General features: G+C 37.5%; 63 protein-coding genes (1 of these 63 running past the window's edge). 50 read left to right on the forward strand and 13 right to left on the reverse strand.

What is annotated here, in order from left to right:
• Nucleotides 1-21: 21 nt before the first annotated feature.
• Nucleotides 22-207, reverse strand: coding sequence for a YlaF family protein (locus tag BKO01S_RS10170; protein ID WP_066052790.1), 186 nt, complete (start codon nucleotides 205-207; stop codon nucleotides 22-24).
• A 184-nt stretch (nucleotides 208-391) separates the two neighbouring features.
• On the opposite strand from BKO01S_RS10170, the gene typA reads away from it, so the two are divergent.
• From typA to BKO01S_RS10185, 3 genes are read left to right on the forward strand one after another with little or no spacing between them, the layout of a single operon-like run.
• Nucleotides 392-2,230 carry a translational GTPase TypA gene (typA, locus tag BKO01S_RS10175; RefSeq protein WP_066052793.1) on the forward strand — a complete coding sequence of 613 codons (1,839 nt, stop codon included), beginning with the start codon at nucleotides 392-394 and terminating at the stop codon, nucleotides 2,228-2,230.
• Nucleotides 2,231-2,252: 22 nt separating this feature from the next.
• Nucleotides 2,253-2,570: a YlaH-like family protein gene (locus tag BKO01S_RS10180; RefSeq protein WP_066052797.1), complete on the forward strand. Its 318-nt coding sequence runs from the start codon at nucleotides 2,253-2,255 to the stop codon at nucleotides 2,568-2,570.
• A gap of 4 nt (nucleotides 2,571-2,574) precedes the next feature.
• Nucleotides 2,575-2,862 carry a hypothetical protein gene (locus BKO01S_RS10185; protein ID WP_066052801.1) on the forward strand — a complete coding sequence of 96 codons (288 nt, stop codon included), beginning with the start codon at nucleotides 2,575-2,577 and terminating at the stop codon, nucleotides 2,860-2,862.
• 85 nt (nucleotides 2,863-2,947) lie between these two features.
• Here the strand turns inward: BKO01S_RS10185 and BKO01S_RS10190 are convergent, their stop codons facing one another.
• Nucleotides 2,948-3,148: a YlaI family protein gene (locus BKO01S_RS10190; protein ID WP_066052804.1), complete on the reverse strand. Its 201-nt coding sequence runs from the start codon at nucleotides 3,146-3,148 to the stop codon at nucleotides 2,948-2,950.
• Between the two features lie 145 nt (nucleotides 3,149-3,293).
• On the opposite strand from BKO01S_RS10190, the gene BKO01S_RS10195 reads away from it, so the two are divergent.
• Nucleotides 3,294-3,749 carry a pyridoxamine 5'-phosphate oxidase family protein gene (locus BKO01S_RS10195; RefSeq protein WP_066052807.1) on the forward strand — a complete coding sequence of 152 codons (456 nt, stop codon included), beginning with the start codon at nucleotides 3,294-3,296 and terminating at the stop codon, nucleotides 3,747-3,749.
• Nucleotides 3,750-3,782: 33 nt separating this feature from the next.
• On the opposite strand, the gene BKO01S_RS10200 is transcribed toward BKO01S_RS10195, so the two are convergent.
• Nucleotides 3,783-4,382 (reverse strand): YhcN/YlaJ family sporulation lipoprotein, encoded by a 600-nt coding sequence (locus tag BKO01S_RS10200; protein ID WP_066052810.1) that lies wholly within the window; start codon nucleotides 4,380-4,382, stop codon nucleotides 3,783-3,785.
• 171 nt (nucleotides 4,383-4,553) lie between these two features.
• On the opposite strand from BKO01S_RS10200, the gene BKO01S_RS10205 reads away from it, so the two are divergent.
• Nucleotides 4,554-5,882: a PhoH family protein gene (locus BKO01S_RS10205; RefSeq protein WP_066052812.1), complete on the forward strand. Its 1,329-nt coding sequence runs from the start codon at nucleotides 4,554-4,556 to the stop codon at nucleotides 5,880-5,882.
• Nucleotides 5,883-5,956: 74 nt separating this feature from the next.
• Here BKO01S_RS10205 and BKO01S_RS10210 read toward each other — a convergent pair whose 3' ends face one another.
• Nucleotides 5,957-6,454: a hypothetical protein gene (locus tag BKO01S_RS10210; RefSeq protein WP_066052816.1), complete on the reverse strand. Its 498-nt coding sequence runs from the start codon at nucleotides 6,452-6,454 to the stop codon at nucleotides 5,957-5,959.
• 186 nt (nucleotides 6,455-6,640) lie between these two features.
• Between BKO01S_RS10210 and BKO01S_RS10215 the strand changes: the two genes are divergently transcribed.
• From BKO01S_RS10215 to pyc, 3 genes are all read left to right on the forward strand, one after another.
• Nucleotides 6,641-6,910 carry an Fpa/YlaN family protein gene (locus BKO01S_RS10215; protein ID WP_439951040.1) on the forward strand — a complete coding sequence of 90 codons (270 nt, stop codon included), beginning with the start codon at nucleotides 6,641-6,643 and terminating at the stop codon, nucleotides 6,908-6,910.
• A 187-nt stretch (nucleotides 6,911-7,097) separates the two neighbouring features.
• Nucleotides 7,098-8,312: an FtsW/RodA/SpoVE family cell cycle protein gene (locus BKO01S_RS10220; RefSeq protein ID WP_066052820.1), complete on the forward strand. Its 1,215-nt coding sequence runs from the start codon at nucleotides 7,098-7,100 to the stop codon at nucleotides 8,310-8,312.
• Between the two features lie 74 nt (nucleotides 8,313-8,386).
• On the forward strand, nucleotides 8,387-11,824 hold the full coding sequence (gene pyc, locus BKO01S_RS10225; RefSeq protein WP_066052824.1) for a pyruvate carboxylase: 3,438 nt from the start codon (nucleotides 8,387-8,389) through the stop codon (nucleotides 11,822-11,824).
• 38 nt (nucleotides 11,825-11,862) lie between these two features.
• On the opposite strand, the gene BKO01S_RS10230 is transcribed toward pyc, so the two are convergent.
• Entirely contained in the window at nucleotides 11,863-12,801 is a 939-nt protein-coding gene (locus tag BKO01S_RS10230; protein WP_066052827.1) for a COX15/CtaA family protein, read from the reverse strand.
• Nucleotides 12,802-13,415: 614 nt separating this feature from the next.
• Between BKO01S_RS10230 and cyoE the strand changes: the two genes are divergently transcribed.
• The 8 genes from cyoE to BKO01S_RS10270 all read left to right on the forward strand — a co-directional run bounded on the left by cyoE (nucleotide 13,416) and on the right by BKO01S_RS10270 (nucleotide 21,191).
• Nucleotides 13,416-14,348, forward strand: a complete 933-nt coding sequence (gene cyoE, locus BKO01S_RS10235; protein WP_066052830.1) for a heme o synthase — start codon at nucleotides 13,416-13,418, stop codon at nucleotides 14,346-14,348.
• A 116-nt stretch (nucleotides 14,349-14,464) separates the two neighbouring features.
• Nucleotides 14,465-15,535 (forward strand): cytochrome c oxidase subunit II, encoded by a 1,071-nt coding sequence (gene coxB, locus BKO01S_RS10240; RefSeq protein WP_066052833.1) that lies wholly within the window; start codon nucleotides 14,465-14,467, stop codon nucleotides 15,533-15,535.
• Nucleotides 15,536-15,566: 31 nt separating this feature from the next.
• Nucleotides 15,567-17,435 (forward strand): cytochrome c oxidase subunit I, encoded by a 1,869-nt coding sequence (ctaD, locus tag BKO01S_RS10245; protein ID WP_066052836.1) that lies wholly within the window; start codon nucleotides 15,567-15,569, stop codon nucleotides 17,433-17,435.
• Nucleotides 17,435-18,064: a cytochrome (ubi)quinol oxidase subunit III gene (locus BKO01S_RS10250; protein WP_066052841.1), complete on the forward strand. Its 630-nt coding sequence runs from the start codon at nucleotides 17,435-17,437 to the stop codon at nucleotides 18,062-18,064. The genes ctaD and BKO01S_RS10250 overlap by 1 nt, the downstream gene beginning before the upstream one ends.
• Before the next feature lie 4 nt (nucleotides 18,065-18,068).
• Nucleotides 18,069-18,404 carry a cytochrome c oxidase subunit IVB gene (ctaF, locus tag BKO01S_RS10255; RefSeq protein ID WP_066052844.1) on the forward strand — a complete coding sequence of 112 codons (336 nt, stop codon included), beginning with the start codon at nucleotides 18,069-18,071 and terminating at the stop codon, nucleotides 18,402-18,404.
• Between the two features lie 131 nt (nucleotides 18,405-18,535).
• Nucleotides 18,536-19,441 (forward strand): cytochrome c oxidase assembly factor CtaG, encoded by a 906-nt coding sequence (ctaG, locus tag BKO01S_RS10260; RefSeq protein ID WP_066052850.1) that lies wholly within the window; start codon nucleotides 18,536-18,538, stop codon nucleotides 19,439-19,441.
• A gap of 27 nt (nucleotides 19,442-19,468) precedes the next feature.
• Entirely contained in the window at nucleotides 19,469-19,936 is a 468-nt protein-coding gene (locus BKO01S_RS10265; protein ID WP_066052852.1) for a DUF420 domain-containing protein, read from the forward strand.
• A gap of 82 nt (nucleotides 19,937-20,018) precedes the next feature.
• A complete protein-coding gene (locus BKO01S_RS10270) occupies nucleotides 20,019-21,191 on the forward strand; it encodes a GNAT family N-acetyltransferase (protein WP_066052855.1) in 1,173 nt (390 codons plus the stop codon).
• Nucleotides 21,192-21,242: 51 nt separating this feature from the next.
• On the opposite strand, the gene ytvI is transcribed toward BKO01S_RS10270, so the two are convergent.
• Complete coding sequence (gene ytvI / locus BKO01S_RS10275; protein ID WP_066052858.1) at nucleotides 21,243-22,304, reverse strand: sporulation integral membrane protein YtvI; 1,062 nt, start codon at nucleotides 22,302-22,304, stop codon at nucleotides 21,243-21,245.
• A gap of 153 nt (nucleotides 22,305-22,457) precedes the next feature.
• Between ytvI and BKO01S_RS10280 the strand changes: the two genes are divergently transcribed.
• Nucleotides 22,458-22,793 carry a hypothetical protein gene (locus tag BKO01S_RS10280; protein ID WP_066052861.1) on the forward strand — a complete coding sequence of 112 codons (336 nt, stop codon included), beginning with the start codon at nucleotides 22,458-22,460 and terminating at the stop codon, nucleotides 22,791-22,793.
• 37 nt (nucleotides 22,794-22,830) lie between these two features.
• Here the strand turns inward: BKO01S_RS10280 and BKO01S_RS10285 are convergent, their stop codons facing one another.
• Nucleotides 22,831-23,190 carry a YugN family protein gene (locus BKO01S_RS10285; RefSeq protein WP_066052864.1) on the reverse strand — a complete coding sequence of 120 codons (360 nt, stop codon included), beginning with the start codon at nucleotides 23,188-23,190 and terminating at the stop codon, nucleotides 22,831-22,833.
• 215 nt (nucleotides 23,191-23,405) lie between these two features.
• Here BKO01S_RS10285 and BKO01S_RS10290 point away from each other — a divergent pair, with 215 nt between their 5' ends.
• On the forward strand, nucleotides 23,406-23,837 hold the full coding sequence (locus BKO01S_RS10290; RefSeq protein WP_066052868.1) for a CBS domain-containing protein: 432 nt from the start codon (nucleotides 23,406-23,408) through the stop codon (nucleotides 23,835-23,837).
• Nucleotides 23,838-24,033: 196 nt separating this feature from the next.
• Entirely contained in the window at nucleotides 24,034-25,071 is a 1,038-nt protein-coding gene (locus BKO01S_RS10295) for a CAP domain-containing protein (RefSeq protein WP_066052871.1), read from the forward strand.
• Between the two features lie 23 nt (nucleotides 25,072-25,094).
• Here the strand turns inward: BKO01S_RS10295 and BKO01S_RS10300 are convergent, their stop codons facing one another.
• Entirely contained in the window at nucleotides 25,095-25,457 is a 363-nt protein-coding gene (locus BKO01S_RS10300; RefSeq protein WP_066052874.1) for a hypothetical protein, read from the reverse strand.
• A gap of 11 nt (nucleotides 25,458-25,468) precedes the next feature.
• Complete coding sequence (locus BKO01S_RS10305; protein WP_066052877.1) at nucleotides 25,469-25,954, reverse strand: PaaI family thioesterase; 486 nt, start codon at nucleotides 25,952-25,954, stop codon at nucleotides 25,469-25,471.
• A 118-nt stretch (nucleotides 25,955-26,072) separates the two neighbouring features.
• On the opposite strand from BKO01S_RS10305, the gene BKO01S_RS10310 reads away from it, so the two are divergent.
• The 5 genes from BKO01S_RS10310 to BKO01S_RS10330 all read left to right on the forward strand — a co-directional run bounded on the left by BKO01S_RS10310 (nucleotide 26,073) and on the right by BKO01S_RS10330 (nucleotide 28,145).
• Complete coding sequence (locus BKO01S_RS10310; protein WP_066052880.1) at nucleotides 26,073-26,504, forward strand: YlbD family protein; 432 nt, start codon at nucleotides 26,073-26,075, stop codon at nucleotides 26,502-26,504.
• Between the two features lie 14 nt (nucleotides 26,505-26,518).
• Nucleotides 26,519-26,758: a YlbE-like family protein gene (locus tag BKO01S_RS10315; protein WP_066052884.1), complete on the forward strand. Its 240-nt coding sequence runs from the start codon at nucleotides 26,519-26,521 to the stop codon at nucleotides 26,756-26,758.
• A gap of 103 nt (nucleotides 26,759-26,861) precedes the next feature.
• Nucleotides 26,862-27,275: a hypothetical protein gene (locus tag BKO01S_RS10320; protein ID WP_066052887.1), complete on the forward strand. Its 414-nt coding sequence runs from the start codon at nucleotides 26,862-26,864 to the stop codon at nucleotides 27,273-27,275.
• A 60-nt stretch (nucleotides 27,276-27,335) separates the two neighbouring features.
• Nucleotides 27,336-27,773: a YlbF/YmcA family competence regulator gene (locus tag BKO01S_RS10325; RefSeq protein ID WP_066052893.1), complete on the forward strand. Its 438-nt coding sequence runs from the start codon at nucleotides 27,336-27,338 to the stop codon at nucleotides 27,771-27,773.
• 96 nt (nucleotides 27,774-27,869) lie between these two features.
• Nucleotides 27,870-28,145: a YlbG family protein gene (locus BKO01S_RS10330; protein ID WP_066052896.1), complete on the forward strand. Its 276-nt coding sequence runs from the start codon at nucleotides 27,870-27,872 to the stop codon at nucleotides 28,143-28,145.
• A gap of 29 nt (nucleotides 28,146-28,174) precedes the next feature.
• On the opposite strand, the gene BKO01S_RS10335 is transcribed toward BKO01S_RS10330, so the two are convergent.
• A complete protein-coding gene (locus BKO01S_RS10335; RefSeq protein ID WP_066052900.1) occupies nucleotides 28,175-28,564 on the reverse strand; it encodes a DUF7147 family protein in 390 nt (129 codons plus the stop codon).
• A gap of 155 nt (nucleotides 28,565-28,719) precedes the next feature.
• Here BKO01S_RS10335 and BKO01S_RS10340 point away from each other — a divergent pair, with 155 nt between their 5' ends.
• The 3 genes from BKO01S_RS10340 to coaD all read left to right on the forward strand — a co-directional run bounded on the left by BKO01S_RS10340 (nucleotide 28,720) and on the right by coaD (nucleotide 31,492).
• The gene (locus BKO01S_RS10340; protein WP_066052904.1) at nucleotides 28,720-30,147 is read left to right on the forward strand and encodes a stalk domain-containing protein; all 1,428 of its coding nucleotides are present in this window, start codon (nucleotides 28,720-28,722) and stop codon (nucleotides 30,145-30,147) included.
• 282 nt (nucleotides 30,148-30,429) lie between these two features.
• Complete coding sequence (rsmD, locus tag BKO01S_RS10345) at nucleotides 30,430-30,993, forward strand: 16S rRNA (guanine(966)-N(2))-methyltransferase RsmD (protein WP_066052907.1); 564 nt, start codon at nucleotides 30,430-30,432, stop codon at nucleotides 30,991-30,993.
• A 13-nt stretch (nucleotides 30,994-31,006) separates the two neighbouring features.
• On the forward strand, nucleotides 31,007-31,492 hold the full coding sequence (coaD, locus tag BKO01S_RS10350; protein WP_066052910.1) for a pantetheine-phosphate adenylyltransferase: 486 nt from the start codon (nucleotides 31,007-31,009) through the stop codon (nucleotides 31,490-31,492).
• Nucleotides 31,493-31,533: 41 nt separating this feature from the next.
• Here coaD and spoVV read toward each other — a convergent pair whose 3' ends face one another.
• Nucleotides 31,534-32,751 (reverse strand): dipicolinic acid transporter SpoVV, encoded by a 1,218-nt coding sequence (spoVV, locus tag BKO01S_RS10355; protein WP_066052913.1) that lies wholly within the window; start codon nucleotides 32,749-32,751, stop codon nucleotides 31,534-31,536.
• A 209-nt stretch (nucleotides 32,752-32,960) separates the two neighbouring features.
• Between spoVV and BKO01S_RS10360 the strand changes: the two genes are divergently transcribed.
• Together BKO01S_RS10360 and BKO01S_RS10365 are read left to right on the forward strand one after the other, a co-directional pair.
• Complete coding sequence (locus BKO01S_RS10360; RefSeq protein ID WP_066052916.1) at nucleotides 32,961-33,743, forward strand: patatin-like phospholipase family protein; 783 nt, start codon at nucleotides 32,961-32,963, stop codon at nucleotides 33,741-33,743.
• A gap of 6 nt (nucleotides 33,744-33,749) precedes the next feature.
• Entirely contained in the window at nucleotides 33,750-34,778 is a 1,029-nt protein-coding gene (locus BKO01S_RS10365; protein ID WP_066052921.1) for a SepM family pheromone-processing serine protease, read from the forward strand.
• 9 nt (nucleotides 34,779-34,787) lie between these two features.
• On the opposite strand, the gene BKO01S_RS10370 is transcribed toward BKO01S_RS10365, so the two are convergent.
• A complete protein-coding gene (locus BKO01S_RS10370) occupies nucleotides 34,788-36,014 on the reverse strand; it encodes a nucleotidyltransferase (RefSeq protein WP_066052924.1) in 1,227 nt (408 codons plus the stop codon).
• Nucleotides 36,015-36,178: 164 nt separating this feature from the next.
• On the opposite strand from BKO01S_RS10370, the gene BKO01S_RS10375 reads away from it, so the two are divergent.
• From BKO01S_RS10375 to BKO01S_RS10390, 4 genes are all read left to right on the forward strand, one after another.
• Nucleotides 36,179-36,703, forward strand: coding sequence for a YceD family protein (locus tag BKO01S_RS10375; protein ID WP_066052928.1), 525 nt, complete (start codon nucleotides 36,179-36,181; stop codon nucleotides 36,701-36,703).
• Nucleotides 36,704-36,789: 86 nt separating this feature from the next.
• Complete coding sequence (gene rpmF / locus BKO01S_RS10380) at nucleotides 36,790-36,963, forward strand: 50S ribosomal protein L32 (protein WP_023615018.1); 174 nt, start codon at nucleotides 36,790-36,792, stop codon at nucleotides 36,961-36,963.
• A gap of 86 nt (nucleotides 36,964-37,049) precedes the next feature.
• Nucleotides 37,050-37,805 (forward strand): enoyl-CoA hydratase/isomerase family protein, encoded by a 756-nt coding sequence (locus tag BKO01S_RS10385; RefSeq protein ID WP_066052930.1) that lies wholly within the window; start codon nucleotides 37,050-37,052, stop codon nucleotides 37,803-37,805.
• A gap of 119 nt (nucleotides 37,806-37,924) precedes the next feature.
• Nucleotides 37,925-38,506, forward strand: coding sequence for an RsfA family transcriptional regulator (locus BKO01S_RS10390; RefSeq protein ID WP_066052933.1), 582 nt, complete (start codon nucleotides 37,925-37,927; stop codon nucleotides 38,504-38,506).
• Nucleotides 38,507-38,554: 48 nt separating this feature from the next.
• Here BKO01S_RS10390 and BKO01S_RS10395 read toward each other — a convergent pair whose 3' ends face one another.
• Nucleotides 38,555-39,019, reverse strand: a complete 465-nt coding sequence (locus tag BKO01S_RS10395) for an N-acetyltransferase (protein ID WP_066052936.1) — start codon at nucleotides 39,017-39,019, stop codon at nucleotides 38,555-38,557.
• 246 nt (nucleotides 39,020-39,265) lie between these two features.
• Here BKO01S_RS10395 and BKO01S_RS10400 point away from each other — a divergent pair, with 246 nt between their 5' ends.
• The 17 genes from BKO01S_RS10400 to spoVE all read left to right on the forward strand — a co-directional run.
• Nucleotides 39,266-40,603: an acetyl-CoA carboxylase biotin carboxylase subunit gene (locus tag BKO01S_RS10400; protein ID WP_066052937.1), complete on the forward strand. Its 1,338-nt coding sequence runs from the start codon at nucleotides 39,266-39,268 to the stop codon at nucleotides 40,601-40,603.
• Nucleotides 40,604-40,616: 13 nt separating this feature from the next.
• Nucleotides 40,617-40,829, forward strand: a complete 213-nt coding sequence (locus BKO01S_RS10405; protein WP_066052940.1) for an acetyl-CoA carboxylase biotin carboxyl carrier protein subunit — start codon at nucleotides 40,617-40,619, stop codon at nucleotides 40,827-40,829.
• Nucleotides 40,830-40,865: 36 nt separating this feature from the next.
• The gene (locus BKO01S_RS10410; protein WP_066052943.1) at nucleotides 40,866-42,401 is read left to right on the forward strand and encodes an acyl-CoA carboxylase subunit beta; all 1,536 of its coding nucleotides are present in this window, start codon (nucleotides 40,866-40,868) and stop codon (nucleotides 42,399-42,401) included.
• A gap of 103 nt (nucleotides 42,402-42,504) precedes the next feature.
• Nucleotides 42,505-42,822, forward strand: a complete 318-nt coding sequence (locus BKO01S_RS25205; RefSeq protein WP_066052946.1) for a helix-turn-helix domain-containing protein — start codon at nucleotides 42,505-42,507, stop codon at nucleotides 42,820-42,822.
• Nucleotides 42,807-43,670, forward strand: a complete 864-nt coding sequence (locus BKO01S_RS24370; protein WP_369690996.1) for an IS3 family transposase — start codon at nucleotides 42,807-42,809, stop codon at nucleotides 43,668-43,670. Before BKO01S_RS25205 ends, BKO01S_RS24370 begins: the two co-directional genes overlap by 16 nt.
• 137 nt (nucleotides 43,671-43,807) lie before the next feature.
• Entirely contained in the window at nucleotides 43,808-44,710 is a 903-nt protein-coding gene (locus BKO01S_RS10425) for a 2-dehydropantoate 2-reductase (RefSeq protein ID WP_066052951.1), read from the forward strand.
• Between the two features lies 1 nt (nucleotide 44,711).
• Nucleotides 44,712-45,101 carry a DUF3397 domain-containing protein gene (locus BKO01S_RS10430; RefSeq protein ID WP_066052954.1) on the forward strand — a complete coding sequence of 130 codons (390 nt, stop codon included), beginning with the start codon at nucleotides 44,712-44,714 and terminating at the stop codon, nucleotides 45,099-45,101.
• Nucleotides 45,102-45,197: 96 nt separating this feature from the next.
• Entirely contained in the window at nucleotides 45,198-46,832 is a 1,635-nt protein-coding gene (gene bshC / locus BKO01S_RS10435) for a bacillithiol biosynthesis cysteine-adding enzyme BshC (protein ID WP_066052956.1), read from the forward strand.
• 219 nt (nucleotides 46,833-47,051) lie between these two features.
• The gene (gene mraZ, locus BKO01S_RS10440) at nucleotides 47,052-47,483 is read left to right on the forward strand and encodes a division/cell wall cluster transcriptional repressor MraZ (RefSeq protein WP_066052957.1); all 432 of its coding nucleotides are present in this window, start codon (nucleotides 47,052-47,054) and stop codon (nucleotides 47,481-47,483) included.
• A gap of 38 nt (nucleotides 47,484-47,521) precedes the next feature.
• Nucleotides 47,522-48,454, forward strand: coding sequence for a 16S rRNA (cytosine(1402)-N(4))-methyltransferase RsmH (gene rsmH / locus BKO01S_RS10445; protein ID WP_066052961.1), 933 nt, complete (start codon nucleotides 47,522-47,524; stop codon nucleotides 48,452-48,454).
• A 21-nt stretch (nucleotides 48,455-48,475) separates the two neighbouring features.
• Nucleotides 48,476-48,829 (forward strand): cell division protein FtsL, encoded by a 354-nt coding sequence (gene ftsL, locus BKO01S_RS10450; RefSeq protein WP_066052966.1) that lies wholly within the window; start codon nucleotides 48,476-48,478, stop codon nucleotides 48,827-48,829.
• Nucleotides 48,829-51,054: a penicillin-binding protein gene (locus BKO01S_RS10455; RefSeq protein ID WP_066052969.1), complete on the forward strand. Its 2,226-nt coding sequence runs from the start codon at nucleotides 48,829-48,831 to the stop codon at nucleotides 51,052-51,054. Before ftsL ends, BKO01S_RS10455 begins: the two co-directional genes overlap by 1 nt.
• 97 nt (nucleotides 51,055-51,151) lie before the next feature.
• Nucleotides 51,152-53,113 (forward strand): stage V sporulation protein D, encoded by a 1,962-nt coding sequence (locus BKO01S_RS10460; RefSeq protein WP_066052974.1) that lies wholly within the window; start codon nucleotides 51,152-51,154, stop codon nucleotides 53,111-53,113.
• Nucleotides 53,114-53,262: 149 nt separating this feature from the next.
• Nucleotides 53,263-54,732 (forward strand): UDP-N-acetylmuramoyl-L-alanyl-D-glutamate--2,6-diaminopimelate ligase, encoded by a 1,470-nt coding sequence (locus BKO01S_RS10465; protein ID WP_066053472.1) that lies wholly within the window; start codon nucleotides 53,263-53,265, stop codon nucleotides 54,730-54,732.
• Nucleotides 54,733-54,879: 147 nt separating this feature from the next.
• Nucleotides 54,880-55,854 carry a phospho-N-acetylmuramoyl-pentapeptide-transferase gene (gene mraY / locus BKO01S_RS10470; RefSeq protein WP_066052977.1) on the forward strand — a complete coding sequence of 325 codons (975 nt, stop codon included), beginning with the start codon at nucleotides 54,880-54,882 and terminating at the stop codon, nucleotides 55,852-55,854.
• On the forward strand, nucleotides 55,855-57,207 hold the full coding sequence (murD, locus tag BKO01S_RS10475; RefSeq protein WP_066052980.1) for a UDP-N-acetylmuramoyl-L-alanine--D-glutamate ligase: 1,353 nt from the start codon (nucleotides 55,855-55,857) through the stop codon (nucleotides 57,205-57,207). It abuts the gene before it with no gap.
• Nucleotides 57,208-57,306: 99 nt separating this feature from the next.
• Nucleotides 57,307-57,671: the beginning of a stage V sporulation protein E gene (gene spoVE, locus BKO01S_RS10480; protein WP_066052983.1), read on the forward strand. The gene runs 736 nt beyond the window's last position; only the first 365 of its 1,101 coding nucleotides appear in the window; its start codon is at nucleotides 57,307-57,309; its stop codon lies off the right edge, out of view.

Genomic DNA, 57,671 nt, shown 5'->3' on the forward strand with positions numbered 1-57,671 from the left:
GGTTGGCTAATGCCAACCCTTTTATAGTTTCCCCTGTTCTCGCATTTTTTTCTTTGTCGTAAATCCAAATCCCATTACGATAACAAGTGCAACTATCGAAGCAAGGATGCCCGTTAAACTACGATAACCAATGGCTATTCCCGTTCCCATCATACAAGCTGCTGAAGCTAAAGCAAAAAATAATAATGGCCACTTAATTGATTTCAAGATAAAACCTCCTTGAGTGAGGTATTAGAATGTAAATAATTTGTGAAAAATAAAAGGGTATACGCTCCAATAATTATTTTACACAAAATATTACTAGGTTTCCACCTCGAATATGATATAATGTTTCAGTTATGACTAAAAAAGTAAAAATAAAAGTTTATATAAAAATGTAGGAGTGAACATATTGAATTTAAGAACAGACATTAGAAATATTGCAATTATTGCCCACGTTGACCACGGGAAAACTACTCTGGTTGACCAACTATTAAAGCAATCAGGAACTTTCCGTACAAATGAGCACGTGGAAGAACGTGCGATGGATTCAAATGATTTAGAAAGAGAACGTGGTATTACGATTCTTGCTAAAAACACAGCTATCCAATATAAAGACACTCGTATCAATATTCTTGATACACCAGGACATGCTGACTTCGGTGGAGAAGTTGAACGTATCATGAAGATGGTTGATGGTGTATTACTTGTCGTAGATGCATATGAAGGGTGTATGCCACAAACACGCTTTGTATTGAAAAAGGCTTTAGAGCAAAACCTTACTCCAATTGTTGTAGTAAATAAGATTGACCGTGATTTTGCTCGTCCAGCTGAAGTAATTGACGAAGTAATTGATTTATTTATTGAATTGGAAGCTACTGAAGAACAATTAGAATTCCCTGTTATTTATGCATCTGCCATTAATGGTACAGCTAGTGTAAACCCAGATAAGCAGGATGAAAACATGGAATCTTTATACGAAGCAATTGTAGAAAATATTCCTTCACCAGTTGATAATCGTGAAGAGCCTCTTCAATTCCAAGTAGCATTATTAGACTATAATGACTATGTAGGAAGAATTGGTATCGGTCGTGTATTCCGCGGAACGATGAAGGTTGGGCAACAGGTAGCACTTATGAAGCTTGATGGTTCTGTAAAGCAATTCCGTGTAACAAAAATCTTCGGTTTCTTCGGTCTAAAGCGTCAGGAAATCCAAGAGGCTTTTGCAGGGGACTTGATTGCAGTTTCTGGTATGGAGGATATTAACGTAGGTGAAACAGTATGTCCGGTTGAACACCAAGAGCCACTTCCTGTCCTGCGAATTGATGAGCCAACTCTTCAAATGACTTTCTTGGTTAATAATAGTCCATTCGCTGGAAAAGAAGGGAAATTCGTTACATCTCGTAAAATTGAAGAAAGACTTCGTGCTCAACTTCAAACGGATGTGAGTTTACGTGTTGAAAACACAGATTCACCTGATGCATGGGTTGTTTCTGGACGTGGGGAGCTTCACCTTTCTATTCTAATTGAGAACATGCGTCGCGAAGGCTATGAGCTCCAAGTATCGAAGCCTGAGGTAATCGTAAGAGACATCGATGGAGTACGCTGTGAGCCAGTTGAACGTGTGCAAATTGATGTGCCTGAAGAGCATACAGGTTCTATTATGGAGTCAATGGGTGCACGTAAGGGTGAAATGGTAGATATGATTAACAACGGTAGTGGACAAGTTCGTTTAATATTCATGGTTCCTGCTAGAGGATTGATTGGATATACAACAGAATTCTTAACATTAACTCGTGGTTATGGAATTATCAACCATAGCTTTGATAGTTATCAACCAATGGCACAAGGTCAAGTAGGTGGAAGACGTCAAGGAGTACTTGTATCAATGGAATCAGGAAAAGCATCTTCTTACGGTATTATGGGTGTTGAAGACCGTGGAACAATTTTTGTTGAGCCGGGTACTGAAATTTATGAAGGTATGATAGTTGGAGAGCATACTCGTGAAAATGACATTACGGTTAATATCACAAAGGTAAAGCAAGCAACAAATATTCGCTCTGCTAATAAAGACCAAACTACAACGATGAAAAAACCAAGAATTATGACTCTTGAGGAATCACTTGAGTATCTAAATGAAGATGAGTATTGTGAAGTAACTCCAGAATCCATTCGTCTCCGCAAAAAGATTTTAGATAAGAACGAAAGAGAAAGAGTCGCTAAAAAGAAAAAGATGGCAGAAATGAGCTAAGGTTTAAAAGGAGAGGGGTAGCGTGGAAGGATTACAAGGGTTTTCACCTAGTCTTAGATTTTTTATTGAGCTAACCGATGTAAAAACGGGTACTTGGCTTCAGTTTGTGACGTTAATTTTATTGACCGTAATTGTCTACAAATTAGGCTTTGCCAAGAAGCTGTCTATCTTAAAGAATGTTGTCATTTACACTTGTTTGGTATTAGGCTGTTTTGTTTTGTTGATTTTCTCTTATGGGCTTCCCATTGTAGAGGGATTAGCTGTTGCAGCTACCATTCTTATCATTTATAAAATTCGGCTTCATCAAGAGAGAAAACATCAAGTGAATGTAGAGGAGTAATCAGATGAAATCATTACAAGATACACTCTATAATTGGCTTACGATTAAAGTGGTTGTTGATGAACGTCCAGACGATACTGCTGCTGTTGATACAGAGAAAATGTTTTATGAAATGCTTGTTAAGGATCAAGGTCTCCAAAATATCGAGGTTACAACGGATGCAGTGATGTACTATGTCCATTACGATATGGATGGGGAACGAAAATCAAGTCGCTTTCCGAGGGAGCTCATTGAAGTGATGTTAAATCAAATCAATGAGTCACCAGAAAGATACGCAAATTACCCAGAATAAAAAAATCCGCTCCGTTTCGTAACGGGGCGGATTTTTTTATTCATGATGTCAAAGCTACAGGGCCAAGGTGCTTCTGCTTTGCGCTTTACCAATCGTCCTCTTCGTCCTTAGGTTTATATAGCCTAAAGTTTCCGGTAGCAATTCTTTCTTGTGTTCGTGCTGAAATTCTATCTTCACACTCTTTACACATGAATGTATGTATAGGACGATTTCGAAGACGCTTGGCTTGAAAGGAGTCACCGGGTAAGGATTCAATTTTATCGCAAATTACACATTTTACTCTCATAATCGCACACCTCAAAATTTATCTTTCTCTACTGTTATTGTATAGTAAAAATTTCTATATGGGTAGGACAAGAAGTCGAAATAAGGTTTCAAGGTTGAAACTACTTGAAAGTAGTTATAAGATAGAAATATAAGGAGGGAATGGTATGCCTAACCAAGTGGAACAAAAATTAATTCAGCCGCTGTTTGATGCCTTGCAAAAGGAACGTTTTGTAACGCTTTCAACAGTAGATTTTGAAACAGGGGGGCCGAATGTAAGTGCCATCTCTTGGATTTTAGCAAAAACAGATGAAAAAATCTATTTTGCGGTTGATAATCGTTCGAGAATTGTGCAAAACATTCAAAAGAATAATCAGGTTGTTATTAATATGATTGCAAATGAATCAACCTATTCAATTAGTGGAGAAGCAAGTGTTAAGATGGAAAAAATAAACGATATTCCACTAAAGCTTGCTCTAATAGAAATATCCATTAAAGAAGTACGTGACGTCATGTTTTACGGCTCTAAAATAACTGTAGAGCCAGAATATGATAAGACCTATGATAAAGCAGCAGCAACACGTCTTGATAATCAAGTCATGGATGCAATGAGAAAAGCTTAGCCTGTAGGGGCTAAGCTTTTGGCTTAGAATAGGTTAATCTTTATGGCCTTTTGACTGTTTTTCTTGAGTTTTCTCCAACTTTTCGGTTTCTTCTTCATTTAATTTACGTTTTGTTTTTTCAGTGGCTTTGTTAGCGTTTGGATCAATGATATCCGCTGGAACCTCAGGCATTAAGCGCCCTGAAATATCAGCTAATTCATTCACAATGCCTTGAAAGGGCTTACCGCTTTGAATATCTTCTTGGATTTCCCTTAATCGTGCTGTCATATCTGGATCAGCTACAACCACTGCTCGTGCACCGTGTGGATCATCTTTCAAACTTTCTGCTACGGTATATTTGATAGATCCTACTTGAGATCTGTCTATGTCTTCGTTCACATCAATCCCAACAATTGCATATCTTCCTAATACAACTGCGGTTGCATCATTCACACTTGGGATGGAAGTTGCTATATCAACCAGGTGCTTTGAAACCTTTTGTCCCGTTTCACGGTCAATATTAGGGATTGTACTATTTTTCACATTTATTGTATGTGTTTCCTCGTTCTGGTTTGCTTTAGATGTGGCATTATCCTGATTTCCGCACGCGGTAATAAACAGGCAACTTGCAAGTATTGCCATTGTTTTCCTCATAAGTTCCACCTCCGAATATGTTTGGTTACCGTTTATTGTGCAAAAATTCTTCTATCTTTATACAAGAAAACATATAGTTTACCAAAGCTCTTTTCTTAAGCAGAATTTTTGGCAAGGACATGTGGTTAATTCAAATTACTATAGAAATTAAGAGGAGCAGGAGGCATCAGTTTGAGTAAAATTTACGTATTAGATACCAATGTCTTGTTACAAGACCCATATTCCATCTTTTCCTTTGAGGACAATGAGGTAGTTATACCAGCCGTTGTCTTAGAAGAAGTGGATTCGAAAAAAAGGTATATGGATGAAATTGGAAGAAACGCAAGACAAGTATCAAGGCTCATTGATAACTTAAGACAAACTGGAAAATTACATGAAAAAATTCCGCTTGAAAATGGTGGAGTAATGAGAATTGAGTTAAACCACCGGTCTTTTCATCAGCTCCAGGATATTTTTGTTGAGAAAACAAATGATAACAGGATATTAGCTGTAGCCAAAAACCTATCTTTAGAAGAGGAAACCAAAGAGGATGGTCGTTTAGTAATTCTGGTCAGTAAAGATGCGTTAGTTCGGGTTAAAGCTGATGCAATCGGTTTGAATTCAGAGGACTTTTTAAGTGACCGAGTAATAGAAAATGATGCGATTTATACTGGTTATGCTGAGTTATTTGTGGAAGTGGATGTATTGAATCAGTTTTACGAAAAGGGAGAAATTCCAATATCGTTATTTTCGACGTATTCTTTTTATCCGAATCAGTTTTTGGTACTTAAGGATGCCATGGGCTCATCGCAATCTGCACTTGGAATGGTCGATTCAAAACGACAAAAAGTAAAGAAGCTAGTGTTTGATCATGACCATATTTGGGGAATTCGCTCAAGAAATGTTCAACAGACAATGGCGATTGAATTACTTTTAAGAAAAGACATTCCACTTGTTACATTAATTGGTAAGGCAGGAACTGGGAAGACTCTCCTTGCGCTTGCTGCTGGATTGATGCAAACGGAGGATTTTGGGGAATATAAAAAACTATTAGTCGCTAGACCGATTGTTCCTGTAGGTAAAGACCTTGGATTCTTACCTGGTGAAAAGGAAGAAAAACTACGGCCTTGGATGCAACCGATTCATGATAATTTAGAATATCTATTCAATGTAAAAAAACCTGGAGAATTGGATGCTATTCTTGCGGGGATGGGCTCCATTGAAGTAGAGGCTCTTACCTATATTAGAGGGAGAAGTATACCTGAGCAATTTATCATCATTGATGAAGCTCAAAATTTAACGAAACATGAAGTGAAGACCATTCTTACAAGAGTTGGTGAAAAAAGTAAAATCGTTCTAATGGGAGACCCAGAGCAGATTGATCATCCGTATCTTGATGCTTATAATAATGGCCTTACATATGTAGTCGAAAGGTTTAAAGACCAATCGGTTTCAGGCCATGTTAAATTATTTAAGGGGGAAAGATCCGGTCTTGCTCAATTAGCAGCTGACCTTTTATAATCAAGTGATTTTTTTTACCCTTAAATGGCACAAGCATTAACAAGCTATCAAATAGAAGAAGGATTGCCCTTCTTTTATTTGATAGCAACCGAACGGATATTTTTTATTGGTTGATGCTTATTAGAACCATCTCCATAAAAGGCATAAACTGGTCCATCTTCGAGTAGAGGCTTTCCGTCCTTTGAGAAACCCAAAATTAATTCTTGTCCTACCTCTAGTGGCATAGAAACCTCACCTTCAGTAGTAACTAGTAAGAGACTTTTTGCATCTTCTTTTATTTCTGCATTTTTTAAAAATGGCTTGAGTGGCATCCCGAACGTCCCTGTCAATATCTTTTCTTTTTCAAATTTTTTCTCCGTCTTTAAGGTTGGAGGAAATACTGCACCTTCCATTATTTCTCGGTCCCAATGCTTAGACATGCTTTTTTTATACACCTCTAGATCATCCACTTTTTCCTGACTTCCTTCGAAATAGGTAGTTAGATCTACTCGACGATCGTCAAAGATCCACACTCCAGGGTCTAAGGTGATTGTAAATGCTACTTTCCCTTGAATAGGTATAATCTTTTCCATAACAGTTCCCCCTTTGTATCTTTAGTATAGACGTAAAAAGGTTAAAAGTCATTTATGGAGGAAATTCAAAATTTCTGAATCTTTGTACGGGATCTCCTTATTATCCTTGCAATTTTCCTTTTAAACGTATAAAATTTATAGATAGGATAAACGCTCGGAAACGGGGGGACTAAGTTGGCGTCTGACATGGTATTAGATCATAAAGAAAGAGCAAATGCCTTATTAAAGGCTGACGCTGATAAAATTCTAAAGTTAATTAAAGTACAAATGGATAACTTAACGATGCCTCAGTGTCCGTTATATGAAGAGGTTCTGGACACACAAATGTTTGGTCTATCTCGTGAAATAGATTTTGCTGTTCGCCTTGGTTTGATTGAAGTAAAAGAAGGTAAGGCGATTTTAGGAGAACTAGAAAGAGAACTATCAGCCCTTCATGAAGCATCGCAAAGAAAATAACGTACTTTCGAAAGCTCAAACTTTCTCGAGAGAGACTGTTTGAGTTTTTTTATAAAAGTATTTTTTCTGAAAATTTGATATAATCAAGATAATAATTTTCAGTTGTAATTTCTTCACATCAAATGCAAGAATTTCAATGTTATAATATAATACATATTACGACTAAGAAGATGGGGAAGAGGGTTACATGTTTAAAAAAATATTAAAATCATACGATTATTCGTTAATCCTAGTTGTGGTATTGTTATCGTTATTTGGACTAGTTATGATTTATAGCTCAAGTATGGTTACAGCCATTCAAAGGTATGGATATGAAAGTGATCATTTTTACGATCGGCAAAAACTATTCTTAATAGGTGGAGCTGTATTATTTCTGTTCTTTTCTTTATTTCCTTACAAAATTATGCTTAGCAACCGCTTTTTGATTCCGATTGTGTTACTTTCCTTTACTTTACTCATTTTCATATTTCCATTCGGACATTCCGCGGGAAATGCTCAAAGTTGGTATAAGATTGGACCTATTAGCCTTCAACCATCAGAATTTGTCAAGGTAAGTGTTATTGTTTACTTGTCGGCAGTGTATGCAAAGAAGCAGTCATATATCAATCAATTTAATCATGGTGTACTACCACCTCTTGCTTTCATCATCATTGTCTGCTTTTTAATTGCACTTCAGCCCGACTTTGGGACAGCTGCGCTTATAGTAGCTATTTCAGGGATAATAATTATATCTTCTGGAATGAATATAAAGAATATAGGCAAATTAGTTATGTTGGGTGCTGTACCATCTATACCACTACTAATATTATTTAAGGATAAAATTTTTTCCTCTGTTCGTGTCGGAAGATTTGAAGCATTTATGAATCCTTTTGCCGAAGAAATAGCCCAAAAGGAAGGCTATCATATGGTAAATTCATTTCTTGCTTTAGGGGCTGGCGGTATTAAAGGTCTTGGGTTAGGCCAAAGTGTTCAAAAATTAGGGTATTTACCTGAACCACATACTGACTTTATAATGGCTGTAATATCTGAGGAACTTGGAGTATTAGGAGTTGCATTCGTATTATTTGGTTTAGGGTTTATTGTCCTAAAAGGGATCTACATTGGTTTAAAAAGCAAGGATGCTTTTGGTAGTTTGCTAGCTATCGGTATTTCGGGGATGGTAGGAATTCAATCATTCGTTAACTTAGCAGGTGTTTCGGGAGTTATTCCCTTAACAGGAGTTCCATTGCCTTTTATCAGTTATGGTGGATCATCTATTCTGCAACTCTCCATCTCAATGGGCATTCTAGTAAATGTTTCTATGTTCGTAAATTACGAAAAGAAGTATAAGGATACAGATAGTAAAAAAGCAGAAACATTTACTTCTACTAATCGTTTTGAAGGCTTTCAAATAAGAAAATAAGCGCTCTTGGTTTCCAAACCAAGCGCTTTTTATAAATACAATTCAGTATAAATATACAGAATGGGGTGTTTTATTTGCAAAGAAAGATTAATAAGGTATTAGTTGCAAACCGAGGAGAAATAGCTATACGTGTGTTTAGAGCTTGTACAGAGCTAAATATACGAACAGTTGCTATATATTCAAAAGAAGATTCTGGTGCATATCATCGTTATAAAGCCGATGAAGCATATCTCGTCGGAGAGGGTAAAAAACCGATTGATGCTTATTTAGACATTGAAGGGATCATTAGCATTGCCAAGCATAGCGATGTAGATGCTATTCACCCTGGTTATGGATTTCTTTCAGAAAACATTCATTTTGCTAGAAGATGTGAAGAAGAAGGGATTATCTTTATTGGCCCAAAATCAAGGCATCTTGACATGTTTGGAGACAAAGTAAAAGCTAGAACTCAGGCCCAAGCAGCAAAGATTCCTGTTATTCCTGGTAGCGATGGTCCAGTAAATAGCTTAGAGGAAGTTATTGCTTTTGGAAAAGAGTACCACTATCCAATTATCATTAAAGCCTCACTTGGTGGTGGCGGAAGAGGTATGCGTATCGTTAGGCACCTAGAAGAAGTAAAGGAAGCTTACGAGAGAGCAAAGTCTGAAGCAAAAGCGGCATTCGGGAATGATGAGGTATACGTAGAAAAGTATATTGAAAAGCCGAAGCATATCGAGGTGCAAATTATTGGGGATGAGTTTGGTAATATTGTCCATCTCTATGAGAGAGATTGCTCCGTTCAGCGTCGACATCAAAAGGTAGTAGAGGTTGCACCATGTATCTCTATTTCAGAGGACCTAAGAGATAGAATCTGTGCAGCTGCAGTTGACTTAATGAAAAATGTTGATTATCTAAATGCTGGAACAGTAGAATTTCTAGTTTCAGGAGAAGAATTCTACTTTATTGAAGTAAATCCACGCGTACAAGTTGAGCATACAATTACTGAAATGATTACGGGTGTTGATATCGTTCAAACGCAAATTATGGTTGCTGAAGGACATCAGCTCCATGATGAGACAATTGGTATTCCAAAACAAGAAGATATTCGTATTATGGGATATGCGATACAATCTCGTGTAACTACAGAAGATCCGTTAAACAATTTCATGCCTGATACAGGAAGATTAATGACTTACCGTTCAGGTGGTGGTTTTGGTGTCAGATTGGATGCAGGGAACGGATTCCAAGGAGCAATCATTACACCATATTATGACTCCTTACTTGTTAAACTTTCGACTCATGCTCTAACGTATGAACAGGCATGTTCGAAGATGGTAAGAAACCTACAAGAATTCCGTATTCGTGGGATCAAAACAAATATTCCATTCTTGGAGAATGTAGTAAAACATAAAAACTTCCGTAGTGGAAACTATGACACGTCATTTATCGATTCTTCGCCTGAATTATTTATGTTCCCAGTCCGTAAAGATAGAGGAACAAAAATGCTTTCGTATATCGGAAATGTAACAATCAATGGATTCCCGGGAATTGAGAAGAAGAAAAAACCAGTTTTTGATAAGCCAAGAATCCCGGTAACAGACTCATTACATGTTCAAAGTGGAACAAAGCAAATTCTTGATGAAAGAGGAGCAGAAGGCTTAGTAAAGTGGATTAAGGAGCAACCAGAGGTCCTTTTAACAGACACTACGTTCAGAGACGCTCATCAATCATTACTTGCTACTCGTGTTCGTACCACAGATTTAAAGCATATCGCAGAGCCGACATCGTTATTACTACCTGATATGTTTTCTTTGGAGATGTGGGGTGGAGCAACGTTTGATGTTGCGTACAATTTCTTAAAGGAAGATCCATGGGATAGGCTTTTAACTTTAAGAAAGCAGATTCCAAATGTATTATTCCAAATGCTACTAAGAGCTTCAAATGCTGTTGGTTATAAAAATTATCCAGATAATGTGATTCGTGAGTTTGTGGAGAAATCAGCTTATGCAGGTATCGACGTATTCCGTATTTTTGATAGTCTGAACTGGGTTAAAGGAATGGAAGTAGCTATCCAAGCGGTAAGAGATACAGGGAAAATAGCTGAAGCAGCCATTTGTTATACTGGAGATATCCTTGATACATCAAGACCGAAGTATAACTTAAACTACTATAAGGATTTGGCTAAAGAACTTCAAAATCAAGGGGCGCATATTTTAGCTATTAAGGATATGGCAGGGTTATTAAAGCCACAAGCTGCATATCAATTAATATCTGAATTAAAAGAAACCATTGATATTCCGATTCACCTACACACTCATGATACAAGTGGAAATGGAATATTTACGTATGCAAAAGCCATTGAGGCTGGTGTAGATATTGTAGATACAGCATTAAGTACAATGGCAGGATTAACATCACAGCCAAGTGCAAATACATTGTACTATGCACTTGAAGGCAATGATCGTAAGCCGAAGGTAGATATTAAAGCGTTAGAACAGCTTTCTTACTACTGGGAAGATGTGAGAAAGTATTACCACGATTTCGAAAGTGGAATGATGTCACCTCATACAGAAGTGTATCAGCACGAAATGCCAGGTGGTCAATATAGCAATCTTCAACAACAAGCTAAGGCAGTTGGCCTTGCTGACCAGTGGGAAGATGTGAAGGAAATGTATGCGCGAGTAAATCATATGTTTGGTGATATCGTTAAAGTTACTCCGTCTTCAAAAGTTGTTGGTGATATGGCGTTGTATATGGTTCAAAACGACCTAACGGAAGAGGATGTCCTTTCTAAAGGAGATAGTCTCGATTTCCCTAATTCGGTTGTAGAATTATTTGAAGGATACTTAGGACAGCCTGTTGGAGGCTTCCCAGAAGAACTTCAAAAAGTGATCTTAAAAGGTCGAGAGCCAATCACGGTAAGACCTGGAGAACTGTTAGAGGATGTTGATTTTACAGCTTTAAAAGAAAAGTTATTCAAAGAATTAGGAAGACCTGTAACGAGCTTTGATGCCATTGCTTATGCATTATATCCAAAGGTATTTAAAGACTATACGACTATGGTTGAGCAGTTTGGCGAAATTTCGGTGTTAGATACACCTACTTTCCTATACGGGATGAGACTGGGAGAGGAAATAGAAGTCGAAATTGAAACAGGTAAAACATTAATCGTGAAGCTTATCTCTATTGGTCAGCCTCAAGCTGATGGTACTCGTATCGTTTACTTTGAGTTAAATGGACAGCCGAGAGAGGTTGTCATTAAGGACGAAAGTATTAAGTCCACTGTTGCCTCTAAGATTAAAGCAGATCCGAAGAAAGAAACTCATATCGGTGCTTCAATGCCAGGAACAGTGATTAAAGTGTTAGTTTCTAAAGACGAAAAGGTTGAAAAAGGTGATCACTTGATGATTACAGAAGCTATGAAAATGGAAACGACGGTTCAAGCTCCGTTCTCAGGCTTTGTTAAAGATATTTATGTATCAAATGGTGAAGCCATTCAAACAGGTGACCTACTAATCGAGTTAGAGAAATAAACAGAGAAAAGGTGTTGCACATAAGTGCAACACCTTTTTTATAGCGAATGATTATTTTTTTTGTTAAGAGCAATCTGATTCTTTTTACTACGAGTAACGAGAAGAATAAAATAGCTTAATACTCCGAATAAGCATGAAATAAAAAATGCATGAGCCAAGGCGACAGTAAGGTTAAGGCGAGTAATTACTATTAAGGCTCCAGTCATGACTTGAAGTGATACAAGGATAAACGCTATCGTCCAGCCCCATACAATAACCTTTTCCTGTTTGTAATGCTTATAAGCTAATAGAGTAATATATCCAATCCAGAGAAAAATCAACCCAGCAGCGAATCTGTGGCCCATCTGTACCCATTCATAGAAATTAGTTGGTAAACCGATCACACTATTTATACAGAATGGCCAGTCTCTACAAACTAGGCTAGCATTCACATGCCTTACTAGAGCGCCGGTGTAAACGACTACATAACTATATACGCTAACTCCTATAATATGCTTACGTAAACGGGAGTCAATAATTAATTTATGAGCTTCGAAACGTTTGTCAATTTCAAATATAAGCAGTGTTAAAAGTAAAACAGCAGCGAATGAGATCAAAGATATACCGAAATGTAATGCTAGTACAAAATCTGACTGCCCCCAAACAACTGCGGCGGCCCCAATTAATCCTTGTAAAACCAGGAAGAAAAAAGATAATGCCGATAAAAACTTTGTTTCACGGATCTGTCCAATGGTTTTCCAAGACCAAATGGATAATACTAGAACCATTATGCCAACAACACCAGATACCACACGGTGAGCAAGTTCAATAATTAACTCAAGTGATATATCGGTTGGAATAAGTTGTCCATTACATAAAGGCCAAGAACGACCACATCCCATTCCAGACTCGGTTTTTGTAACAAGAGCTCCACCTAATAGAATTAATAACATACCAATCGTTGTAAGGACAGAAAACCATTTCAAGGCTCTGTTCAAAGAAATCACCTTCTCATCTAAGTTCACATAATTGTCATAAGTTTCTATTGACGTGTATAATATTAACCACATTTTAATATATCTTTATCATAACGAATTAGTAGAAAAAAAAATAGAAGGTAATTCGTTACATACTGCATTTTTGATACTACACAATCTATTGAGTTTTTACAATATGTATTATGGATTTAACACTATGAGTAAATTGGAAACTACTAAGTTATTTTCTAAATATAATATTAAATAGTTCAACTATACTTCATGAAGCCATATTTGTTTAAAAATAAAACAAAAACCTCTAATTATTATTATATTAACAAAATAACCAAAGGAATTTACGAAACAAATGGTGACACAAATATTTCAAAAATAATTCAAAAAAAGTTCACAAAAATGGAGTGAAGTATGATTTAATAGATTGAGGAAATGTTATTTTTCTACACAAATATTTAACATTATTTCCACTATTAAGATAATGAAAACTATCGGTAGAATATTGACTTAAATGGATAATAGTCATTTTCATTACAATATAGCATTAAAGCTAATAATGTACTATAGTTATTGTAGTGTCATGAAGACCGGATCTGTGTACTGGGAAAGGAGGAGAGGAAATGGCGAGCTCAAGATCAATAAGTGAAGCAACGATAAATGGTGATGAGAATCGTATTGAGCTACCAAAGACAAATGCATGGAAGGATTTCCTTGCTTTAATTAAAATTGGTATTGTAAACTCCAACTTAATTACTACCTTTACAGGACTTTGGTTAGCGCTTCACTTTGGAGAGAAAAGCTTTTTATCAAATCTTGATATTGTTTTTTATACGCTAATTGGATCATCGCTCATTATAGCAGGATCCTGTGCCATAAATAACTACATTGATAGAGATATTGATCCTCTAATGGAACGCACAAAGGATAGACCCACGGTTACGGGGAATATTCAGCCGAGAAAAGTAATTATAATGGGTTTAACCCTTATTACAATAGGTACTATTTTTCTTGCATTAACAACCTTTACAGCTGTTGTTATTGGACTTGTAGGAGTTTTTAGCTATGTTGTGCTTTATACGATGTGGTCAAAACGCCAGCTTGTTTCAAATACCATCATTGGTAGTATCTCAGGAGCCGTACCACCTTTAATTGGCTGGTCAGCGGTTGATGGTGATTTAAGTATTATGGCATGGAGTTTGTTCCTAATTATGTTTGCTTGGCAACCACCTCATTTTTATGCTCTTGCAATGAGAAGGGTAGAGGAATACAGAGCTGCTAGCATTCCTATGTTACCAGTAGTAAAGGGCTTTGAAACAACCAAGAAACATACGATTTTATGGATTGTTGCGTTGTTGCCGCTTCCATTCTTGCTGACAAGTCTAGGGATACCATTCCTTATTTTAGCCTCAGCGTTAAATGTTGGATGGTTACTGACTGGTTTATATGGCTATAAGAAAATGGATGATATGAAATGGGCAAAGATTATGTTTGTCTATTCACTACAATATCTAACTATTCTTTTTGTTGCTATGGTAATTGTCACACTAATATAAAATATAGTTGTTAGAAAAACCTTTCCCTCCTGTCTGAGGGGGAGGTTGTCTATAAATTTTTGTGATCAAACAATTCAGGGAAGAAATATTTTACGAAAGAGGGGTTTGATTAAGCTATGAAAAGGCTTGCGAAATGGCGAATGATTTCAATGTTTGCAATCATCACGCTACTACTTTCCGGATGTGGTGAACCGTTCTTGTCAACGCTTCAGCCAGCTGGTGAGGTTGCTAAAGAGCAATTTGATTTAATGATGTTATCCGTGGCGATAATGGTAGGGGTAATTATCGTCGTAACCTTGATCTTCGCGATCGTGGTTGTAAAGTTCCGCCGTAAGGATGATAGTATTCCAAAGCAGGTGGAAGGTAGTCATAAGTTAGAAATTATTTGGACTGTTATCCCAATCATCCTTCTTCTTATTCTTGCTGTTCCAACAGTAGCTTCTACATTTAAGTTTGCAGATGTATCGGAAATGGATAAGAAAAATGAAGACGGTAAAACGGATGCGCTAGTAATTAATGTTCGAGCGAATCTTTATTGGTGGGAATTTGAGTATCCAGACGAAGAAATCATTACGAGTCAAGACCTAGTAGTACCAACAGGACAAAAGGTGTACTTTAATTTAAAGGCATCAGATGTAAAGCACTCGTTCTGGATTCCTGCTGTTGGTGGAAAAATGGACACAAACACTGACAATGTAAACAGATTTTATTTGCAATTTGATGAGCAAAAAGCAAATGAAGCTGGAGATTTATTTTACGGGAAATGTGCGGAGCTTTGCGGACCGTCTCATGCTTTAATGGACTTTAAAGTTAAAGCGATTTCACCAGATGAGTTCGACAAATGGGTTGCTGATATGCAATCTGTCAAAGAAGCTGAAACGGCTGAAACGCCTCTAGCACAACAAGGTCAAGAAGTCTTTAATAACAGCTGTATTGGCTGTCATGCTGTGACACCAGCAACCGGTGCTCCGGAAGCTGCACGTCTAGGACCAAATTTAACAAACTTTGGTGAAAGATCTCGTATTGCAGGGGTATTAGACCATTCAGAAGAAGAACTTAAAAACTGGATATCTGATCCTGAAGCGTATAAGCCAGGGAACAAAATGACAAATGCATACAACAAATTAACTCCAGAAGAATTAGATGCTGTAACAGAATACTTAATGAACTTAAAGGTACAGGATTAATAGGGGACTTTGTTAAAAGGGAGGTAGAATTGTGAGTACCTATGCTCAGAAAAAGGGGTTCGGAGCGACTGTTTGGGATTACTTAACTACAGTAGACCATAAAAAGATCGCTATCCTTTACTTAATTGCTGGTGGACTTTTCTTCGTTTTAGGTGGTCTAGAGGCAATGTTTATTCGTATCCAGCTTGCAGTACCAAACAATGATTTTGTAAGCGCTGGATTATATAACGAAATCTTAACCATGCATGGAACAACAATGATTTTCTTAGCAGCCATGCCATTGTTATTTGCTTTTATGAATGCTATTATGCCACTACAAATTGGAGCACGTGACGTTGCGTTTCCTTTTGTAAATGCACTTGGTTTCTGGCTATTCTTTTTTGGTGGTATCTTCTTAAACCTATCGTGGTTCTTAGGTGGGGCACCAGATGCTGGTTGGACTTCCTATGCATCTCTATCAATGGCTTCTGAAGGACACGGCATAGATTTCTATGCATTAGGGTTGCAAATTTCTGGTGCGGGTACGTTAATGGGGGGGATTAACTTCCTTGTAACGATTATCAATATGCGTGCACCTGGGATGACTTATATGAGAATGCCATTGTTTACTTGGTCTACATTCGTGGCATCAGCACTTATCCTATTTGCTTTTCCTCCACTTACTGTGGGACTGTTCTTGCTGATTTTTGACCGTATGTTCGGTTCAAACTTCTTTGATGTTGCAAATGGTGGAAATACCGTTATTTGGGAGCATTTATTCTGGATCTTCGGACATCCAGAGGTTTATATTTTAGTATTACCGGCTTTCGGTATTTTCTCGGAAATTTTTGCTACTTTTTCGAGAAAACGTCTATTCGGATACTCATCTATGGTATTCGCTACAGTTCTAATTGGATTTTTAGGATTCATGGTTTGGGCTCACCATATGTTTACAACTGGATTAGGTCCTATTGCTAATGCCATCTTTGCCGTTGCAACAATGGCAATTGCTGTTCCAACGGGGATAAAAATCTTTAACTGGCTCTTCACAATGTGGGGAGGAAGTATCAAGTTTACTACACCTATGCTTTATGCAGTGGCATTTATTCCATCGTTCGTAGGTGGAGGGGTAACTGGGGTTATGCTTGCCTCAGCAGCAGCTGACTACCAATACCATGATTCATATTTCGTAGTTGCCCATTTCCACTATGTTATTGTTGGAGGAGTTGTATTTGGCCTTTTAGCTGCGACACATTTCTATTGGCCAAAGATGTTTGGAACGATGTTAAACGAAACATTAGGAAAAATCACTTTCTGGTTATTCTTAATTGGATTCCACTTAACATTCTTTATCCAGCACTTCTTAGGATTAATGGGGATGCCTAGACGTATTTTCACGTTCTTACCTAACCAAGGTTTAGATGCGGGGAACTTAATCAGTACAGTTGGTGCATTCTTTATGGCAATTGCCACTTTAATTTTGTTATATAATATTGTAGTAACAAGTGTGAAAAATGAAAAGGTTGGAAATGATCCTTGGGAGGATGGACGTACACTTGAGTGGGCAATTCCATCACCACCACCTTTCTATAACTTTAAACAGCTTCCACTTGTTCGTGGATTAGATCCACTTTGGATTGAAAAAATGGAAGGTAAGAAGACTATGACACCGGCAGAACCACTTGGTGACATTCATATGCCGAACAATTCATTTACACCATTTATGATTTCACTTGGATTGTTTGTTGCCGCTTTTGGTGCACTTTACCGTGAGGATTATCATTGGGGTGTAATGGTACTAATTGCAGGACTGGGCATTACGTTGCTTTCAATGTTCGTTCGTTCTGTTAAGGATGACCATGGCTTCCATATTCATAAAGAAGATTTATTAAATGATGATGATAAGGGGGGGAAGGCATAATGCATGTAGAAGATAAGTTTACTGCTGAAACATGGCCTGCCGCACCTGAAAAACAAACCCTTGAAGGAAAAAACAAATTTTTAGGATTTTGGTTATTCCTAGGCGGAGAGACAGTTCTCTTTGCATCACTATTTGCTACTTATTTAGCCTTAAAGGATAAGGTTCCGAATGCTGAACATACACTAGCTAAGGATTTATTCGAATTGCCAATTGTATTTGTGGCAACGATGCTACTTTTAACTAGTTCATTAACAAGTGTATATGCAATGTACCATATGAAAAACTTTAATTTTAAAAAGATGCAGCTCTGGTTAGGATTAACTGTCCTACTTGGATTTGCGTTCTTACTCCTTGAAATTTACGAGTTCAATCACTATGTACATGAGTATCATCATACATTTACTAGTAGTGCATTTGGATCTGCTTTTTATACACTAGTTGGCTTCCATGGAGGTCACGTTGCTTTCGGTCTTTTATGGATCGTAACTTTAATGGTGAGAAATGCAAAGCGTGGGTTAGACTTGTACAATGCACCAAAGTTTTATGTTGCAAGTCTTTACTGGCACTTTATTGACGTAGTGTGGGTATTTATCTTCACGGTAGTATATTTAATGGGAATGGTGGGATAAACTGATGGCAAGTGAACAAACACATTCAGGTAACCCTAAAGTAGACATTGAATATCGTAAAAAGAAAAGTGCAGAGGAAATGCGCTATCAAATTGTATCATTTTCCATGATGATCTTTTTGACTTTAGTAGCATTTATTGCTGTAGGCTATGGTGATTTTTCAGCATGGTTTATCGTTCCTTTCATTCTTTTGTTAGCAATCGTGCAAGTAGTCTTTCAATTATATTACTTCATGCATATGAGTCATAAGGGACATGAAGCGCCAGCGCTTTTCCTATATTCAGGTTTATTAGTTGGGTTAATAACAATATTAACTTTTATGACCATTATTTGGTGGTAATTGAGTGAATGAAAATCGGCCTTTTGAGCCGATTTTCTTTTTGCACTAAATAAAGGAAAACCTCATTCATTGTGGTATTCATCATAAATCAGTTATAATAAAACTGACTTAAAAATAACGAGGTGATCGTCATGTCGCTTGATATATTTGGTTTCAGGGCATTATGGAGTCCGTTTTTCCTTATCATTTTACTTGTGGTTTTAGGTAGCTATTTTTTGATAACTACAAAGTACCGATCTCGTTTTCAACAGTCTGAAACAGTAACGAGAAAACAATGGATGAGCTTTACATCTGCCATTATTCTTTTGTATGTAGTGAAGGGCTCTCCTGTTGATTTGCTGGGACATATAATGTTTTATGTTCATATGATCCAAATGGCCATTCTATACTTAGTGATTCCTATTCTCTTTATTTATGGGATTCCTCCATGGGTATGGAGATCTGTACTATCTAGACCAATTATCAAACCATTGTTTGCATTTTTTACAAAACCTTTAATTGCTCTTATTCTCTTTAATGGAGTGTTTTCTTTTTACCATGTTCCCAATATCTTTGACATTATAAAAACAGATATGTGGTTGCACGCCATCTATACTTTGGTCTTATTTTTACTATCGATTTGTATGTGGTGGCCACTTGTGAACGAGTTGGAAGAGTATGAAACATTAAATGGGTTAAAAAAGGTAGGTTATATTTTTGCTGATGGAATTTTATTGACTCCAGCATGTGCATTAATTATCTTTGCAGATACACCGATGTATTCTACTTTTTCTGATCCGAATGCATGGGCAAGCGCACTTGAATTATGCGTTCCGTCTACGACACTTGCTTCTTTGAATTTAAGTGGACCAGAGATGTTTCATTCAATGTCCCTTCTTGAAGATCAACAAACGGGCGGAGTATTAATGAAGGTAATACAAGAGGTTGTTTATGGAGTAATCTTAGCTCAGGTGTTCTTTAGTTGGTTTAAAAAGGAACAAACCATTGATGAATTACCTTCTGGACAAACTAGCTTTCAACCAGAACCTACTAAATAAAAATAAGTAATTAAAGAGGAGAAACAGATGGAATACTCATTACCTATTTTACCTACAATTAGTACAACCTTTATTGTGCTAAGTGGTATAACTGTTGCAATTGGATGGTGGCAAATTAAGCAACGTAAAATAGAAGCGCATAAAAAAACGATGTTTTTAGCTGCTATATTTGCTATTATCTTTTTTATCATTTACGCTAGCCGTACTATTTTTATTGGTAATACAGCGTTTGGGGGACCAGATGAGATTAAAATTTATTATACAATCTTCTTAATCTTCCATATTACGTTGGCGACCGTTGGTGCAGTATTAGGAATCATTTCTTTGTATACAGGCTATAAAAATCAGCTAGAAAAACATAGAAAGCTTGGACCCATTACAAGCATCGTGTGGTTTTTTACCGCCATTACAGGAGTCGCTGTTTACCTATTATTGTACGTATTTTATCATGGTGGAGAAACAACCTCAGTCATCAAGGCAATCCTTGGGTTTTAATAAAGCATAAAAGCGCTGCAAGTAATTGTGGCGCTTTTTTTTGAATAAGTTATATAGAACTTGTGATTAAGGGGTGGGAGATATGGAAATTGTCGTTCTTTCGGAAAAAGATTATGAGGAAGCCATAAAATTGTCCATGTATGCTTTTCAATACAAAGTTAACGAAGAAGATATTCCAAAAAGAAAAAAGATGTTAAAATCACACGACATTCTTGCAATTAAGGATGGCGAAAAGCTTTTGGCAAAGCTACACATTATCCCTTTTTCGATTTATATAAAAGAAAAAATATTCCATATGGGAGGCATTGCTGGAGTTTCCACGTATCCAGAATACCGGCGACATGGTTATGTGAAGCAACTAATTACTGAAGCATTAAGGCATATGAATCAGCAACAACAATACATATCATTTCTTCATCCTTTTGATATTCATTTCTACCGTCGCTTTGGTTGGGAGATTTTTGCAGATAACAAAAAGGTAACTGTAGAGAAAAAAGATTTTGTAATGTTACCTTCCACGCATGGGAAGGTGATAAGGGATATTGCCGAGAATGAGAGAGTACATATTGAAAAAGTATATAAAGCATATGCAGCCTCACATAGTGGAATGCTTGTTCGTACACAAGATTGGTGGAACGATCATGTGTACTGTGAAGACAATATCGCTTGTTATATGAATGAAAGGGGAGAGTACGAGGGTTATTTAGTCTATTCGGTGAAAAATAAAGAAATGGAAGTCATTGAAATCATTACTAAGACGCATCAGGCAGCGGTTGGACTATGGAATTTTATCTGTCAGCATGATTCAATGATCGAAAAAGTAGTTATTACAACCTCTACGTACGACCTATTTCCTTTCTATTTAAAACAACCAAAACAGAAAATAGATGTCCAACCATACTTTATGGGTAGAATTGTTAATGTTGAAGAGTTTTTAAAGAGCTACTCGTTCCTTCCAACCAGTGAAAAAGTGTTTATTCATGTGAATGATGAATACTGTAAATGGAATATAGGTACCTATTTACTTACCGATGATTCTATTACAGCCTATAAAATAAAAGAAGATAGTGTCTGTACTCACCCACCTAAAGTAGGGCTGCAGATAGGGATAGGAGCATTAACTACCATATTGCTAGGATATAAAACGGTTCGGGATTTGTATAATCTTGGGGAAATTATGGGGAGTTTAGAAGACGTTAAGAAGCTTGAAAGAAAAATTCCTGAATTACGACCATTTTTCCCAGATTTCTTTTAGTCTCATTCAATAAAAAGCGCAGACTTTACTTCTTATAAAGTCTGCGCTTTTTTATATTTTAAAGTTTAGCTTAATAATTCCTGCTTCTTTTGCCGAATTGAATGCAATCAATAGCAATGGACCAATAATAAATCCTAATATTCCAAGTAACTTCAGACCAAGATACATGGCTATTAAAGTTGATAATGGGGAGAGGCCAATATGTGTTCCCATTACTTTTGGTTCAACAGTACGACGTATAATTAACAAAATAGCCGCTAATATCGCTAGCTTCGTACCTAAGACCACATCTCCGGTGAAAAAATGAAATATTGCCCATGGAGCCATTATCACAATAGAACCAATGATAGGAATAAAATCAATAACCCAAATGATGGTGGCCATTAACAATGCTACTTTTGGAGTGATAATGAATAACCCAATCAATGAAACTAAGAAAATCAGTACAGAAACAAGAAATTGTGCCTTAAAAAAACCTATTATAACAAAGGAAAGACGAGAAGTCATAAAGTTTACTTTATCAGCTGTTTTCTCAGTTAAATGGTTATAAACAGTAGTTTTTAATCTAGGTAGATCTAATAGGAAAAGGAATAGTGCTATCAGATAGACTAGGAAACTTACAAGATAACTAGGGATATTTGTAAGCAACGATCGGACATTATCAATGTTTACGTATGCCACTAAATCATTTTTAGTTCGATTTAGAAAAGTTTGTACTTGGCTGCTTATTCCATCCACTACCTCTTTGGGTAATTCTTTTGCAGCAGAGGATAACTTATCTTCTGTGTCTAACCATGCACGATTAATTTCATTAATTAACTGAGGAGCGTACTCTACTACTTGTATTGCTTCTGTGATTACCTTCGTAACTATGAAGTAGCCAGTAGCGCCAACAAAGATTAAAAAGCCTAAAAATACAAGTAAGACAGATACTTTACGATTTAATTTACTTCGATTTTGAATGGTTCTTACGAGTGGATCTAGGAATAAAGCAGTTATAAATGCTGTGATCAATGGTATAGATACTGGCAGGATGAGATATAACAAAAGGGCTGTTATACAGACACCTAAGATAATAAAAAAATAGCGTTTCTTAAAAAAGCTTCCTAACAAAAGATGTTCTCCTCTCGTAAATGAAAAATATTTGATAATTTCGGAACACTTAAATTATAGTATGCATTTAATAAAATAACCAATAAAACAACAAAAATATGAAGAAAAATATTTTAATAAATGTATTAGACGAGCCTAAAAGGAGGGTTTATGTTGGTTAGTATGTTTGAGCAAGACGAGAGTAATCGAGCCGTTCACAACATCATTGCAGCAATAGTCGAGTCTAATATAAAGGAAAGTGCTGGCTATGTTATACCTAAAAAAAGAGGAAATATATTTAATCTGATTCAAGGGCATTTTCATCCAGCAAAAAACCAAATGTACCAAGTGATATTGAAAGAAAGGGTTGTGAGTATCATTTTGAGTATAAGTGCGATTGATTATAAGGGGATTGTTGATAAAATTGAGGATTTACAGTCTAGAATTCAAGAGGAAGTGTACTTGTTGACGGGTTATAAGGTTAGTTATATTCATGTGAAATTAAGTTAAACATAAAAAAAAGACGCATTTCCATGCGCCTTTTCGTTTATGCTGAAAATTTTTCTACTTCCGATTTTACCTCGTTAAGTAGTTTTTCACATTGGCTAATTAACCCTTTTGGGAAGCTTTCTCCTTCACCGTACTCCACACCGTGTGGATAATAATGCTTACCAAGTAGTGGTGTCATTAATTGGACAGTTGCTTTGTGTGCACCAACATCACCCTCTACCGCATAGCCGAATACACGAAGGTAAAATGTTCCTTCTTTTAGAATAAATTTACGGTCATATGTTACTCTTTCATAGTCCCATTGTCCTTCACGAACTAATCCGTGATCAAGCATAACTTCATCTAAACGATTTAAATCAGCTTTTATGCTTTCTAGCCCTACATTTTCAAACTTCATTATTTTCCCTCCTACAAACACAATCCCCGTCTGCTTTGAACTGATTTTTATGATATGTAACGATAACTTCTTCATTTTAATAATAGTAGAAATTATGGGAAGTTGCAATGAGAACGTTCACAAAAAGATATGTTTTACTAAAGGAGAACGCGGGAATAGTTGACCAAACAAAAGGGAACGATACAACTGACAGATATTTTTTAGGAGGGCTCAGGATGAATACTGTAAATGAGTTGATGACTAAGGAAGTCGAATGTTGTACACTTCTTGATAATGTATACGAGGTTGCATTAAAGATGAAGGAACTTAACGTTGGGGCAATTCCAATTGTTGATGATGATAAGCTAATCGGGATGATTACTGATCGGGATATTGTTATTAGAGGTGTTGCTGAAAAACATCCTGGTTCTACGAAAGTAGAAGATATCATGAGTAAGCAAATCATAACTGTAACACCAGACACAACAGCTAGAGACGCAGCTGAATTAATGGCAAAATATCAAATCCGACGTCTTCCTGTTACAGAAGGGAAAAAACTAGTAGGAATTGTAGCTCTAGGGGATTTGGCTGTAGAGAAGGTAAGCGACTACCAAGCCGGTAAAGCTCTATCTGACATTTCTGAACCTTCTTCTCCTGATATGCATTAAATGAAGGCACCTTATGGTGTCTTTATTTATTTATGTACAAAGCCTGGTAGGGTATAATAAGATAAATCTAAATACCGTATTAACCTATTTTATTTTCTACTAATTAATATACTATTTATGTAATGCATGCATACAATGATAGAAAGAATGATAGAGAGGGGGATGGCCTCTGAAGAGTTTAGGAAGAATATTGATATTGATTACTGTCATTTTAGGAGTTGTTTTTTATTTTAACATTCAAAACAATGATGAGGAAATTCTGTTAGAAGACGGTTCGTCAAAAAAGGGGAGTAACCTGGATTTGCCGAATAATCCGAACGAGGGTATAACTAACTCTGAAAAGCCAACGGAGGGAATCGCCACTTATATCGGGATGGATATCAAAAATCTTGAGGGAAATTTAGGACAACCCAATAGAGTCGATCAAACCTATTATGGTTTTGACTGGTGGATCTATAATTCAGACCCTGCAAATTACTCTCAAATCGGTGTGAAAAACGGTAAAGTTGTTACCGTCTATGCAATCGGTTCGGATGTGAATATAAGTCCTTTTAAAATTGGACAACATGTTGATGAAATTTTTTCTTCGAGCTATGTTGAGACGGAGATAGGGTTAGATTTTGAAGGAAGTTCCTATCAATTTGAGCTCTCAGAGTCAGATTTGAATACAAGACCATTGTTGAAAATGGGGAGTATTTTTGTACAGCTCTATATCGATAAATTTACAGCTACTTTATCAAGTATTAGGGTAATGGATGCAGAAACTTTATTAAAGCTCAGACCATATGAACTAGTTTATTTTGGTGAGTTACAAGAAATCGATCCAGATGAAATGGCCCCGGATGAAAAAGTCGAGGATTCAAATGAAAAACAAATATATGATATTACGAATATCATGAGAATGAGATTTGGCCTTGATACCTTGCAATGGGATGAAAAAACAGCTAGTGTTGCTTATGGACATAGCAAGGACATGGAAGAGAGTAATACTTTTTCGCATACTTCTGAAAAATTCGGGGAGCTAACCGATCGCTTAAAGGCCGGGGAAGTATTTTATCAAGTAGCAGGTGAGAATATCGCCGCAAACTATGCTGACGCTCCCGCTGTTATGGAAGGCTGGTTAAATAGTAAGGGACACAGAGAAAGCTTATTAAACGAAGAATTCACACATATTGGTGTAGGAGTATATAAAAAATATTACACTCAAAACTTTATCCAAGCATGGGAAGAGTAGTAAAAGGAGCTGAGAGCTCCTTTTTATTTTTGAATCGATTCGTATCTACCAAAACGAAAATTGCCTTCTTTCCAATTTCCGTAGACACTTACTTCATCACCTAGCTGAAAATCGCTGGAAAGATCTTTTCCTTTTACAATCGGAGTGATTTTTGTAACTACAGTTGTTGTATGGTTATTGATAAGAGTAAGCTCAAGAATATGAACATAACGATGATAGTAATAACGTTCTTTTCTCATGCTTATGTGCTGAACCTTTCCTGTTACGATTGCTTCCTCATAAACTTTTTCTAATGCTAACCACTGCTCCGTATGAGTTCGTAACTCACGCTTTGAAATAATATAAAAGTAAATAATAATGATAGGAATTACTATAGCAGTAACCACATGCGCTCACCCTATACTCTTTTTTCAACGACAAGAAAACTTCCCGTTCCAATAGCAATCTTTACACCATCTGAACGATGAATTTCTGCCGACAACACGAGTGTTGTCGAGCCCTTATGTTCCATTTTTGCTCTACAGACCATATGCTCGCCAATCCCGGCAGCAATATAATTTATGTTTAACTGGGTAGTAACAGCACCATAGCCATCAGGAACAAGGGAATTCGCTAAGACTCCCATAGCTGTATCAAGGAGTGTTGCAGTAATTCCTCCGTGAACGATATGTAATGTATTATATAAAAGAGGAGAAATAGGAATTCTTATTTGACAGTCATCATCAGTAATTTTACGTTCCATTTGTAGAAGACTAGAGATAAACGTAGGACTATTACCTGATTTCCAGTGTTGAAAACCTTTTAACAGCTGTTCGAGCAATTTTAAGTCATGCTCGCTTGCATGAAGAGTCATTTCTTGAATTTGTTTTTGAATATTCTCCATTATATCCCTCACCTTATCATTGCTTTCCAATTCATTTTATCACGAAATCTGTGGTGCACATATTTATCTTTTTTTCATATCGTATTATAGGCATTCGTTTATATTGAGGTGAAATATAATGGCCAATAAGCAACTGCATCCTTCCGTACAAAAGTTTAAAGATTATGTTCGAGCCCATCCTGAACTTATTAAGAAGGTGAGAAGCGGAACAAATACGTGGCAAGAGTTGTACGAAGAATGGTATCTATTTGCTGACGAAGATTCTACAGGAAATGGAAACGTTGAGGATCGTAACAAAACAACGGAATCTTCAAAGGAAGAAACATCTCCAAAGGAAGAATCATCAAAAAAAGATTGGATGTCAACCGTATTAGGCGCTGTTAGGAATATGGATCCAAACCAGCTTCAGCATCATATTGTAAGTATTAGTTCTGCCTTAGGTGCGATACAAGGGGTTATAGCTTCCTTGCAGGGTGGAGGTAACGTTCAAAATCCGCCGAAAAAAAATGTAAGTCCACCATCACATCCGTTTCAATTTAGACAAGACTAGAAGGGGTCATTTGGATGCGAGAAGAAATTAATGAATATTTACGTATGCAACCACAACTAAAACAGTTTCTAAGGGAACAGCCTATTTGGTACAGAAAGCTAGGGAGAAATCCACATGATATACAAAGTTTTGAAATATCTGCTTTACATCATTACAAGAAGACCATTCCTCATCGTGTGGAACAATTCACTCATAGTGTACAAATGGCCAATATGATGATGAGTATGTTTCAAACAATGAACAATAACCAATAAAAAGCCTTCGCTTTAACGTTTGAAGGCTTTTTGGTCGGATTTGGACTAAGTCTGCTGATAATTGCACAAAATAGGTAAAATTGTGTGATTGGGGGCAGCCGAGTTGGTAAGGAAGATGGTATTTGTTTTTGTGATTGGACTGATGTTAAATGCTTGTCATAAAGATATCCCAGATCCCGAAGTAAAAAAAGAAATTTCTATTGAACCAATGCACACCATCCGTGCAGAAAACGATGTAGTAGTATTAGGAATGAAACCAGACCAATCGTTTACCGTTCAGCATCATGTGAAGGAAAATAATGTATATGTTGAGTGTTTTATTCCAGATATTTCATTTTCAAATCGGAATACAAGGTTAATTGTATCCGTGGATGGTAAGCAGAAAAAAGTAGTAACAACAGCCGCCTTTATTATTAAAGGGCTATCAACAGGATCTCACCAAATAGATTTACAAGTGGTTGAAAACAATCTAAAAAGAGATGATATGAAGAGAAATTTTGAAGTTCTTATACCGTAAGATGTAAAAAGTTCATTTCTTCGTTCATTCATGGTAAAATATGAATCGGAGGTGAGCGAATTGCTTGCTACATCAGAAAGTATAGAAATTCTAGAGTATGCCGATGAATTGGCTACAATGGTGCTCGAGTCAGCTGTTGTGGAAGCCTATTATATATGCTTAAATAATGTAAAAAAAGATAAAGAAACACAGAAGAAAATTAAAGCGTTTATACGAATGAAGGATCGTTATGAAGAGGTTGAACGCTTTGGTAGATACCATCCGGATTATAAAACAGTCATGATGGAAATCCGAAACTTAAAGAGAGAAGTTGATCTCGACCTTAATGTAGCTGAATTCAAAAAAGCTGAGAATGACCTGCAAGCACTACTCGATGAAATAAGTGTACTTATTGGTCGGTCAGTTTCTGACTTTATCAAGGTACCAACGGGAAGTCCGTTTTTTGAATCAAGTTGTGGTGGCGGTTGTAGTACAGGCGGAAGCTGTGGTTGTTCTTAAAATAACTGTACGGCATAGGAGAATTCCTATGCTTTTTTTATATACTAGATTATGTTAGAATAAAAAGATAATTGTTGTTATTAAAGGAGTAAAGCGATGCTAGGTCAACGTCAAGGAATTATTGTATGGCTATTTTCTCTTAAGCAAGCGAAAATGCTTCGCAAATTTGGGAATGTTCATTACGTTTCAAAAAGATTAAAATACGTAGTCTTATACTGCAACCAAGATGAAACCGATACAATCATGGAAAAAATAAAAAGTTACTCCTTTGTTAAAAAAGTCGAACCATCCTTTAAACCGTTTTTAAAGGTTGAATATGAGAATTCTAGACCAGATAAAGCAAAGGAATACGACTATAAGATGGGAATATAAAAGATCAGGAGGGGAACCTTCCTGATCTTTTATTGTAGTGGAGCAATATAATGATTTAATCGCAAGATGCCTGTTACATACTGGTAGAATAATTCCTTTTCGGCAAACTCAGTCGAAGGTTTTACATCAAATTGAATAATTTCCTTCCCGCATTCAATAGCCAACTTTTCAAATAACTCAAAACGTTTGTTTTGTGTTATATGTGGATTGGGTATACCTTCTCGACAGATATACAGTGGTTGAAAGTTACCAGGATCTGTTGGTTTTAAAACAACGATTAAAGAAGTTACAGACCTTTTATTTATTTCAGTATGTAACGCCATGAAATGCATAAGTCGATGTTTGTTTGCTTTGGCAATTTCTAGTAACTCATAGATATCAGAATAACCTTCTCCTAATTCAATAAACCTTTGAATCAATGCAAATCCCTCCTATATAGTCCTATTGGACTCGCAGAATTGTGTCGAACTAAGTCAAATTTCGTATTTTTTTCAAAAAATCTGTGTGACGTTGTTCCTTCTATCTGCTATTGTAATGGTAAGAGATTTAAGAGATTTTAACAAGGGGAATGGATATGTGGAAGATACCGTTCACATTTTTTATTATATTAACAGCTGTTATAAGCGGCTTGCTGTTTTGGCAATGGGATGCTTATTCAAAGGAAATGGAGCAGCCAGCTGACATAGAGCTAGCTAGCCAAAAGGTTTCAATTAAAACAAATTCGGATACGTTAATTATTACTCAAAAGCTAAGTGGTCTTACCGGAAATAAGCAGTTTACTTTTGCTCTTCCAAGTGGAGTGATTACCTGGCAATGTATTCTTGAGGATGGTAGTGAATGTGAACAACAGGAAGAAAAGGTAACATCACTAAGGGCCGATAGCAAAGGAAATATTCAATTGCAAATTACATTACCAGTAAGACCGAATGAAAAGGCATTCCTTTTCAATCAATGGTTAGCTTCGTTTTCTAATGTTCAAGTGACGGATACGAAGGTCGAGCTTATAGATTCAACGAAGAGGAATGGGACATGGGTAATGGGGATTCCTCTAATAGGAAGCAACAAGCTTGATTTTATTGATTACTATGTTTTTGAAGGGCAATTAGCACATCCTTCTCTTTATTGGCAAGCTTCCCCTTTAGTTCAGAATGAAATCGATGGTAAACTTATGGTTTATTCCGAGCAGCAGGGAAGTCTTAGTCAATCTTTTAACTCAATACAGCAGATTTCGAACCGACCCCATGTGACGATAGTAATAACCAACCAGCTACAAGAGGGGAATGGAAACGGGCTGATTATTACTCGTCCGGATATTCAACCGGATATGTTGGAAAAAAAGCTTATTTACTCCTTATTGAAATTGAAATTTAATAATCTTCCGATGGAACAAACCTGGTTAGTGGATCTTCATGTATCTTTATTGTTAAATAGTGAAAGTCAGATACCGAAGAGTAATCAAATGATTCAAGAATTAAAATTGAAGCTGTCTGAAGAAGAGCTCGAGAGTTATCTTCAAATATTTCTGTCACAAGAAATCCGTTATTCTGCTAAAAAACTAGATGAAATTCTAGTCAATGTAACAGGAAAAACAACTAGCTTCTTTGAGTTAAATAAGGAGGAAGATACTTCTTTGACTCCGCTGTATTTCTTGGAAAAGAGGAATATATCTGTAGAGGAAAAAATACAAAAAAATCTTCACATTATTTATATAGAAGATCAAAAGTTATTTCCATTTGTTGATACTCTATCGGCTTTAGGGTTTCAAGTAAAAGTTCTTTCTGACAATGAAACATTATTGCTTTCAAAGGGACTAAATAGTTATCGCTTTTACGTGAACCAAAATATATTTATTTATAATGAAGAAGACTATGGGCTCTTAGAAAATCCACTTACAAAAATAAATAATACGATTTATATTGATTATCAATGGTTAACCTCATTATTTAAAATCCAGATTGATGAGGATGAAAATACGGTTTACCTGAAAGAATTAACGGAATAAAAAGAAAACCCTGCAGAAATTTCTGCAGGGTCCTTCTATATCCTACTGGATAGAAGGCAAAGGGAGAGGAGAAACCGGAGGAAGAACTTATGGGGAAACGTAAGTCTTCTCCGCGGTTGGCAACAACACCTCGAATAGATGTTGTTACTTACATTATCCCCACTCCTTAGATGAATATACACACAAAATCGATATTTTCTATATATGTGACAACTATTGGCTTGAAACCGACATTATGATAGGATAAGAAGGAAATTTACATCAATTGATAGTGGTGAGACAATGAGGGTTGTATCTGGTGAATATAAAGGGAAAGCATTAAAAGCAGTTCCTGGAAACTCAACAAGACCAACTACTGACAAAGTAAAGGAATCAATTTTTAATATCATTGGACCTTATTTCAGTGGTGGATGTGCTCTTGATTTATTTGCAGGCAGTGGTGGACTTGGGATCGAAGCTCTAAGTCGTGGAGTTGAGAAAGTAATTTTTGTTGATCGTGATGGAAAGGCAATTTCAACAATTAAAGAAAACTTGCAAACATGTGGATTGTTAGATCAAGCAGAGGTATATAGAAACGATGCGGATCGAGCACTAAAAGCAATTATAAAAAGGGAAATTGTTTTTGATTATATCTTTTTAGATCCTCCTTATAAAAAACAACAGCTTGAGCACTTGCTTGAGAAAATACAAGATGAAAAACTCCTCGCGACTAATGGAATCATTGTTTGTGAGCACTCGAAGGATGTTGTTCTTCCTGATAAGGTTGGACATTTGAAACAAGTGAAATTTGAGAACTATGGTATTATATCCATTTCCATTTATGCTCTTAAATCGGAAGAAGAATAAGGAGTGACGTCTTATGACAAGTATTGCTGTTTGTCCAGGGAGTTTTGACCCGATTACATATGGGCATCTTGATATTATTACACGAGGTGCTAAAGTATTTGACGAGGTATTTGTCGTTGTATTAAGTAATTCTTCGAAAAAACCGTTATTTTCAGTTGAAGAACGAACCGAAATGATTCGAGAAGTTACGAAGCACTTACCGAATGTTAAGGTGGATTCATTTCAGGGGTTACTAGTGGACTATGCTAGTTCAGTCGGTGCAAGTGCAATAATTCGTGGTTTGCGTGCCGTTTCAGACTTTGAGTATGAAATGCAAATCACGAGTATGAATAGAGTTTTAAATGATCAAATCGAGACATTTTTTATCATGACCAATAGTCAGTATTCTTTCTTAAGTTCAAGTATTGTTAAGGAAGTAGCAAAATACAAAGGGAATATATCAGAGTTAGTCCCGCCACTAGTGGAAAAAGCATTGATGGAGAAAAACACCGTTGAATAAAATACATAGAGAAACGAGCACACCAAATCGTGTGCTCGTTTTTATTTATTTACTTTCAATCGTTTTGAGTAAACAAAAATATAGATTACTAGAGTAAAAAGCGTAATGATTGGACCAACGTGTGAAACATTCGCGAATATATCAGAAAGCCAAGAGCTAGTCTTATTTGCGAAAACGGGAATTGCATTGGAAGGCTGATCATTTTGAGATAGTCCTTTATATATTGGGCCCCAAAGTAGGAAGGCATAAATGGATGCAAAAAAACCATGCATAATTCGTGCAATAAAATAGGGCTTAAAGGCAATATCCGTTTGGGAGGTGATACTGGCTACTTGTGCCTGAACACTAAACCCATTAAACGCCAGAATAAAGCTTGTAATAATAGCTTGCTGCAATAAAGTAGCTTCTTGAACCTGGCTAGTAAGTTGGCTGCCCAGTGTAATCTCAAATAAACCAGAAATAAATGGGATACTTAGTACATCAGGAAGATGTAACGAAACTAAGAGATACTCCACAAACTGAGCAAGAAATGCTGTGATATGTAGATGGAAGAGAATTTTGTTTATGACCGAAAATAGTATGATGAATCCACCAATCATAAGAAGTGTCTGGACAGATGACATTACGGCATCTCCTAGTAATCTTCCAAGTGGTCTTTTTTCTTTTAATCTAGTTCTGTGAAGTTCCCGTAAAGCGGTGACAATAGAGAATTTCTGTCCCTTATTCGTTGATTGTTCTTCATCATCTTTTCCATAAAAGCGCATCAGTAACCCGATAGTGATATTCCCAAAATAATGTGCTAGTGCCAATAATAACCCAAGTTTTGCGTTTCCGAAGAACCCTATAGACACAGCACCAAAAATAAAGAGGGGGTTGGAACAATTAGTAAACGTTACTAATCTCTCTGCTTCAATTTTTGTTAGTTGGCCTTCCTGTCTTAACCGGGCTGTTAACTTTGCTCCAGAAGGATAACCTGAGGCCATACCCATTGCTAAAACGAATCCTCCTACACCCGGAACTTTAAATAAAGGTCGCATAATTGGTTCCAATAAGATTCCTATAAATTTAACCACACCAAACCCTATTAGCATCTCAGAAACGATAAGAAATGGAAGCAATGAGGGAAAAACAATTTCCCACCACATGTCCAGGCCACGAATTGATGCATCCACTGATTCCTGTGGAAAAGAAATGAGTGAGATGGCCATTAATGTTACGGATAATGCTAGAACAACTGTTTTTAGTTTTGATCGAAACACACCTTTATCCTCCCTTGAAGGTGAACTGACTGGGCAAGTATGGAAAGAAGTGATAAAATATGAGAACGTGAGGACCCCTACATGGAAGGTTGCAAATACGGGATTCTTTTAATAGGTCTTGTCCTTATAAATCAATATACTCATACAAAATGAAAATAGACCATAAGATTAAATTACGTAACACAATCTTTTTAAAGGGGGAGGAGTACTTGTCTCGTCCGAAAATTGGATTAGCACTTGGTTCCGGTGGGGCAAGAGGTTTTGCCCATTTAGGTGTGATTAAAGTGTTACAAGACGAAGGAATTCCAATTGACTTTGTTGCTGGAAGCAGCATGGGAGCACTAGTGGGCTGTTTTTATGGAGCAGGGTTAGATGTTGAGAGACTATACAAGCTTTCAAAAGCGTTTAAGCGAAAATATTATTTAGATTACACCGTACCAAAAATGGGCTTTGTAGCTGGAAAACGAGTAAAAGAGCTTATTCGGGTTTTTACACATGGGAAAAATATTGAGGAGTTAGATATTCCTGTTGCGGTCATAGCTACTGATTTAATGACGGGAGAAAAGGTTGTTTTCAGAGAAGGTCCAATAGCAGATGCAGTACGTGCTAGTATCTCTATTCCAGGAATCTTTGTACCAGAAAAGCATAATGGTCGTTTGCTAGTTGACGGGGGAGTAGTTGACCGTATACCGGTTTCTGTTGTGGAAGAAATGGGAGCTGACATTATCGTTGCAGTTGATGTTAGTCCGGTGAAATCCACGGCTGAAATTACTACCATTTACGATGTTATCATGCAAAGTATTGACATTATGCAAATGGAACTTGTTTCAAATCGTGAGGTGAAATCTGACGTTATGATTCGTCCTCCCGTACAAATGTTTAATTCACGTGCGTTTACAAATATCGAGGAGATTATATCTATCGGTGAGGAGGAGGCTCTTAAGGCGGTTCCAAAGATTAAAGAGCTGTTGAGTAATTGGAAGGGGTATTAGAATAGAATGAACAGAAAATGGATGGGGCGCATCTTACTATATACGGTAGCAATTGCTTTAGTTGTTGCTGCATTTTTTTCATTACCATATTATATAACAAAGCCCGGTATGGCAAAGGAACTCGAACCAATTATTGAAGTGGAAGGTGGGTACGAGGAAAAAGGTAGCTTTATGCTTACTACGGTTGTTATGGGGCAGGCCAATATTTATACGTACTTGTTAGCAAAAATAAGTGAGTATCAAGAAATTTATCCGCTTGCAGCCATTCGATCGGAAGAAGAAAGTGATGAGGAATATAAAGTAAGGCAGTTGCATTCTATGTCTACCTCTAAACTTGCGGCTATTGAAGTTGCTTATAAAAAAGCCAATAAACCAATCACGTACCAATATAAAGGAGTATATGTGTTAAGTGTCATGGATGGAATGCCTGCTATGGGGAAGCTAGAGCCTGGCGATCGAATTTTTCAAGTAGATGAACTTACATTCAAATCATCAGAGGAATTTATAAACTATGTAGGTAAAAAACAAGCGGGAGATAACATCACTTTATATTTTGAACGTGATGACAAAGAGAATCGGGTTTCTCTTCCGTTAAAAATATTTGAAGCAGATCAAACCAAAGTAGGGGTAGGGATCGGTTTGGTTGATGATAAAGACATTGTCGTGGCCCCAGAGGTAACAGTTGAAACAAGTGATATAGGAGGCCCTTCGGCTGGACTTATGTTCTCACTTGAAATATATAACCAGCTAGTAAAAGAGGATTTAACAAAAGGCTACAAAATTGCAGGAACTGGGACGATTGATTCAAGCGGTACGGTCGGCCGTATCGGGGGTATTGAACAAAAAGTTATTGCAGCAGATAAATCAGATGCCGAAATTTTCTTTGCTCCGAACGAGGAAGGTGCTGCCGACTCAAACTATCTAGCTGCTGTTCAAACGGCTAAGGATATTGAAACGAATATGAAAATCGTACCGATAAATACATTTGAAGATGCATTAACCTACCTAGAAGCATTACAGGAAAAAGAAGAATAGCCCTTTGGGCTATTCTTCTTTTTTTGAAATGAAAATAGGTGCTTGCGTATATTCTAAGGAAAGGGCATTTTGTTGCTTGTTTTTTTCCATTCCAAGTGAATATGTTTTAGCAGCCTTAATATCAAGTTGAATTTCTTCTCCGTCATAAGAGGCCAATCTTGAGACGATTGGAAGACTAGTGTGCTTTTTCCACTTGTTTAAGTACTGCCTGCCCATATCAGTCATACCTAGAAGGCGTAGATAGCTGGGACGGTTACTTAATTCTTTCATCTGCTCTTTATTAGTATTGGTTAAAATATGGACGCATAGCCGCTGCAAACGTGTCCACGTATATCTTTTCGTTTTAAGCAAGGTCATAAACTCAGAAAATGAATTTGCTTTTTCCACTGTTTGTAATAGACGATTTTCAACTCCCTCTTCTACTTCGTAAATTCTAGCAAGTTCCCTTTTTTCAGTTGTTAACAAACGATATTGAAGAAGAGGCCAGTAATTTTCCCAGTGCAGAAATTGCCCAAAGCGCTTCTTATAATCCAACAGTTCTGAGTAGGTGGTATTAGGGACATAAGAGGAAAGCTCATTCAACTGTCCGTCATTTGAAAAGATAGATTTACGAATACTAGTTGCACTGGCAATATGGGTGGAAGAAAGTTCTGGATCATGATACCCAGCATTTTTTCTAGCAATAGTTAGTGGGGTCATCGGTAAACGTAACTCTTCAATTGCTCGAATATATTGAAAGCCAAGAATATTGTTTGGTTTAGATAAGTCCACCATCCCACTTGAAGGCATAAGCCCTTGGAAAGCCAAAGAAGTCGCACTCGGGTAGCTCATCCCTGCATTCATATTCTCTCTGATAAGATGATCGTATGTTTTTTGATTTTTATTTAAAAAGTGTAATGTAGAAAAAAAATCATCTATATGACCCGATTCACTTCCGAAGCAGACATAGTCACAACCTGCAGAAGCAAGTATATCAATTGAACCACGGGCAAAAATTTCTGCCTTTTGTGTAGCAAAGGCATAAGGGAGCTCAAAGACAATATCAACGCCACCTAATAATGCCATCCTAGCTCGATGCCATTTTGATAGGAGGGCAGGTTCCCCACGTTGTAAGAAAGGTCCGCTCATGACAGCAATGACAACATCAGCATTTGACAGTTTCCTTGCTTGTTCTACATGAAAGAAATGTCCATTATGAAATGGATTGTATTCAACTACTAAGCCAACAGCCTTCATAAAAAACTCCTTGATTTTATTGTGAAAAAAAAAGATAATAAGCAAATAATGCTTTTTTACGATTAAGAACGCACTATAATGTCTACATTATAGTGTAAAGAAAAAATATTGACAAATAATTATATGAAGGCTATAATTACCTTTGTTGCCTTGGGGTGATTCGTATGAAATGGACATTAAGTCAGTTACAAAAATATCGAAGCAAGGACTTTCCTGTCGATGAGACAGCTAATATGGATGAGATTATGAAAGTTGATCCAACCATACGTCGTGTATCACCAATTCGTGTGACGGGACGAGCTGATATAGATTCGTCAAAAGTAACCTTTCATTTAAAAATAAAGGGTTATCTCGTGTTGCCTTGTTCTCGTACGTTAGTTGACGTGAATTTTCCAATTGATGTCGAAACAACAGAAACTTTCCTCTTAAAAGGATTAGATTATGAACTTGAAGAGGAAGTTCATCAAGTAAAAGGTGAAGTGATTGATCTTTTACCGGTCATACAAGAAATCCTTTTGCTAGAAGTACCCATGCAAGTATTTTGTGAAGACTACACTGGAACAGATGGTGCTCCTCAATCTGGTAAAGATTGGGAAGTGATTCAGGAACAGGATATGAAGGATAAGATAGATCCTCGTCTAGCTGGACTTGCGAAATTACTGGATCAAAACGATCCTTCTTCACAATGAAATGTGAAAGAAGAAAAGAAACATTTGAGGCTCAAGGAAACTTGAACTTCATAACTTTCTTAATACTCTTTAAGGAGGTGGGAAGAATGGCTGTACCTTTTAGAAGAACATCTAAAACTGCGAAAAGAAAGCGTCGTACTCACTTTAAACTACAAGTGCCTGGTATGGTAGCGTGCCCAAACTGTGGTGAGATGAAACTTGCTCACCGTGTATGTAAAGCTTGTGGAACATACAAAGGAAAAGAAGTTGTAAACGACTAATTTGACTTGCGTAAGCGTCTTACTTAATTGTAAGGCGCTTTTTGCATTTTATTAATGTCACTTTAATAACTATTGGAGGGATTCTTTTGGCTTACGAGATTATAGATTTAAAAGAAGGCTTTTTACAATTTATCATAAAACGAAATGAAAGAAGAAATGCAGTGAATTTTGAAGTAATGGACGGACTTCAAAAAGCCATTGATACAGTGAAGAAAACGAACCATTTAGGACTTGTCATAACAGGTGAGGGAGATAAGGCCTTTTGTTCTGGAGGAGATTTGTCTGTTTTCCATAAATTAAAAACAGAGGAAGAGGCGTACGCTATGCTTTCTCGGATGGCGAATATTCTCTTTGATTTGTTTATGCTTCCGAAGCCGACCGTTGCCTTATTAAACGGAATAGCCATTGGTGGAGGTTGCGAAATAGCTACCGCTTGTGATTTTCGATTTGCCCATTCAAACGTTAAAGCTGGGTTTGTACAAGGAAATCTAGCCATTACGACGGGATGGGGTGGCGGGACAATGCTATTTGAGAGGATGTCTAATAGTCAAGCTCTATCAATGCTAATGAAAGCAAAAATTTACGAAGCGTTGGAATTAAAGGAAATGGGGTTTATTGATTTTATTTATGAAGGCTGTCATTCGGAAGGTTTATTGGCTGGGTTAGAAACAATACCGGCAATGGAGACGAATGTCATACAAGCTTATAAGCAAATCGTACTTAGTAGAAGAGATGAATTCCAATTGAAGGAGCAAGTGGAAAGAGAAGTTCGCCAATGTTCCGTTCTATGGGAAAAAGAAGCCCACCATGAAAAAGTAAACCGTTTCCTTAACAGAAAATAGTAAAAATATAAGCTTTTTTATGTTTAAAAGAGAATTTGTTACGAATCCTCTTACAATATCAGTCTATCTTTCCTAGTAGAAGCATATTATGAATAAAAAACACTAGGAGGGAATTGTCTATGCCAACAAATCGTCAAGATGCTTGGTCACAAGATGAAGACTTGCTACTTGCAGAAGTAGTTTTACGTAATATTAGAGAAGGTGGAACACAGCTTCAAGCATTTGAGGAAGTAGGAAAACAGCTTTCTAGAACAGCTGCAGCTTGTGGATTCAGATGGAATTCATACGTACGTAAGCAATACAAATCGGGAATTGAAATAGCGAAAAAACAGAGAAAAGAACTAAAAAAGAATGCAATGGCTCCAAGTGAGTTCGAAGAATTGGAAGAAAGTGTAGTGGAAGAGCAGCCTACACTTGATGTACAAAAGACTCAATCCTTTCAAATAGAATTCAATGACCTTGTGGGTTTTCTTAAGGAGCTATACGCAAAGGCAGATGCAAGCCAAAAGGAAGAGCATGATAATTTTAAGAAGCATATTCAAGACCTGGAAAAACAGCTTTATTATTTAGCAGCAGAAAATGAAAAGCTTGAAAAGGAATTAAAGCTCATTGAACAAGATTACAAGGCGCTTATAGACATAATGGAGAGAGCTAGAAAGATGGTTGTTTTACATGAGGAAGACCGGCAACAGAAAAAATAAAGGATAACAGAAAAAAGCGGACAAAAGTCCGCTTTTCTATTTTACTAGCTATTCCTGTTTCGTTTCTCTTGACCATATTAACGGGTTTTCACCGAAGTCGCGTCCGAGATCATATTCGACTGGTTGGAAGCCCATATGTATCCAAAAGTCTCTTGAATTTACTCTCGGGTTTGTCTTAATAGGAAGTCCAAAATTTTTCGCAAAAGCCACTAAAGCAGAACCGTATCCTTTATGTTGATAGTCTGGAAGAACTTCAAGCTTCCAAAGCTCTAAATAGTCACACGGTGGTTCGAAGTAACGATTGTATTTGGACTCAACTTGGTACAAGCTCATACGTGCAACCAGTTTATCTCCAAAATATATTCCATAAAAAGGAGACTCGCTATCGTTCTCTATAATATTTGCCTCTAAATCCTCTACCATTGAAAGCTCTTGTAAACCATATTCCTTAAATTTTTTAAACTCTTCTAGCGTTTTATAATTTACTTTTAGTTTTTCAACCTTGTATCCCATATACCTTCCCCCTTGTCTTGTTGCAGTGAATTTCGTTTTATTTTGTATAAGTTCATTTCCCCTTGAATAAACATGAATGGAAACTTCACTACAGTATATGAACTAGAATTATTTTAATTATATAACAAATTAACGAAAAATTCTGCTTAATATTGTAGAAAACGCTTACAAAATTAGAAGGATATTGGCAAGCTTTTGAAGAAATGATTCTAGATGCTGAATGTCCAATGAGAAAGGGGAACAAAGATGCAAAAAATTCTTATTGCTAATCGAGGGGAGATAGCCTCAAGGATTATTAGAACATGTAATAAATTGGGTATAGAGACCGTTGCTGTTTATTCAGATGCGGATAGGGATTTACCTTTTGTAGCTGAGGCTACTACCTCCTATCGAATTGGTGAAGCCCCTGTTGGAAAGTCATACATGAATCATAAAGCTATATTAGAGATAGCCAAGAAAGAAAAGGTAGACGCTCTACATCCTGGGTATGGATTCTTATCTGAAAATGCTAGCTTTGCCGAAGAGGTTGGACGTGAAGGGATTATATTTATTGGACCGACTCCCAAAACCATTCTAATGATGGGGGATAAAATTCTTTCTCGTGACAAGATGCTCGAAGCGGGAATACCTGTTGTACCTGGAAGTAATAAGGAGCTAACCACCAAGGAAGAGGCAATAGCGGCTGCGAATTCAATTGGTTATCCTGTTATTTTAAAAGCAAGTGGAGGTGGTGGGGGAATCGGTATGGTTCGATGCGAGGATGAACAAACGCTACTAAAAAACCTCGAAACTACCAAAAAAAGAGCAAAAACATATTTTGCAAATGAGAAGGTATATGTTGAAAAGTACATACAACATGCACGCCATATAGAAGTCCAGATTTTTGGTGACAAAGCTGGGAACATTGTGCATTTATTTGAAAGAGATTGCTCGATTCAGCGTCGCCATCAAAAGGTTTTAGAAGAATCCCCGTCTCCTTTTTTAACAAATGGCGTTAAAGAGAAAATATTTCAAGCGGCTGTCCAGGCAGCAAAAGCTGTAGGGTATGAGAATGCTGGAACCGTCGAGTTTATCGTCGATGAGGAGGAGAATTTTTATTTCCTTGAGATGAATACGAGATTACAAGTAGAGCATCCAGTTACAGAGGCGATTACTGGGATTGATCTTGTAGAATGGCAGATTCTAGTGGCAAAGGGAGAGACGTTACCTAATAAGCAGGAGCAGCTTCTATCACAAGGACACGCTATTGAGTTTCGATTATATGCCGAAGATCCTGTGACCTTTATGCCATCGCCTGGATACATTGAGCTATTGGATTGGGGAGAGGATGATACGAGAGTGGATTATGGGTATAAAGCGGGAGTATCGGTAACCCCTTATTATGATCCAATGGTAGCAAAATGTATCGTTAGAGGGGAAAACAGGAACGAGGCAATTGAGAAAGCATCTCGTTTTTTTACCTGCCTTCGATTAGAAGGAATAAAAACCAATGCTCCATTATTTAAGCAAATATTAAACGATATCGACTTTAAAAACGGGAATTATTCTACTAATTACTTATCTAAAAAAAGGTTTATCCAATAAAGGGGGACTTATGATGTATCAAATTACTTCAACAATGGCAGGGACCATTCTACAAATTAACGTATCAGTTGGTGATCAAGTAGAAATCAATCAGGAGATCGCCCTGCTTGAATCAATGAAAATGGAAATTCCAGTGGAAAGTCCAGGCAGAGGAATTGTAAAGGAAATCAAGGTTGCCGAAGCCGATTTTGTTAACGAAGGGGACGTACTAATCATACTCGAATAAAGGACGGTTCCGTCAACCGTTCGAGGAGGGATAAGGATGGAGAAGCATTTTTCAGAACAATTAGCAGCAAGAATTAGGAAAATTGAAGAGGGTGGCCACAAGAAATATCATGAGAAACTTGAGGAACAAAAAAAGCTTTTTGTTCGAAAACGATTGGAGCTATTATTTGATGATGGTATGTATGATGAAGATGGACGGTTTGCTAATTGCCAAGAGGAGAATCTTCCGGCAGATGGTGTCATAACAGCCATGGGCAAGATTCGAGGGCGTACAGTTTGCGTTATGGCCAATGATTCCACTGTTAAAGCAGGCTCATGGGGAGCGAGAACAGTCGAGAAGATTATACGTATTCAGGAGGTTGCTGAAAAATTAAAGGTTCCCTTATTGTACCTAGTCGATTCAGCAGGGGCCCGTATTACCGATCAGCTTGACATGTTTCCAAATCGCCGGGGTGCAGGGAAAATATTCCATAATCAAGTGAAGTTATCGGGGGTGATTCCTCAAATCTGTATTTTGTTTGGTCCATCCGCAGCAGGTGGAGCCTATATTCCGGCATTTTGTGATATCGTGATTATGGTTGATGGAAATGCCTCGATGTATCTGGGGTCACCTCGGATGGCAGAGAAGGTAATCGGTGAAAAGGTCAGCTTGGAGGAGATGGGCGGAGCAAGGATGCATTGTTCGATAAGTGGCTGTGGGGATATACTTGCCGAGAGTGAAGAAGAAGCTATCAATCAAGCAATAACCTATTTACAATACTTCCCGCAAAACTTTCAGGAAAGACCTAACAGAATCAAAGGTTTGGATGCGAAATTTGAAAAGCAACTGGAGGAGATTGTACCTACAAATCAAAATGCACCTTTTAATATGTACGACTGTATTCATACTTTAGTGGATGAGGGGAGCTTTTTTGAAATAAAAAAGCTGTTTGCAAGCGAGCTTATTACCGGACTTGCTAGGCTAAATGGAAGGGTTGTAGGAATAATCGCCAATCAACCAAAGGTGAAGGGTGGCGTATTATTTATTGATTCTGCCGATAAAGGAGCAAAATTCATTCAATTATGCGACGCATTTCATATTCCGTTATTATTCTTAGCAGACGTTCCGGGCTTTATGATCGGGACAAAAGTTGAAAGGGCTGGAATTATTCGTCACGGAGCAAAATTGATTGCTGCAATGAGCTCAGCGACGGTTCCGAAAATATCAGTTATTATAAGGAAGGCGTATGGTGCGGGTTTATATGCGATGGCTGGACCTGCATTTGATCCAGATTATTGTGTTGCTTTACCAACTGCACAGATTGCTGTCATGGGTCCAGAGGCAGCGGTAAACGCAGTATATTCGAATAAAATAAATGAAATCTCCGATCCTAAGGAACGTGTAGCTTTTGTAAAGGAGAAGCATGAAGAATATAAAGAGCATATTGATATTTACAAATTAGCCTCTGAATTAATCGTGGATGATATTGTTGGGGCGAATGATTTGCGACAGGTATTGATTCAGAGATTTTCCATGTATGAAACAAAGGACATTGTATTTAGTACGAGAAAACACCCTGTTTATCCTGTGTGAGTAAAGACCTCGCTTCTTGATATTATCCCCTTTAAGTAGACAGTGTAAAAAAGCCCAAGGTTTTATCTTGGGTGTTACACTACTATTTGGAGGGGATTTTTCTATGGCTATTAAGGGACAAACTTTTCAACAGTATTCAGAAGAATTTAAGTTGAAGGCTGTTGACATGTACATCAATGGTGAAGGCAGTTACAATACTCTTTCTACTCATTTGGGGCTACGTAGCTCAACTCAGTTAAAGAATTGGGTGAAAAAATTTGAGGAAGGTAAGAAGCTTAGTGATCAAAGGGAAAATTCTGGACGTCCCAAAACTAAGTTCCAAAGCGTGGAGGAAGAACGAGATTATTATAAGGCGCAGGTCGAATACTTAAAAAAGCAATATCCAAATCTCCACGGGCAGGTGAAATCCGAAAGGCAGTAAGGTTCGAGATCATTCATGAGATGAAAGCGTCATACCCTGTTACCTGGCTTATTGAAATAGCAGAGGTACATCCATCTGGGTATTACAAATGGGTAAAGACAATTGAGGCTCGTGAAAAGAGAAAGGAAATGGATAAGGGTTTAATGGAATTGATGCTTTCCATCCATTTCAAGCATCAGGAGTATGGCTATCCAAGAATGGTAGTAGCACTTAAGGAAGAGGGTTTCAAAGTTAACCATAAGAAGGTATACCGTTTAATGAAGGTAATGGAAATCCAATCGGTGATTAGAAAGAAATGGAGGTATTTTGGCAAAAAAGGATCCGTAGTGCACCCAAATTTGGTCAACAGGGAATTCAAAGAGAGAAAAGAAAATGAAGTCCTAGTAACGGACATTACATACATTCCCTTTCAAAATCGTTTTTATTACCTCTCAGCTATACAGGACATCTATAATAATGAAATTGTTTCGTGGAAACTATCAGAAAGGAATAACATGAAACTAGTTATGGATACTGTGGAGGATTTAAATAAAAAAAGAAATGTGCACGGAACCATTCTCCATTCGGATCAGGGATTCCAGTACACATCTAAGAAATACAACAAACGATTGATTAAGTATGGCATTAGGGGCAGCCACTCTCGCAAAGGAAACTGCCTAGATAATGCATGTATCGAATCGTTTTTTTCGCACTTTAAAACAGAAATGTTGTATCAAACAGATTGTAAAACAGAGGAAGAACTAATACAAGCAATAGAGACATTTATGTACGAATACAACTATAAAAGATTCCAAAAACGACTAAACCATCGTGCTCCAGTTGAATATCGAATCACGATGGCTGCATAGTCTTTTTAGAGCTGTCTACTTGACAGGGTTAAGTCCATCTAAAGAGGTCTTTTTTGATACGAATGACCTTTCTGATACCTTCTTTCAACCTCTTCTGTTAAACTAGTAGTAAAATTGACGCACCTGAGGGAGATACAATGAAAATTGCGATCATTGGCGGTGGCGCCGTAGGTCTTTTATTTGCTTCTTACTTACAAGAAAAAAATGATGTAATCCTTTACACAAGGTCAAAGGAACAAAGTGAACAAATTCGTAATAAAGGTTTGGTACGCAAAAAAGGTGATGAGTCTAGACCCATCCCAATTGACGTCCGCCCGATTAGTCACTGGGATGACAACGGGGTTGAACTTGTGATCTTATGTGTGAAGCAGTATATGTTAGAAGAAATGGTAAATAATGTTTCTCTTCAACCCAACCTCCCATTATTGTTTGTTCAGAATGGAATGGGACATTTATCACTTATAAAAAAACTAAACGCAAGGTCCATTTTTATAGGTTCGGTAGAGCATGGAGCAATGCGTGTAAATAACCATATGGTAAGTCATACTGGGATAGGGATAACAAAACTAGCAACTTTTCGAGCGGAGCAAGGGGATAAATGGATTCTTAAGGAGCTTTTCACTCAATCAATACGTGCTTTCCCTATGCAAATGGAACAGGACTATATGGATATGCTAACGACTAAGCTTGTTGTAAATGCGGTAATTAATCCGTTAACAGCTGTTCTAAATGTTAACAATGGAGGACTTCTCACAAATGAACACTACCAATTGTTATTTGACCAATTGTTTGATGAGGTTTGTCTAGCACTAAATGTAAATCACCATACATACTATAAAAGAGTAGTTTACGTGTGTGAAAATACGGCAACAAACGAATCGTCTATGCTAAAGGATATAAAAAATGATAGAAAAACAGAAATTGATGCTATTCTTGGATACGTACTAGAGCAGGCACAAAAAAGGGGAGTACAAGTACCATTAACTTTGGCCCTTTATCATTGTATTAAAGGAAGAGAATTAAAGGAGGAGAGGATGTAATATGGGCAGCTTTTTTGCTACCGTGTTTGCTACACTTGTGACCGTTCCAATCATAGGGTATTTTGTTGTATTTGTTATTACTAAACAGATAACAAAAAAACATAGGAAAGCAGTCCATATTGCTTTGGACACGACAACGGTATTATTTATCCTTTCCGTGCATTACCTTATTATAACAATATGGGACTTGTCATTGTTTTGGCTCATTCTTATTATAATGATTCTTTTGGCCATTTTTTCATTACTGCTTCAGTACAAACTAAATGAAGAAGTCGATTTAAAAAAAGTATTTCGAGGGTTTTGGCGTTTTAATTTCTTATTCTTTTTTTCTGCCTATATCATTTTACTATGTGTAGGAATCTTTTTAAGTGTCACACAATCCATTTCATGAACGTATGTAACATCAAAATGCAAAGGTTTTTATTTTCCATTCACACAGTGCTATACTGAAGATTAGAAATACTGTAAAGAGAAAGGAAGTACATAAATGGAGATGGTTAATCTCTTTCTCCCATCCACGAATCAGTTTGCTACCGATTATAGTACTGGGAATTCATTCATACGTCCGTTATTTCATTATCAATTTCATGAAACAGAGAGCTATAAGCAAAGAATTAAGGATTTGGAGAATATAAGCTTTAAAAGAGAAGAGCTCGCTGATTATATTGGGGAGTACATGAGTAAGTTTCCTAGCTCGAATGAGGTGGAAACCTCGATTTCTAAGTTGCGGAATCCGAATAGCGTGGTAGTAATTGGGGGACAACAGGCGGGAATTTTAACCGGACCTCTGTACAGTATACATAAAATCCTCTCTATTATATTATTTGCTAAGCAGAAGGAAGCAGAACTTTCTGTTCCTGTTGTTCCGGTTTTCTGGATAGCAGGAGAGGACCACGACTACGATGAAGTGAATCATATTTTTGTAGAAAAGGGAAATCAACTTGAAAAGTCGATTTATCCTGAAAGGGTTCTAGATAAAAGAATGGTTTCGAATATCGAAATCAAGAAGGACGATTTAACAAGTTGGGTAACTGATATTATCTCTTCCTATGGTGAGACAGAACATACGAAATCTTTGCTTCAATTTGTAGAAGCTTCTATTGATAAGTCAGTAACGTTTGTTGACTTTTTTGCACATATCACGATGAGCTTGTTTAAAAATTATGGCCTTCTTATTGTTGATTCCGGTGATGCGGGTCTAAGAAAGCTAGAAAAGGAATATTTTATTAATCAAATTAAAAATACAAAAGACATTGCCGAAAAGGTAAAGAAGAAGCAGAAAGAGCTTGAAGGCATCGGGATGACACAAACAATTGTCATAAATAATACTTGTGCCAATCTTTTTTATTATGATGAAGTTTCCCATGAGAGAATTTTATTAGATTATCATTCTGAGCAACAACAATTTGTTGGAGCTTCTGGTGTGATCTCCTTTTCATATGATGAAATGTTAGAAATCGCCAGCGAGTTTCCTGAACGCTTAAGCAATAATGTCGTGACTAGACCTCTGATGCAGGAGTGTTTATTCCCGACATTAGCGTTTATTGCAGGGCCTGGGGAAATTGCTTACTGGGCGGAATTAAAGGAAGTGTTTGAGCATTTTGATATGAAAATGCCTCCAATTGTTCCTCGGTTAACGATTAGTTTGATTGAAAGAAATGTGAGTTCAGACATGGAAGAGCTAGGGCTAGAGTTAAAAGACGTGCTAACTTCTGGAACGGGAAAACACAAGGAATTATTTTTAGAGTCCAACCGTGATAGCAGTTTCCAAGTATTGTTTGATCAAACGAGAGAACAATTAGTTAAAAATTATCGAGAAATTGAAAAGAAGACCGAGCTTCATTATAAAGGCATGCTACCGTTACTAGAGAAAAATGAAAATTTACTTTTAAAACAAATTGAATTTATGGAAAATCGGCTTGAATTGGCCTTATTACAAAAGCATGAAGTGGTTATAGAAAAATATAATCGAATCGAGCGTAAATTGAAGCCGGCTGGTTCGCCGCAGGAAAGGATATGGAACCTCTTTTATTTCCTTAATCTGTACGGACTATCGTTTATCGATGAATTATTAAAACAACCATATTTGTTTGATGGAAGTCACCAAGTGGTAAAATTATAAACTAGGAAAGACCTTGTCGTTTATGATAAGGTCTTTTTTGTCGGTTTTTAAAGGTTTTTATATCTTTTTATATGTTTTTATAAGTTTTTATAAGAAAAAGAGGAATCATTCTTTTCCTATATTTGCAGGAAAATACTGTAGGGGAGAGAATTTATAAAAACATGTGGAGGAAAGTGGGGGATTGTGGTACATTTAGGGTAGAGAGTGGGGGTAGCGGGCATGTTTATGGGTGAATACCATCATAATGTTGATACGAAGGGCCGTTTAATTGTGCCTGTCAAGTTCCGTGAACACTTAGGAGAAACCTTTGTGCTAACGCGTGGCTTAGATCAATGTTTATTTGGTTATCCTCTTAGTGAATGGGATTTAATTGAGGAAAAACTCAAGGGATTGCCATTAACTAAAAAAGACGCTCGTGCATTTACCCGTTTTTTCTTCTCAGGTGCGACTGAATGTGAAGTGGATAAACAAGGAAGAATAAACATTGCTACTCCACTAATGCAATACGCAAAGCTTGAAAAAGAATGCGTCGTTCTCGGAGTCTCGAACCGAATTGAAATTTGGAGTAAGACATTATGGGAAGAATATTTTTCAGAATCTGAGCAATCTTTTGCAGAAATTGCAGAAAATATGATTGGATTTGATATTTAAATATTCTATTATGGGCGTAATTCGAAAGGTGGACAACAATGTTTGAACATACTACCGTGCTTTTGCACGAAACTGTTGATGGACTCAATATAAAACCAGATGGCATATATGTAGATTGTACAATGGGTGGAGCGGGTCATAGCGCTCTTATCTTATCAAAGCTGTCAAAGGAAGGAAGGCTATTTGCCTTTGACCAAGATGATATTGCGATTGAAAATGCAAAGAAAAAATTAGCTGGATACGAAGGACAACTAACCATTGTGAAAAGTAATTTTCGTTATCTTCAAGAGGAATTACAAAATAGAGGGATTCAAAAGGTTGATGGTGTTCTTTATGATTTAGGCGTTTCCTCCCCACAATTAGACACACCGGAACGAGGATTTAGTTATCATCATGATGCCCCTTTAGACATGAGAATGGACCAACAGGCCGACCTCTCCGCATATGACGTGATCAATTCCTGGAGTTATGAAGCACTAGTAAAAATATTTTTTAAATATGGAGAAGAAAAGTTCTCCAAGCAAATAGCTAGGAAAATTGAGGCGGCTAGAGAAATAAAGCCCATTTCCACCACAGGGGAGCTAGTGGAGTTAATCAAAGAGGGAATACCTGCGCCGGCCCGAAGAAAAGGTGGACATCCAGCTAAACGAATTTTCCAAGCAATCCGAATTGCAGTTAATGATGAGCTAGGTGTGTTTGAAGATTCGTTAAATCAGGCGATTGATATACTGAACCCTGGTGGAAGAATTAGTGTTATTACTTTCCACTCATTAGAGGATCGAATTTGTAAGGTCTTATTTAAGAAGGCTAGTGAAACACCAGATCTTCCTAGGGGATTGCCTATTATTCCTGATCAGTACAAACCGGATCTAAAATTAATTACGAGAAAACCAATTGTACCAACAGAGGAAGAGTTAGAACAAAATAATCGAGCACGCTCGGCAAAGCTTCGTGTTGCCGAAAAGCTGTAAACCTATCTAGGAGGGAATAGGATGAGTAACTTAGCAAGGAAGCTTCAGCAGGAACAACAGCAACAAACCGTACAAGCACCTGAAAAGGTAAGAAAGACTATCTCATGGTTGTCTCCTGGAGAGAAAATCCTTGGTGTCACCTTTTGTGCTGCTCTGTGCATTGGTTCCGTACATATCATTTCAAATCAAGCGGCCATTTATGAGTTGAATAAGGATATTCAAAATACATCTGTTAAAATAGAGGCCCAACAAAAGGTTAATAATGATTTAGAAATGCAAGTAGGGGAATTAAGTACTCCAGACCGAATCCGCAGCATGGCAGAGAAGCTTGGATTAAAGCTCAATGACAATAATGTTAAGGTTGTGCAGGAGTAATGACAAAGAAACAGCCCAATATGAATGTGGGAGCAGCGATATTATTTATAATATTTGGTCTGCTCTTTTTTGTCTTAATTTTCCGGTATGTTACGATTTTGGCAACGGGAGAAGTACATGGTCAGAATTTGTCTGCCCTAGCGCAACAAAAGTATGAGAAAGAGGCAACGATCGAGGCGACAAGAGGAACAATTTATGACAACAACGGGGAAGTAATTGCGGAAGATACTGCTTCCTTCAAACTCGTTGCAATTCTTGATGGAACATTAACCACCAATCCCAAAAAGCCACGACATGTCGTTGACAAAGAAAAGACTGCCAGAGAACTATCGAAGGTAATTGATTTAGAAGAATCGGAGATTTATAGAATTCTTTCTAAAGAAGGTGCAAAGCAAGTAGAATTCGGAACAAAGGGAAGAGATATTTCGATTCAAGTAAAAGCGGAAATTGAAAACCTGAAACTACCAGGTATCACCTTTATTCGAGGATCTAAGCGATTTTATCCAAACGGTATTTTTTCCTCTCACCTAGTAGGATATGTTGATGTTGATGAAGAAACGAATCAAACCGTTGGAGAGCTTGGAATTGAAAAGTCAATGAACGAGGAGTTAACCGGCAGTAACGGGAAACTAAACTATCCTGGTGACTTCTGGGGGTATATTCTTCCGGGCAGTAAAGAAAACGTGACAGCTGCTAAAGATGGATATGATATTTATTTAACGCTCGATAAAAAAATCCAGACTCTTCTTGAGGATGCTATGAACAAAGTGGATGAACAATACGAGCCAGCTAAAATGGTCGCAGTAGTAGCTGATCCGAAGACGGGTAAGATTTTAGCCATGGCGCAAAGACCAACGTTCCATCCAACAACAAGAGAAGGGATTTCTGACACTTGGCACAACGAAGTGATTGAAAACTCATTTGAACCAGGATCCACCATGAAAATTTTCACTCTTGCTGCTGCTGTTCAAGAGGGAGTGTTTAATCCGAACGAGGGGTACCAATCAGGTTCGTATAAACCAACAGAAAATTCCCAAACCATTCATGACCATAATCGTGTAGGCTGGGGGTCGATAAGCTACTTAGAAGGTTTACAAAGATCTTCAAACGTAGCATTTGCTAAGCTTGTAAAGGAAAAAATCGGATATGATACGTTTCGAGAGTATCTAACGAAGTTTGGATTTGATCAGCCAACAGGGATTGATCTGCCAAACGAAACGAGTGGAAAGATTGTTTACCAATACCCAATTGATAAAATTACTACAGGCTATGGACAAGGTACAGCCATTACACCGATTCAGCAAATTCAAGCAGCAACTGCCATTGCAAACGGTGGGAAAATGGTTAAACCGCATGTAATTGATAAGGTAGTGGACCCAACGTCTGGAAAGACGATTACACAAACAGAAACAGAGGTTGTTGGAACACCGATCTCAGAGGAAACTGCCAACCAGGTTCTAGAGTATCTAGAGACTGTTGTAAGTTCTCCAAAGGGGACAGGGTATAATCGGTATAATATTGAAGGCTATCAGGTTGCGGGTAAGACAGGTACCGCTAGTATGACGCAGAATGGTAAGTACCTAAATGGGAAAAACGACTATGTGTTTTCGTTTTTAGGAATGGCACCTGCAGATAATCCGCGATTAATTATCTATGTAGCGGTACAGCAGCCGAAAATAGACCACTACTCAGAAGGATCTATACCAGTTTCAATGATTTTTAATCCAGTGATGAAAAATAGTCTCCAATATTTGAATATTGAACCAGCTGAGCAAAAGGAAGTAGAGCCAATTACCGTTCCGGATTTTCTGGATAAGAACGTTGGTGAAACCGAGGAGCAAATAACCAGTTTTGGTGCACATACAATTGTTATTGGGAATGGAACGAACGTTGTTGCCCAATCACCGTCAGCGGGAGAAAAGATACTCGCTGGAGAAAAGGTATTCCTTGTAACAGATGGAGATGTAACGATGCCAGATGTAACCGGTTGGTCCTTACGGGATGTTGTTAAGATTGCCTCGCTTGCTAATTTACAACTAAGCACAACTGGTAGCGGTTATGTGACTAAACAAAATATTAGTGTGGGAAGTGTCGTGGCATCTGGGGAACATTTGGTCATCCACCTTAAGGCGCCAACAGAAGAAGAAATGAAGCTTGGGGATGACGCTTCTGATGAGTCGGTAACTGAAGCAGAAGCTGGAACTGAAGAAGTGGAATCAGAATAAACTAAGAACGTACAAGTGATGCTTGTACGTTCTATTTTTTTTTGTACAAGCATATAGTGGAACGAGCCATATATGTTGTTAGGAGGTTCTAACGAAGATGCGAGTGTCGAATGTTACAGTACGAAAAAGATTAACGATTTCACTATTAGTAGGGTTTCTCATTTTCTTTATTATTGATGTAAGACTAGGATATGTACAATTTGCATTAGGGAATATTTTAACCGATGGCGCCAAAGATCTTTGGAGTCGGAATATCCCTTTTGAGCCCGAACGTGGCGAAATTGTCGATCGTAACGGCGTAGCACTCGCTACTAATAAAAGTGCTCCGACCGTCTATGTAGTGCCTAGACAGGTAAAGGATCCAGCGAAAACAGCAGAACAGCTAGCAGCTGTCTTGAACTTTTCGAAAGAGAAGGCATACCAATATGTGACCAAGTCGGCTTCCATCGTAAGAGTGAATGAAGGTAGAAAAATCACCCATGAAAAAGCAAATGAAGTCCGAGATTTGAACATAGAAGGAGTCTATATCGGGGAAGACTCTAAGCGTCACTATCCGTTTGGTAATTACCTCTCCCATGTACTCGGTTTTGCGGGAAGTGATAATCAGGGGTTAACAGGCTTAGAAGCTGTCTATGACAAAGAGCTTATGGGAGAAAAAGGTTCTGTAAAATTTTATGCAAATGCCAAAGGACAAAGAATGAATGATATGGCAGATGACTATGAGGCCCCTGTTGATGGATTAGATTTAAAACTAACCATTGATTCAAAGGTTCAAACAATAGTAGAAAGAGAGCTGGATAATGCGCAGGCACAATACAATCCGGATGGTATGATAGCCATTGCTATGGACCCGAATACAGGGGAGATTTTGGCAATGTCAAGCCGTCCGGGATTTGATCCAGCTGAGTTTCAAGAGGTAGCACCTGAAGTGTATAACCGAAATCTCCCTGTTTGGAGTACCTATGAGCCAGGGTCTACCTTTAAGGTTATTACCTTAGCAGCTGCACTTGAAGAGGGGAAAGTAGATTTAGAGAATGATCACTTTCATGACTCTGGATCGGTTAAGGTTGGTGGAGCGACCCTTAGGTGCTGGAAACGAGGGGGACATGGGTCGCAAACCTATTTGGAAGTAGTACAGAACTCCTGTAACCCAGGTTTCGTTCAATTAGGGGAAGAATTGGGAAAAGATACTTTATTTAAATATATTAAGGATTTTGGTTTTGGACAAAAAACAGGTATCGATTTGCAAGGAGAAGGGAAAGGAATCTTATTTAATTTAGATCGAGTCGGACCAGTAGAATTGGCTACGACTGCATTTGGTCAAGGGGTTTCAGTTACACCTATTCAACAGGTTGCAGCGATATCGGCAGCAATTAATGGCGGTACGTTATACACCCCTTATATTGCGAAGGAACTAGTTGATCCACGGACCGGTGAAGTTGTAATGAAAAAGTCACCAGTAGCGAAACGAAAGGTGATCTCAGAAGAAACCTCGGAGAAAATTCGTTACGCTCTTGAGAGTGTCGTGGCACAAGGATCAGGGGGAAGAGCCTTTGTAGAGGGGTATCGTGTTGGTGGTAAAACAGGAACAGCGCAAAAGGTAAAGGACGGAAGGTATATGGAAAATAACCATATCGTTTCATTTATTGGATTTGCGCCAGCGGATGACCCTCAGCTAGTTGTGTATGTGGCTGTTGACAACCCTAAGGGAACTACACAGTTTGGGGGAGTTGTTTCCGCACCAATCGTAGGTAGCATTATGGGTGATAGTTTGAGAGCATTAGGAGTAGAACCAAGAAAGGGTCAGTTAGAAAAAGAGTACAAGTGGCCAGATGTACCATTGATTGAGGTTCCTGATGTAGTTGGAATGACCAAAACAGAACTTGGTGATCTATTTGTTAATCTAAAAATCGAAACTTCCGGAGAAGGGAATATCGTTGTGAAACAGACACCGGAAGCGGGGGTAAAGTTAAAAGAAGGATCAACCATTCGATTATATTTTGATAATGTGGAAGAAAAAAAAGATGAGAAAGAGAAAGAGAAAGAGAAAGAAGAATAGACTGATTTAATGTGTAGGCGGCGAAGTTTTTTTCGCCGTCTTTTCAAAATGATCTATTATAGAATAGCGAAAAAGGATAACATCATGTAAAATAGATGGCGCATGCGTTTTTTGGGGAAATAGGTTAAATCATGAGAGGATTTGAGGACATGAAATTACATACACTGGTCAATCACCTTCAACCACTTGTTCCTTTCGACGGTGAAAATCCAGATATATTACACATACATAATGACAATCGGAAGGTATCAGAGGGTAGTTTATTTATTTGTATAAAAGGCTTTACAGTTGATGGCCATGACTTTGCAGAGAATGCGGTGAAGTCTGGGGCTGTTGCAATTGTAGCAGAAAGACCGTTACAAGTTAATGTACCTGTCGTAATAGTTAAAGATTCAAAACGTGCAATGGCTGTGATTGCAGATGCATTTTATAATCAACCAAGTCAACAAATGAAAGTTGTTGGGATCACGGGGACAAATGGGAAAACAACAACCAGTCATATTATCGATCATATTTTAATAGAGGCAGGAAAGAAAACGGGGCTTATCGGGACGATGTATACGAAAATTGGCGAAGATGTCCTTGAAACAAAAAATACTACGCCTGAGAGCTTAACTTTACAAAACATCTTTTATCAAATGGTCGAAAAGCAAATAGATTGTGTTGTTATGGAGGTCTCCTCTCATGCGTTAGTAGAAGGAAGAGTTCATGGTACAGACTTTGATGTGGCTGTGTTTACAAATTTATCACAGGATCATCTAGATTTTCACGGTTCCATGGAGGAGTATCAAAGAGCAAAAGGTTTATTGTTTGCTCAGCTAGGGAATAAATTTACACTTAATCAACCGAAATATGCCGTGTTAAATGCAGATGATAAAGCCAGTGAGCAGTACGCACATTCCACTTCCGCACATATCTTAACATATGGCATTCAACATGATGCAGATATTAAAGCAACAAATATATCAATGTCTGCAAAAGGTACCTCTTTTCTATTGGTTACACCAATCGGGTCTTCTAATGTGACCATCAAACTTGTTGGGAAATTTAATGTGTATAATGTCCTCGCCGGCATTGGTGCAGCAATAGCCCTTGGAATTCCATTAACAGTCATAACAGATGCTTTACGCTTAATGGAAGGTGTAGCAGGACGATTTGAACTTGTCGATGCAGGGCAGGACTTTACCGTTATTGTGGATTATTCGCATACACCAGATAGTCTGCAGAATGCACTGGAGACAATCAAAGAGTTTGCGGTAGCTAAGACTCATGTGGTTGTTGGGTGCGGTGGGGACCGTGACCGTTCAAAAAGACCCCTGATGGCAAAAATCGCTTGTGATTATGCTAGTGAAGCCATTTTCACTTCTGATAATCCAAGAAGTGAGGACCCACTTGCAATATTAAAAGAGATGGAAACAGGGGTTGTAGGAAGACAATATAAAGTGATTGAAAATCGTAAGCAGGCAATATATGAAGCGATTAATCAAGCAGAAAAAGATGATATTATCCTTATAGCTGGAAAGGGTCATGAAACCTATCAGCAAATTGGAAAGGATACTTACCATTTTGACGATCGAATCGTTGCGAAGGATGCCATTTTAGAAAAAAATAAAGCGTAAAGCAAGAAAGGCTAGAATTTACATGATATTAAACAAATTTTCACAAGAAAAGCTTCTGAATACGAAGGAACAAACATATGATATTGCTGTACTACATAAACAGCTTATTCATACTAGTGTTTCCGTAATGGAAAAAGTGGGGGGAAAGTGATGGAGCAAGTTATTTTATTCACAATAATAGTGGGATTTCTCATTTCGGTCATCCTATCCCCAATTTTGATTCCGTTTTTAAGAAGGTTGAAATTCGGACAAAGCATTAGAGAAGAAGGACCTAAATCTCATCAAAAGAAATCAGGTACACCAACGATGGGTGGAACGATGATACTATTATCTATCGTCGTTACGACTATTGTGATGACAACAAAGTATTCGGAGCTTTCCGTACAAACATATTTACTACTCTTTGTAACAATAGGGTTTGGTCTTTTAGGATTTTTAGATGATTTTATTAAAGTTGTCATGAAAAGAAACTTAGGATTAACCTCTAAACAAAAGCTATTTGGACAAATCGTCATTTCATTTATTTTTTATTTTATTTTAAGACAAAATGAATTTTCAACAACAGTTTCCATTCCGTTAACCGAAATTAGTTTTGATCTTGGTTGGTTTTATGTATTTTTTATCATTTTCTGGTTGGTTGGGTTTTCAAACGCGGTTAATTTAACAGATGGTTTAGATGGCCTCGTTTCGGGAACGGCAGCCATTGCCTTTGGAGCTTTTGCTGTACTGTCTTGGAACCAGGGGGAATATGATGTAGCCATTTTCTCCTTAGCAGTTGTTGGTGCTGTTCTAGGCTTCCTTGTCTTTAATGCACACCCTGCTAAAGTGTTTATGGGAGACACGGGATCCCTTGCGCTAGGAGGAGCAATAGCTACTATTGCAATCTTAACTAAGTTAGAAATTCTGCTAATCATCATCGGAGGAATATTTGTCGTTGAAACATTGTCAGTCATCCTACAGGTAATTTCTTTTAAAACGACTGGAAGACGAATTTTCCGAATGAGCCCCCTACATCACCATTACGAATTAATTGGATGGTCCGAATGGAGAGTAGTTGTCACGTTCTGGACAGTTGGGTTATTATGTGCAGTATTAGGAATTTATATTGAGGTGTGGTTGTAATTGAGAGATATTAAAAAGTATATTCATAAAAAGGTACTTGTACTAGGTTTAGCAAAGAGTGGGGTCGGTGCAGCAAATTTGTTGCACCGATTAGGTGCGTTTGTCACCGTTAATGATAAAAAGCCTTTGTCTGAAAATCCTGAAGCTCAAGGGCTGCTTGAACAAGGAATTACAGTTATTTGTGGAAATCATCCAGTTGAGCTTTTAGATGAAGGGTTTGAACTAATTGTAAAAAATCCAGGTATTCCATACCATAATGAAATGATTCAAGCCGCCATTGAAAAAGGAATTCCGGTTATTACAGAGGTTGAGCTTGCGTATCAAATTTCTGAGGCACCTTTTATAGCTATTACAGGTACGAATGGAAAAACCACAACAACTACCCTTATTTTTGAAATGTTAAAGGCGGGCAACAAAGCCCCTCTAATTGCGGGGAACATTGGAACAGTTGCGTCGGAAGTAGCTCAGGAGGCTACATCTGATAATACAATTGTAATTGAATTATCGTCGTTTCAGCTAATGGGGATATCGTCGTTTAAGCCGAAAATTGCCGTGCTTACCAATCTTTATGATGCTCACTTAGATTATCATGGTACACGTGGAGAGTATTGGGGTGCAAAAGCAAATATAACAAAAAACCAAACAGAAGAGGATTACTTTATCTTTAATGGAGATCAAGATAGTACATTCGAAATAGGTCAAAGCAGCAATGCTGTCTCTATTCCTTTTTCTACAAAACAATCTCAACCTAACGGTGCCTATGTTACCGATGATTATTTGTACTTTAAAAATGAAAAAATAATGGCGCTTACTGACATTGTTTTACCAGGGGCACATAATCTAGAAAACATCCTTTCAGCGGTAGCTGCTGCTAAGCTAACAAATGTTTCTAACGAAGCAATTGTTGAGGTATTAACAACCTTTACTGGGGTTAAGCATCGTCTTCAATATATTGGTGAGATAGAAGGACGCAAGTTTTATAATGACTCAAAGGCGACGAATATTTTAGCAACGGAAAAGGCTTTAACCGCATTTAAAGCTCCTATTGTATTACTTGCAGGAGGACTGGATCGCGGAAATGGGTTTGACGAGCTAATTCCTGTCTTACACAATGTGAAAACGGTTGTCACATTTGGACAAACGGCTCCTAAAATCGAGGAGGCTGCACGAGAGGCAGGAATAAAAACAATTGTCCGTGTCGATAATGTGGAAAAAGCCGTACCTGTTGCCTTTACACACTCAAGTCCAGGAGATGTGATTCTTTTATCACCTGCATGTGCTAGCTGGGATCAATATAAAACTTTTGAGGTTAGAGGAGACATTTTTATTAATGCGGTGCATAAGCTTAAGTAAGGGCTTGTCTTATGAAGAAACTTATTTGAAGGTGATGGTTTCTAAATAAGGCGCAATCCTCACTGTAAGCCCTAAAACTTGCATTCGAGGTGTGTTCTTTTGCCGACTAAAAAAGCTACTCCAGACCTAATATTAATGATTGTAACTTTTACCCTATTAGCGACCGGATTAATTATGGTTTATAGTGCTAGTGCCATCTGGGCTGACTATAAATTTGATGATTCCTTTTATTTTGCTAAGCGACAAATGTTGTTTGCTGGGGTCGGAATTGTGGCCATGTTCTTCATAATGAATGTTGATTATTGGACGTGGAGAACTTTTGCCAAAATGATTATTATCATCTGCTTTGTGCTTCTTGTTCTCGTTCTCATTCCTGGGATAGGGAATGTAAGAAACGGTTCTCGAAGCTGGATTGGGGTTGGTGCCTTTTCTATTCAGCCTTCAGAATTTATGAAGCTCGCAAT

It is taken from the genome of Robertmurraya korlensis NBRC 107688, assembly GCF_001591645.1.
GTDB lineage: Bacteria > Bacillota > Bacilli > Bacillales > Cytobacillaceae > Robertmurraya_A.

Bases quoted from the DNA above. Each gene is read 5' to 3' on its own strand.
- BKO01S_RS10215 (WP_439951040.1), top strand. From the start codon at position 6,641: ATGGTATTAGATCATAAAGAAAGAGCAAATGCCTTATTAAAGGCTGAC.
- rsmD (WP_066052907.1), top strand. From the start codon at position 30,430: ATGAGGGTTGTATCTGGTGAATATAAAGGGAAAGCATTAAAAGCAGTT.
- BKO01S_RS10190 (WP_066052804.1), bottom strand. From the start codon at position 3,148: ATGAGAGTAAAATGTGTAATTTGCGATAAAATTGAATCCTTACCCGGT.
- rpmF (WP_023615018.1), top strand. From the start codon at position 36,790: ATGGCTGTACCTTTTAGAAGAACATCTAAAACTGCGAAAAGAAAGCGT.
- BKO01S_RS10200 (WP_066052810.1), bottom strand. From the start codon at position 4,382: ATGAGGAAAACAATGGCAATACTTGCAAGTTGCCTGTTTATTACCGCG.
- BKO01S_RS10305 (WP_066052877.1), bottom strand. From the start codon at position 25,954: ATGGAGAATATTCAAAAACAAATTCAAGAAATGACTCTTCATGCAAGC.
- ctaF (WP_066052844.1), top strand. From the start codon at position 18,069: ATGGCAAGTGAACAAACACATTCAGGTAACCCTAAAGTAGACATTGAA.
- BKO01S_RS10405 (WP_066052940.1), top strand. From the start codon at position 40,617: ATGTATCAAATTACTTCAACAATGGCAGGGACCATTCTACAAATTAAC.
- BKO01S_RS10330 (WP_066052896.1), top strand. From the start codon at position 27,870: ATGCTAGGTCAACGTCAAGGAATTATTGTATGGCTATTTTCTCTTAAG.
- BKO01S_RS10250 (WP_066052841.1), top strand. From the start codon at position 17,435: ATGCATGTAGAAGATAAGTTTACTGCTGAAACATGGCCTGCCGCACCT.
- cyoE (WP_066052830.1), top strand. From the start codon at position 13,416: ATGGCGAGCTCAAGATCAATAAGTGAAGCAACGATAAATGGTGATGAG.
- BKO01S_RS25205 (WP_066052946.1), top strand. From the start codon at position 42,505: ATGGCTATTAAGGGACAAACTTTTCAACAGTATTCAGAAGAATTTAAG.
- ftsL (WP_066052966.1), top strand. From the start codon at position 48,476: ATGAGTAACTTAGCAAGGAAGCTTCAGCAGGAACAACAGCAACAAACC.
- BKO01S_RS10375 (WP_066052928.1), top strand. From the start codon at position 36,179: ATGAAATGGACATTAAGTCAGTTACAAAAATATCGAAGCAAGGACTTT.
- BKO01S_RS10185 (WP_066052801.1), top strand. From the start codon at position 2,575: ATGAAATCATTACAAGATACACTCTATAATTGGCTTACGATTAAAGTG.
- BKO01S_RS10340 (WP_066052904.1), top strand. From the start codon at position 28,720: ATGTGGAAGATACCGTTCACATTTTTTATTATATTAACAGCTGTTATA.
- BKO01S_RS10310 (WP_066052880.1), top strand. From the start codon at position 26,073: ATGGCCAATAAGCAACTGCATCCTTCCGTACAAAAGTTTAAAGATTAT.
- rsmH (WP_066052961.1), top strand. From the start codon at position 47,522: ATGTTTGAACATACTACCGTGCTTTTGCACGAAACTGTTGATGGACTC.
- BKO01S_RS10430 (WP_066052954.1), top strand. From the start codon at position 44,712: ATGGGCAGCTTTTTTGCTACCGTGTTTGCTACACTTGTGACCGTTCCA.
- BKO01S_RS10400 (WP_066052937.1), top strand. From the start codon at position 39,266: ATGCAAAAAATTCTTATTGCTAATCGAGGGGAGATAGCCTCAAGGATT.
- BKO01S_RS10370 (WP_066052924.1), bottom strand. From the start codon at position 36,014: ATGAAGGCTGTTGGCTTAGTAGTTGAATACAATCCATTTCATAATGGA.
- BKO01S_RS10195 (WP_066052807.1), top strand. From the start codon at position 3,294: ATGCCTAACCAAGTGGAACAAAAATTAATTCAGCCGCTGTTTGATGCC.
- BKO01S_RS10315 (WP_066052884.1), top strand. From the start codon at position 26,519: ATGCGAGAAGAAATTAATGAATATTTACGTATGCAACCACAACTAAAA.
- BKO01S_RS10365 (WP_066052921.1), top strand. From the start codon at position 33,750: ATGAACAGAAAATGGATGGGGCGCATCTTACTATATACGGTAGCAATT.
- BKO01S_RS10460 (WP_066052974.1), top strand. From the start codon at position 51,152: ATGCGAGTGTCGAATGTTACAGTACGAAAAAGATTAACGATTTCACTA.
- coaD (WP_066052910.1), top strand. From the start codon at position 31,007: ATGACAAGTATTGCTGTTTGTCCAGGGAGTTTTGACCCGATTACATAT.
- BKO01S_RS10465 (WP_066053472.1), top strand. From the start codon at position 53,263: ATGAAATTACATACACTGGTCAATCACCTTCAACCACTTGTTCCTTTC.
- BKO01S_RS10455 (WP_066052969.1), top strand. From the start codon at position 48,829: ATGACAAAGAAACAGCCCAATATGAATGTGGGAGCAGCGATATTATTT.
- BKO01S_RS10270 (WP_066052855.1), top strand. From the start codon at position 20,019: ATGGAAATTGTCGTTCTTTCGGAAAAAGATTATGAGGAAGCCATAAAA.
- BKO01S_RS10220 (WP_066052820.1), top strand. From the start codon at position 7,098: ATGTTTAAAAAAATATTAAAATCATACGATTATTCGTTAATCCTAGTT.
- BKO01S_RS10395 (WP_066052936.1), bottom strand. From the start codon at position 39,019: ATGGGATACAAGGTTGAAAAACTAAAAGTAAATTATAAAACGCTAGAA.
- bshC (WP_066052956.1), top strand. From the start codon at position 45,198: ATGGAGATGGTTAATCTCTTTCTCCCATCCACGAATCAGTTTGCTACC.
- BKO01S_RS10290 (WP_066052868.1), top strand. From the start codon at position 23,406: ATGAATACTGTAAATGAGTTGATGACTAAGGAAGTCGAATGTTGTACA.
- BKO01S_RS10425 (WP_066052951.1), top strand. From the start codon at position 43,808: ATGAAAATTGCGATCATTGGCGGTGGCGCCGTAGGTCTTTTATTTGCT.
- BKO01S_RS10410 (WP_066052943.1), top strand. From the start codon at position 40,866: ATGGAGAAGCATTTTTCAGAACAATTAGCAGCAAGAATTAGGAAAATT.
- BKO01S_RS10285 (WP_066052864.1), bottom strand. From the start codon at position 23,190: ATGAAGTTTGAAAATGTAGGGCTAGAAAGCATAAAAGCTGATTTAAAT.
- BKO01S_RS10210 (WP_066052816.1), bottom strand. From the start codon at position 6,454: ATGGAAAAGATTATACCTATTCAAGGGAAAGTAGCATTTACAATCACC.
- BKO01S_RS10390 (WP_066052933.1), top strand. From the start codon at position 37,925: ATGCCAACAAATCGTCAAGATGCTTGGTCACAAGATGAAGACTTGCTA.
- BKO01S_RS10265 (WP_066052852.1), top strand. From the start codon at position 19,469: ATGGAATACTCATTACCTATTTTACCTACAATTAGTACAACCTTTATT.
- coxB (WP_066052833.1), top strand. From the start codon at position 14,465: ATGAAAAGGCTTGCGAAATGGCGAATGATTTCAATGTTTGCAATCATC.
- mraZ (WP_066052957.1), top strand. From the start codon at position 47,052: ATGTTTATGGGTGAATACCATCATAATGTTGATACGAAGGGCCGTTTA.
- ctaG (WP_066052850.1), top strand. From the start codon at position 18,536: ATGTCGCTTGATATATTTGGTTTCAGGGCATTATGGAGTCCGTTTTTC.